At 64.9% G+C, this 56,498-nt stretch carries 53 protein-coding genes (1 of these 53 only partly in view); 31 read left to right on the plus strand and 22 right to left on the minus strand.

What is annotated here, in order from left to right; all coding sequences use genetic code 11:
* The 7 genes from AC1DHL_RS09310 to AC1DHL_RS09340 all read right to left on the minus strand — a co-directional run.
* A protein-coding gene (locus AC1DHL_RS09310; protein ID WP_478102508.1) for a phosphoadenylyl-sulfate reductase crosses the window boundary here: on the minus strand, positions 1–576 show its 5' portion. It extends 231 nt beyond the left edge of the window; the window shows 576 of its 807 coding nt (coding positions 1–576); it begins with the start codon at positions 574–576; its stop codon lies off the left edge, out of view.
* A gap of 11 nt (positions 577–587) precedes the next feature.
* Entirely contained in the window at positions 588–992 is a 405-nt protein-coding gene (locus AC1DHL_RS09315; RefSeq protein ID WP_478102510.1) for a DUF934 domain-containing protein, read from the minus strand.
* On the minus strand, positions 989–2,767 hold the full coding sequence (locus AC1DHL_RS09320; RefSeq protein WP_478102512.1) for a nitrite/sulfite reductase: 1,779 nt from the start codon (positions 2,765–2,767) through the stop codon (positions 989–991). The genes AC1DHL_RS09315 and AC1DHL_RS09320 overlap by 4 nt, the downstream gene beginning before the upstream one ends.
* Before the next feature lie 280 nt (positions 2,768–3,047).
* Positions 3,048–3,662, minus strand: a complete 615-nt coding sequence (gene trhA, locus AC1DHL_RS09325; protein ID WP_478102514.1) for a PAQR family membrane homeostasis protein TrhA — start codon at positions 3,660–3,662, stop codon at positions 3,048–3,050.
* 326 nt (positions 3,663–3,988) lie between these two features.
* Positions 3,989–4,213: a YbdD/YjiX family protein gene (locus AC1DHL_RS09330; protein ID WP_478102516.1), complete on the minus strand. Its 225-nt coding sequence runs from the start codon at positions 4,211–4,213 to the stop codon at positions 3,989–3,991.
* A complete protein-coding gene (locus AC1DHL_RS09335; RefSeq protein WP_478161799.1) occupies positions 4,210–6,276 on the minus strand; it encodes a carbon starvation CstA family protein in 2,067 nt (688 codons plus the stop codon). Before AC1DHL_RS09335 ends, AC1DHL_RS09330 begins: the two co-directional genes overlap by 4 nt.
* A 38-nt stretch (positions 6,277–6,314) precedes the next feature.
* Positions 6,315–7,112, minus strand: coding sequence for a fumarylacetoacetate hydrolase family protein (locus AC1DHL_RS09340; RefSeq protein ID WP_478102519.1), 798 nt, complete (start codon positions 7,110–7,112; stop codon positions 6,315–6,317).
* A 190-nt stretch (positions 7,113–7,302) separates the two neighbouring features.
* On the opposite strand from AC1DHL_RS09340, the gene AC1DHL_RS09345 reads away from it, so the two are divergent.
* Positions 7,303–7,560 carry a hypothetical protein gene (locus tag AC1DHL_RS09345; RefSeq protein ID WP_478102521.1) on the plus strand — a complete coding sequence of 86 codons (258 nt, stop codon included), beginning with the start codon at positions 7,303–7,305 and terminating at the stop codon, positions 7,558–7,560.
* Positions 7,561–7,574: 14 nt separating this feature from the next.
* On the opposite strand, the gene AC1DHL_RS09350 is transcribed toward AC1DHL_RS09345, so the two are convergent.
* Positions 7,575–9,029 carry a GntP family permease gene (locus tag AC1DHL_RS09350; protein ID WP_478102523.1) on the minus strand — a complete coding sequence of 485 codons (1,455 nt, stop codon included), beginning with the start codon at positions 9,027–9,029 and terminating at the stop codon, positions 7,575–7,577.
* A gap of 4 nt (positions 9,030–9,033) precedes the next feature.
* A complete protein-coding gene (locus AC1DHL_RS09355) occupies positions 9,034–10,047 on the minus strand; it encodes a patatin-like phospholipase family protein (protein ID WP_478161800.1) in 1,014 nt (337 codons plus the stop codon).
* 362 nt (positions 10,048–10,409) lie between these two features.
* Between AC1DHL_RS09355 and AC1DHL_RS09360 the strand changes: the two genes are divergently transcribed.
* From AC1DHL_RS09360 to AC1DHL_RS09370, 3 genes are read left to right on the plus strand one after another with little or no spacing between them, the layout of a single operon-like run.
* A complete protein-coding gene (locus tag AC1DHL_RS09360) occupies positions 10,410–12,032 on the plus strand; it encodes an efflux RND transporter periplasmic adaptor subunit (protein ID WP_478161801.1) in 1,623 nt (540 codons plus the stop codon).
* Positions 12,029–15,223 (plus strand): efflux RND transporter permease subunit, encoded by a 3,195-nt coding sequence (locus tag AC1DHL_RS09365; protein ID WP_478161802.1) that lies wholly within the window; start codon positions 12,029–12,031, stop codon positions 15,221–15,223. The genes AC1DHL_RS09360 and AC1DHL_RS09365 overlap by 4 nt, the downstream gene beginning before the upstream one ends.
* Positions 15,210–16,682 carry an efflux transporter outer membrane subunit gene (locus tag AC1DHL_RS09370; protein ID WP_478161803.1) on the plus strand — a complete coding sequence of 491 codons (1,473 nt, stop codon included), beginning with the start codon at positions 15,210–15,212 and terminating at the stop codon, positions 16,680–16,682. The genes AC1DHL_RS09365 and AC1DHL_RS09370 overlap by 14 nt, the downstream gene beginning before the upstream one ends.
* Positions 16,683–16,704: 22 nt before the next feature.
* Here the strand turns inward: AC1DHL_RS09370 and AC1DHL_RS09375 are convergent, their stop codons facing one another.
* The 3 genes from AC1DHL_RS09375 to AC1DHL_RS09385 are packed head-to-tail and all read right to left on the minus strand — an operon-like array spanning position 16,705 to position 19,825.
* Entirely contained in the window at positions 16,705–17,604 is a 900-nt protein-coding gene (locus tag AC1DHL_RS09375) for a transglutaminase family protein (RefSeq protein ID WP_478161804.1), read from the minus strand.
* Positions 17,605–17,633: 29 nt separating this feature from the next.
* Positions 17,634–19,508 carry a bifunctional tRNA (5-methylaminomethyl-2-thiouridine)(34)-methyltransferase MnmC2/FAD-dependent 5-carboxymethylaminomethyl-2-thiouridine(34) oxidoreductase MnmC1 gene (gene mnmC, locus AC1DHL_RS09380; protein WP_478161805.1) on the minus strand — a complete coding sequence of 625 codons (1,875 nt, stop codon included), beginning with the start codon at positions 19,506–19,508 and terminating at the stop codon, positions 17,634–17,636.
* A gap of 44 nt (positions 19,509–19,552) precedes the next feature.
* Positions 19,553–19,825, minus strand: a complete 273-nt coding sequence (locus tag AC1DHL_RS09385; protein WP_478102535.1) for an oxidative damage protection protein — start codon at positions 19,823–19,825, stop codon at positions 19,553–19,555.
* 127 nt (positions 19,826–19,952) lie between these two features.
* Between AC1DHL_RS09385 and AC1DHL_RS09390 the strand changes: the two genes are divergently transcribed.
* From AC1DHL_RS09390 to AC1DHL_RS09450, 13 genes are all read left to right on the plus strand, one after another.
* A complete protein-coding gene (locus AC1DHL_RS09390; protein ID WP_478161806.1) occupies positions 19,953–20,975 on the plus strand; it encodes a sulfate ABC transporter substrate-binding protein in 1,023 nt (340 codons plus the stop codon).
* Between the two features lie 13 nt (positions 20,976–20,988).
* A complete protein-coding gene (gene ssuE / locus AC1DHL_RS09395; RefSeq protein WP_478102539.1) occupies positions 20,989–21,573 on the plus strand; it encodes an NADPH-dependent FMN reductase in 585 nt (194 codons plus the stop codon).
* Positions 21,574–21,683: 110 nt separating this feature from the next.
* Positions 21,684–22,649: a sulfonate ABC transporter substrate-binding protein gene (locus AC1DHL_RS09400; protein ID WP_478161807.1), complete on the plus strand. Its 966-nt coding sequence runs from the start codon at positions 21,684–21,686 to the stop codon at positions 22,647–22,649.
* 18 nt (positions 22,650–22,667) lie between these two features.
* Positions 22,668–23,681 carry a sulfonate ABC transporter substrate-binding protein gene (locus tag AC1DHL_RS09405; protein ID WP_478102543.1) on the plus strand — a complete coding sequence of 338 codons (1,014 nt, stop codon included), beginning with the start codon at positions 22,668–22,670 and terminating at the stop codon, positions 23,679–23,681.
* A 12-nt stretch (positions 23,682–23,693) separates the two neighbouring features.
* Positions 23,694–24,932, plus strand: a complete 1,239-nt coding sequence (locus tag AC1DHL_RS09410) for an FMNH2-dependent alkanesulfonate monooxygenase (protein ID WP_478161935.1) — start codon at positions 23,694–23,696, stop codon at positions 24,930–24,932.
* 23 nt (positions 24,933–24,955) lie between these two features.
* A complete protein-coding gene (ssuC, locus tag AC1DHL_RS09415; RefSeq protein ID WP_478161808.1) occupies positions 24,956–25,801 on the plus strand; it encodes an aliphatic sulfonate ABC transporter permease SsuC in 846 nt (281 codons plus the stop codon).
* 19 nt (positions 25,802–25,820) lie between these two features.
* Positions 25,821–26,657 carry an ATP-binding cassette domain-containing protein gene (locus AC1DHL_RS09420; RefSeq protein ID WP_478161809.1) on the plus strand — a complete coding sequence of 279 codons (837 nt, stop codon included), beginning with the start codon at positions 25,821–25,823 and terminating at the stop codon, positions 26,655–26,657.
* 40 nt (positions 26,658–26,697) lie between these two features.
* A complete protein-coding gene (locus tag AC1DHL_RS09425) occupies positions 26,698–26,913 on the plus strand; it encodes a TOBE domain-containing protein (RefSeq protein ID WP_478102548.1) in 216 nt (71 codons plus the stop codon).
* Between the two features lie 7 nt (positions 26,914–26,920).
* Complete coding sequence (locus AC1DHL_RS09430; protein ID WP_478161810.1) at positions 26,921–27,964, plus strand: methionine ABC transporter ATP-binding protein; 1,044 nt, start codon at positions 26,921–26,923, stop codon at positions 27,962–27,964.
* Entirely contained in the window at positions 27,957–28,622 is a 666-nt protein-coding gene (locus AC1DHL_RS09435; protein WP_478161811.1) for a methionine ABC transporter permease, read from the plus strand. The genes AC1DHL_RS09430 and AC1DHL_RS09435 overlap by 8 nt, the downstream gene beginning before the upstream one ends.
* Before the next feature lie 51 nt (positions 28,623–28,673).
* Entirely contained in the window at positions 28,674–29,480 is an 807-nt protein-coding gene (locus AC1DHL_RS09440; RefSeq protein ID WP_478161812.1) for a MetQ/NlpA family ABC transporter substrate-binding protein, read from the plus strand.
* 93 nt (positions 29,481–29,573) lie between these two features.
* Positions 29,574–30,473 (plus strand): serine O-acetyltransferase EpsC, encoded by a 900-nt coding sequence (epsC, locus tag AC1DHL_RS09445; RefSeq protein WP_478161813.1) that lies wholly within the window; start codon positions 29,574–29,576, stop codon positions 30,471–30,473.
* A gap of 39 nt (positions 30,474–30,512) precedes the next feature.
* Complete coding sequence (locus tag AC1DHL_RS09450; protein ID WP_478102557.1) at positions 30,513–31,064, plus strand: NADPH-dependent FMN reductase; 552 nt, start codon at positions 30,513–30,515, stop codon at positions 31,062–31,064.
* A gap of 20 nt (positions 31,065–31,084) precedes the next feature.
* Here the strand turns inward: AC1DHL_RS09450 and AC1DHL_RS09455 are convergent, their stop codons facing one another.
* From AC1DHL_RS09455 to AC1DHL_RS09465, 3 genes are read right to left on the minus strand one after another with little or no spacing between them, the layout of a single operon-like run.
* Positions 31,085–31,870, minus strand: a complete 786-nt coding sequence (locus AC1DHL_RS09455; protein WP_478161814.1) for a cyclase family protein — start codon at positions 31,868–31,870, stop codon at positions 31,085–31,087.
* Complete coding sequence (locus tag AC1DHL_RS09460; RefSeq protein WP_478161815.1) at positions 31,851–32,435, minus strand: flavin reductase family protein; 585 nt, start codon at positions 32,433–32,435, stop codon at positions 31,851–31,853. The genes AC1DHL_RS09455 and AC1DHL_RS09460 overlap by 20 nt, the downstream gene beginning before the upstream one ends.
* Positions 32,428–33,531 carry an LLM class flavin-dependent oxidoreductase gene (locus AC1DHL_RS09465; protein ID WP_478161816.1) on the minus strand — a complete coding sequence of 368 codons (1,104 nt, stop codon included), beginning with the start codon at positions 33,529–33,531 and terminating at the stop codon, positions 32,428–32,430. The genes AC1DHL_RS09460 and AC1DHL_RS09465 overlap by 8 nt, the downstream gene beginning before the upstream one ends.
* Positions 33,532–33,759: 228 nt before the next feature.
* Here AC1DHL_RS09465 and AC1DHL_RS09470 point away from each other — a divergent pair, with 228 nt between their 5' ends.
* On the plus strand, positions 33,760–34,770 hold the full coding sequence (locus AC1DHL_RS09470; RefSeq protein ID WP_478161817.1) for an AraC family transcriptional regulator: 1,011 nt from the start codon (positions 33,760–33,762) through the stop codon (positions 34,768–34,770).
* Between the two features lie 64 nt (positions 34,771–34,834).
* Here the strand turns inward: AC1DHL_RS09470 and AC1DHL_RS09475 are convergent, their stop codons facing one another.
* Positions 34,835–35,482 carry an FMN-dependent NADH-azoreductase gene (locus AC1DHL_RS09475; protein ID WP_478102567.1) on the minus strand — a complete coding sequence of 216 codons (648 nt, stop codon included), beginning with the start codon at positions 35,480–35,482 and terminating at the stop codon, positions 34,835–34,837.
* Between the two features lie 131 nt (positions 35,483–35,613).
* On the opposite strand from AC1DHL_RS09475, the gene AC1DHL_RS09480 reads away from it, so the two are divergent.
* The 8 genes from AC1DHL_RS09480 to AC1DHL_RS09515 all read left to right on the plus strand — a co-directional run bounded on the left by AC1DHL_RS09480 (position 35,614) and on the right by AC1DHL_RS09515 (position 42,978).
* The gene (locus tag AC1DHL_RS09480; RefSeq protein WP_478161818.1) at positions 35,614–36,531 is read left to right on the plus strand and encodes a LysR family transcriptional regulator; all 918 of its coding nucleotides are present in this window, start codon (positions 35,614–35,616) and stop codon (positions 36,529–36,531) included.
* A 108-nt stretch (positions 36,532–36,639) separates the two neighbouring features.
* Positions 36,640–37,218: an RBBP9/YdeN family alpha/beta hydrolase gene (locus AC1DHL_RS09485; protein ID WP_478161819.1), complete on the plus strand. Its 579-nt coding sequence runs from the start codon at positions 36,640–36,642 to the stop codon at positions 37,216–37,218.
* Positions 37,215–38,219 carry a sulfate ABC transporter substrate-binding protein gene (locus AC1DHL_RS09490; RefSeq protein WP_478102570.1) on the plus strand — a complete coding sequence of 335 codons (1,005 nt, stop codon included), beginning with the start codon at positions 37,215–37,217 and terminating at the stop codon, positions 38,217–38,219. The genes AC1DHL_RS09485 and AC1DHL_RS09490 overlap by 4 nt, the downstream gene beginning before the upstream one ends.
* Complete coding sequence (gene cysT / locus AC1DHL_RS09495) at positions 38,220–39,113, plus strand: sulfate ABC transporter permease subunit CysT (protein ID WP_478102572.1); 894 nt, start codon at positions 38,220–38,222, stop codon at positions 39,111–39,113. It begins immediately after the preceding gene.
* Positions 39,110–40,009, plus strand: coding sequence for a sulfate ABC transporter permease subunit CysW (gene cysW, locus AC1DHL_RS09500; protein WP_478102574.1), 900 nt, complete (start codon positions 39,110–39,112; stop codon positions 40,007–40,009). Before cysT ends, cysW begins: the two co-directional genes overlap by 4 nt.
* Before the next feature lie 12 nt (positions 40,010–40,021).
* Positions 40,022–41,116, plus strand: coding sequence for a sulfate/molybdate ABC transporter ATP-binding protein (locus AC1DHL_RS09505; RefSeq protein ID WP_478102576.1), 1,095 nt, complete (start codon positions 40,022–40,024; stop codon positions 41,114–41,116).
* A complete protein-coding gene (locus AC1DHL_RS09510) occupies positions 41,113–41,625 on the plus strand; it encodes a disulfide bond formation protein B (RefSeq protein ID WP_478161820.1) in 513 nt (170 codons plus the stop codon). The genes AC1DHL_RS09505 and AC1DHL_RS09510 overlap by 4 nt, the downstream gene beginning before the upstream one ends.
* Positions 41,626–41,949: 324 nt before the next feature.
* Complete coding sequence (locus tag AC1DHL_RS09515; protein ID WP_478102580.1) at positions 41,950–42,978, plus strand: AraC family transcriptional regulator; 1,029 nt, start codon at positions 41,950–41,952, stop codon at positions 42,976–42,978.
* A gap of 52 nt (positions 42,979–43,030) precedes the next feature.
* Here the strand turns inward: AC1DHL_RS09515 and AC1DHL_RS09520 are convergent, their stop codons facing one another.
* The 5 genes from AC1DHL_RS09520 to AC1DHL_RS09540 form a co-directional block, all read right to left on the minus strand.
* Entirely contained in the window at positions 43,031–43,432 is a 402-nt protein-coding gene (locus tag AC1DHL_RS09520; RefSeq protein WP_478161821.1) for a LysR family transcriptional regulator, read from the minus strand.
* A 211-nt stretch (positions 43,433–43,643) separates the two neighbouring features.
* Complete coding sequence (locus tag AC1DHL_RS09525; protein ID WP_478161822.1) at positions 43,644–44,807, minus strand: porin; 1,164 nt, start codon at positions 44,805–44,807, stop codon at positions 43,644–43,646.
* A gap of 423 nt (positions 44,808–45,230) precedes the next feature.
* Positions 45,231–45,923, minus strand: coding sequence for a P-loop NTPase family protein (locus tag AC1DHL_RS09530; protein ID WP_478102584.1), 693 nt, complete (start codon positions 45,921–45,923; stop codon positions 45,231–45,233).
* A gap of 47 nt (positions 45,924–45,970) precedes the next feature.
* Positions 45,971–47,272: an esterase/lipase family protein gene (locus tag AC1DHL_RS09535; protein ID WP_478161823.1), complete on the minus strand. Its 1,302-nt coding sequence runs from the start codon at positions 47,270–47,272 to the stop codon at positions 45,971–45,973.
* 24 nt (positions 47,273–47,296) lie between these two features.
* Positions 47,297–48,049 (minus strand): hypothetical protein, encoded by a 753-nt coding sequence (locus AC1DHL_RS09540; RefSeq protein WP_478161824.1) that lies wholly within the window; start codon positions 48,047–48,049, stop codon positions 47,297–47,299.
* Positions 48,050–48,153: 104 nt separating this feature from the next.
* Between AC1DHL_RS09540 and smc the strand changes: the two genes are divergently transcribed.
* The 5 genes from smc (at position 48,154) to def (ending at position 55,951) form a co-directional block, all read left to right on the plus strand.
* The gene (smc, locus tag AC1DHL_RS09545) at positions 48,154–51,669 is read left to right on the plus strand and encodes a chromosome segregation protein SMC (protein WP_478161825.1); all 3,516 of its coding nucleotides are present in this window, start codon (positions 48,154–48,156) and stop codon (positions 51,667–51,669) included.
* Positions 51,670–51,682: 13 nt separating this feature from the next.
* Positions 51,683–52,777, plus strand: coding sequence for a cell division protein ZipA C-terminal FtsZ-binding domain-containing protein (locus tag AC1DHL_RS09550; RefSeq protein WP_478161826.1), 1,095 nt, complete (start codon positions 51,683–51,685; stop codon positions 52,775–52,777).
* 24 nt (positions 52,778–52,801) lie between these two features.
* Positions 52,802–54,889, plus strand: a complete 2,088-nt coding sequence (ligA, locus tag AC1DHL_RS09555; RefSeq protein ID WP_478161827.1) for an NAD-dependent DNA ligase LigA — start codon at positions 52,802–52,804, stop codon at positions 54,887–54,889.
* Positions 54,890–54,985: 96 nt separating this feature from the next.
* Positions 54,986–55,384, plus strand: a complete 399-nt coding sequence (locus tag AC1DHL_RS09560; protein WP_478102595.1) for a hypothetical protein — start codon at positions 54,986–54,988, stop codon at positions 55,382–55,384.
* Positions 55,385–55,411: 27 nt separating this feature from the next.
* On the plus strand, positions 55,412–55,951 hold the full coding sequence (def, locus tag AC1DHL_RS09565) for a peptide deformylase (protein WP_478161828.1): 540 nt from the start codon (positions 55,412–55,414) through the stop codon (positions 55,949–55,951).
* Here def and AC1DHL_RS09570 read toward each other — a convergent pair whose 3' ends face one another.
* Positions 55,952–56,356, minus strand: coding sequence for a DoxX family protein (locus tag AC1DHL_RS09570; RefSeq protein ID WP_478161829.1), 405 nt, complete (start codon positions 56,354–56,356; stop codon positions 55,952–55,954).
* Positions 56,357–56,498 lie beyond the last annotated feature (142 nt).

A 56,498-nucleotide genomic window follows, 5' to 3' on the forward strand; every position in this document is an offset into this window, starting at 1 on the left:
GTGCAGCGTGTTGTAGGGCACGCCGTAGGTGGCGATGTAGTGCCAGACGTCGCCCCAGGTCCAGCGCGCCAGCGGGTTGACCTTGACACGCTCGGGCTGCTGCTCGATGAATTCGACTTCGGCACGCGCGCCGGATTGCTCGCGGCGCAGGCCGGTGATCCACGCGCGCTTGCCGGCCAATGCGCGATCCAGCGGCTCCATCTTGCGGATGTGGCAACAGGCCTTGCGCAATTCCAGGCTGCGGTACATCGCTTCCTCGCCGTTTTCGGCAACGAAGCCGGTGGCCGCTTCCTCGACCGGGCGATAGACATCGACCTCGCGGCCATAGTGCTTTTGGAGCGCTTCGAGCAGGCCCAGCGTTTCAGCGTGCAGCTTGCCGGTCTCGAGCACGAAGATGCCGCTTGGCACCTGGAAGCGATGCAGGATGTCCGTCACGACCATGTCCTCGGCGCCCAGGCTGGATGCCTGCGTGATCGGCGTGAACTCGGTCGCCGCACCGCGCAGCAAGGCCACGCTCTCGGCGAGCTTGGCTTCGAAATCGGCGGAGGGCTTGGCGTAGAGCGAAATGGCGTTCATGAAAGGCGGGCTCAAGCGGCCGCTTCGTCGCGATGGCGGAACAGCGGGCTGGCCTGCACGTCGCCTTGGTAGAAGTCGCCGAAGCGGTCGAACTGGCGCTGGGCATCGGAAGCGTCCACGCCTTCCTTGAGAACCGCACTCGAAAAGCCGCTGCGTTGCATCTGCACCAGCTGGTCGATCAGCACATCCCCGGTGGCGCGGATATCGCCCTTGAAGCCCAGGCGTCGGCGCAACAGGTAGGCCTGGCTGAACGCTCGGCCATCCGTGAATTTCGGGAAGATCAGGTCGATGCGCTCCACGTCGTCGAGGCAGACCTCGATGGCCAGCGGGTCGGCATCGTTCGGCAACTGCAGAACGCTGGGGTCTCCGTTGTCCACGTGGTCTTCCGCTGCAATCAGGTTGAGTTTCCTGTTCATGCGGCCTCCTCGAACTTGAAGCGTGCGCCGTTGGCTGCGACCTTGAACGGGTCGGGACCCACGCGGCGCAGCGTCTCGATGAAGCTCTCTCCGGGCTGGCGCGTGTCGCGGTAGGTATTGAGCACGGCCTCGATCACGCCCGGCACTTCCGCTGCCGAGAACGAAGGGCCGACCACCTTGCCGGGCTGCGCCGGACCGTTGCGGGCGGCGCCGTCGGAGCCGCCAAGCGTGATCTGGTACCACTCCTTGCCGTCCTTGTCGACGCCGAGGATGCCGATGTGGCCGCTGTGGTGGTGTCCGCAGGAGTTGATGCAGCCGCTGATGTGCAGGTCGATCTCCCCCAGGTCGTCGAGTTCGTCGAGGTCCTGGTAGCGCTCGGTGATGGCCGCTGCGATCGGGATCGAGCGCGCGTTGGCCAATGAGCAGAAATCGCCGCCGGGGCACGAGATCATGTCGGTCAGCAGATGGATGTTCGGGCTGGCAAAGCCGGCCTCGCGCACGGCGAGCCAGAGCGCGTGCAGGTCTTCCGCGTGCACCCAAGGCAGCAGAAGGTTCTGCTCGTGCGTGACACGGGCCTCGCCGGCGCTGAAACGGTCTGCGAGCTGGGCAGCGGCTTCGAGCTGGCTGGCCGACGCGTCGCCCGGCGCCTGGCCGAGCCGCTTGAACGACAGCGTGACGGCGCGCAGCGACGGGTTCCGGTGCGGTGCGACGTTGCGCTGCATCCAGCGCGCGAACTGGGGGTCCTCGGCGGCTTGGGCGCGCAGCTCGGCGTGGGTCGCCTCGGCGCTGCGGAACACGCGGGTGGCGAGCGTCGGCGGCACGAAGCTCGCGGTCACGCGGTCGAGTTCTTCCTGTGTGATGGTGTGCGGCGCGCCGTCGTGTTCGATGATCTGCCTGTACTCGGCCTCGACGTCGTCGATGTAGCGCTGGCCTTCGGCCTTCACGAGGATCTTGATGCGTGCCTTCCAGAGGTTGTCTCGCCGGCCGTAGCGGTTATAGACCCGGATCACTGCTTCCAGGTAGTTCATGAGCTGGTTCCACGGCAGAAACTCGCGCACCACGGTGCCGATGATCGGCGTGCGGCCCATGCCGCCGCCGACCTTGACACGAAAACCGAGTTCGCCCGCGTCGTTCTTGTGCAGTTGCAGGCCGACGTCATACCAGCCGCTGGCGACGCGGTCCTCGATGGCGCCGGTCACGGCGATCTTGAACTTGCGCGGAAGGAAGGCGAATTCGGGGTGCAGCGTGCTCCACTGCCGCATGATCTCGGCGAAGGGGCGCGGATCGGCGATCTCGTCGCTCGCGATGCCGGCGAGCTCGTCGCTCGTGATGTTGCGGATGCAATTGCCGCTGGTCTGGATGCCGTGCATGTCTACCGTGGCCAGCAGATCCATCACGTCGGCCGACTTGGAGAGCGGGATCCAGTTGTACTGCACGTTCGTTCGCGTCGTGAAGTGCGCGTAGTGCGTCGGAAGCCGGACACTGCCGAGCTTGCCCTGCACCTCGTTCGCGTGCCGGTAGAGCTCGGCGTCGGGAGCGTCGTATTCCCGCGCGATCTTCGCCAGCACCCGCAATCGCGCGCTGGAAAGCTCGCCGTACGGTACGGCCACGCGAAGCATCGGTGCGTAACGCTGCACATACCAGCCGTTCTGCAGGCGCAGCGGACGGAACTGGTCTTCGGCGAGCTTGCCTGCCTGCCAACGTTCGAGCTGGTCGCGGAACTGCGCCGCGCGCTGACGCACGAACTGGCGGTCGAAGTCTGTGTATTGGTACATCGTGTGATCTGTGTGGCTGTAAAGGCGGTGCGTCCACACCCCGCCAATGCGATCGAGGAATGTAGAAGCGAGCCTTATGGAAACAAACTATTTTTTGGTTCTCGCCTTATGCGGATAAGCTTATTCGCCAGCAACCATGCGGGTTTGCGGGCGATTGATTGCTTATTCCGGATAAGGCGGCGGCGCTGTGGACCGCCGCCGCGCACGGCGAAGTCGTGCCCGAAACGCGGACGATTCTAGGAAAGGCGGCGAGCTTGCGCTCGCGCGTGGCGCGGCGTTGCTAGAGAACGAAGCGCGTGACGCTGATGTAGTGGCTCAGCGTGCCGCCCAGCACGAAGAGGTGCCACATGCCGTGCGCATGGCGCCAGCCGCGCGGGTTGCGATAGAAGATCGTGCCCGCCGAGTAGAGGCCCGCACCGGCCAGCAGCCAGGCCAGTCCTCCGGCGTCGAGCCGCTCGATCAGCGGTGCGGCGGCCAGGACGCCGAGCCAACCCATGCCCATGTAGAGCAGCAGCGACGGCTTCGGCGCTTCGCCCGGGCGGAGTTCGCGCCCGATGCCCAGCAGCGCCACGGTCCAGATGCTGGCCAGCAAAGCCCAGCCCCATGCCCCTTGCAGCGTGACGAGCGCGAAGGGCGTGTAGCTGCCGGCGATGAGCAGGTAGATCGCGCAATGGTCCATCCGCTGCCAGAACAGCTTCATCCGGCCACGCGTGCTGTGGAAAAGCGTCGACGCCGCGTACAGCGTGATCATTGAAACGCCGAAGACAAGGGCGCTGGCTGTCTTGGCCGGATCAGCGGTCGGCACCGTCTTGGCGAGCAGCGCGGCGGAACCGGCCGTCGCGAGGAGGAGCCCGAGGAGGTGGCTATAGCCGTTGAAGCGTTCACCGATGTACATGGTCGCCGCCAAAGTTCATGGATGTGTCGAGTGGGCCGGGGAATTGCTGCACTGTGACGACATGAGACACCTATTTACGTTTTTACACATCTACCGTTGGTGCTGGCGAATTGGCCGGTCGCGGCTGCGGCACGACGAACGCCTCCAACCATTGGAAGGGGAGCTTGGGGAGTGCGTATGGCCTCCGGCCTCCTTCGAATGAAGGTAGCGTTTCGTGCGATTTGTCCGTGTAGGAACCCCTTGGCGCCGCAACGACGCGAGGGCACTGGTCGCCGAACTCGAAGCGCGGCTCGCCGAAGCGAAGGCCGCGGTCAAGCCCGCCTGAATCAGCAGCAGCGTCCGGTCCCTTGCCCGTACCTGCGCTCGATGACTCGCGCGCAGTATTCATTGCGCGTCAACACCGGCGCGCCGGGGTGCGTGGCTTCGGCGTGCGCGAGATAGCGCTCATAGTCCGGCATGCCGAAGACTTGCCGGCACACCGAGCAGACGCTGCGCATGCTGCGTCCCAGCCAGCGCTCGGTATCGGGAACGGGTGTTGCCTGCGCCGTCACGACATCGCTCCTTGCGCGCCGGAGAACGGAGGGATCTCCTGCGCCGTCGGCTTCGACTGCTTCAGCGCCTGCATGCAGATCTTGGCCGCGAAGACGCACATCGCGACCACGAGCAGCACGAAGAAGCCGCACACCACCGCGTCAAGGTAGTTGTTGAAGGCGACCCGCTGCATCTCCTCGATCGACTTGGCTGGCGCGATCACCGTCCCCTGCGCGGCCGCATCGCCGAACTTGCGCGCCAGCGCGACGAAGCCGATGGCGGGGTCGGGATGGAAGATCTTCTGCACGCCTGCAGTCAGCGTGGTGATGAGCAGCCATGCCGTGGGCACCAAGGTCACCCACACGTAGCGCTGCCGCTTCATCTTCACGAGCACGCTGGTGCACAGCAGCAGCGCGATTCCGGCGAGCATCTGGTTGCCCACGCCGAACAACTGCCACAGCGTGTTGATGCCGCCCAGCGGATCGACCACGCCCTGGTACAGGAAGTACCCCCACATCGCGACGCACAGCGCCGTGGCGACGAGGTTGGCGGGCAGGAATTCGGTGTTGCCGAGCGGCTTGTAGACGTGGCCCAGCATGTCCTGGATCATGAAGCGCCCGACGCGCGTGCCGGCATCGACCGCCGTGAGAATGAACAGTGCCTCGAACAGGATCGCGAAGTGGTACCAGAAGGCTTCCATCGACTTCCCGCCGAAGGCCTGCCCAAGAATCTGCGCCATGCCGACCGCGAGCGTGGGTGCGCCGCCGGCGCGCGAGAGGATGCTGGTCTCGCCGATGTCCTTCGCGGTCTGCGTGATGAGCTCCGGCGTGATCGTGAAGCCCCAGCTCGAGATGACCTGCGCGGCGTTGGCGGCGGTCGTCCCGATCACCGCGGCGGGTGCATTCATCGCGAAGTAGATGCCCGGGTCGAGCACGCTTGCGGCGGTGAGCGCCATCACCGCGACGAATGATTCGGCCAGCATGCCTCCGAAGCCGATGAAGCGCATGTGCGATTCCTTCTCGACCATCTTCGGCGTCGTGCCCGACGAGATCAACGCATGGAAGCCCGAGACCGAACCGCACGCGATCGTGATGAAAAGGAAGGGGAACAGCTTGCCCGAGAACACCGGCCCGGTGCCGTCGATGAAGCGCGTGGTGGCCGGCATCGACAGCAGCGGCGCGACGTAGTAGATGCCGAGCGCGAGCGCGACGATGGTGCCGATCTTGAGGAAGGTGCTCAGGTAGTCGCGCGGCGCCAGCATCAGCCAGACGGGCAGGCTGGCGGCGATCGCGCCGTAGATGATCAGCGCCCAGGCGAGCTGCGTGCCGTTGAGGGTGAACATCGGCCCCCATGTCGGATCGCCGGCCACGGTGCGGCCCAGAAAGATCGACAGCAGCAGCAGCACCACGCCGAAGGCGGAAGCCTCGCCCACGCGCCCCGGCCGGATGACGCGCATGTACAGACCCATCAGCAGTGCAATCGGGATCGTCGCGAAGATGGTGAACAGTCCCCAGGGGCTTCCCGTGAGCGCCTTGACGACGATCAGCGCCAGCACCGCGAGGATGATGATCATGATCGCCAGGACACCGATGAGCGCCAGAGTGCCAGGAACGGGACCGAGCTCCATCTTGATCATCTCGCCCAGCGACTTGCCGTCGCGCCGCACGGAGGCGAAGAGCACGATGAAGTCCTGCACCGCCCCGGCCACGACCACGCCCGCGAGGATCCAGATCGTGCCGGGAAGGAAACCCATCTGCACGGCGAGTACCGGCCCGACCAGCGGCCCCGCACCCGCGATGGCCGCGAAATGGTGGCCGTACAGCACCCACTTGTTGGTGGGCACGTAGTCCATCCCGTCGTTGTGGCGGATGGCCGGCGTCGGCCGCGAATCGTCGAGGCGCAGGACCTTGTCCGCGATGAACTTGCTGTAGAAGCGATAGGCGATGAAGTAGACACAGAGGGCTGCCGTGACCAGCCACACCGCATTGACGCTTTCCCCGCGGCCCAGCGCCAGTGCGGCGAAGGAGAACGCTCCCAGGATGGCGACGGCTGACCAGACCAGGAGGGATGTGAGCTTGTTCATCGCGCAGTCCTCTCAGCAAAAGACGTCCGGATTTCGCGTCAGACGACCTTCACGTTGATGTCGTAAAGGCCGTCGATGTGCCCCGTCATCACGTCGCCCGGCACCACCGGCCCGACGTTTTCGGGCGTTCCCGAATAGACGATGTCACCCGGGAATAGTTCGTTGTACATCGACAGGTTCGCGATCTGTTCGGCCACGCTCCAGATCATCCGAGACAGGTCGCTCGACTGCTTCGTTTGCCCGTTCACCTTGAGCCAGATGGCGCCCTTGCTGAAGTGCCCGACCTGGCTGACCGGATGCAGATGGCTCACCACCGCCGAATGGTCGAATGACTTGCCGATTTCCCAGGGCTTCTTCTCGTTCGCCATGGCATTCTGGAGGTCACGGCGGGTCATGTCCAGACCGACGGCGTAGGCGAAGACGCAATCCAGCGCCTTGTTGGCGGGGATGTTCCGGCCGCCCTTGCTGAGCGCGGCGACGAGTTCGACCTCGTAGTGGTAGTTCTTGGTGACCGGTGGATAGGGATGATCGATCGTCACGTCCTTCGGGGCCAGTTGCACGGCATCGTTCGGCTTCTGGAAGAAGAAGGGTGGTTCGCGGGTCGGGTCCGACCCGCGCTCGATCGCATGCGCGGCGTAATTCCGTCCAATGCAATAGATGCGGCGCACCGGAAAGGACTGGTCGCTGCCCACGACCGGGATGGTGGACCCGGCAATGGAAAACATGGGCTTCTTCGCGCCTGGCGCGCCAGCCGTCGAGGCACAGCCGGAAAGCGCTCCTGCCGCCATCGCGGCGGTGGAGAGTTGCAGCATGGCTCGGCGATTCGTTGCGGTCATCTAAGGAGTCTCCTTGTTACTTTTCGAGGGGAGTCGATCATCCCGCCTCGCTGATCGGGGTGCAACGCGAGCAAGTACGTAGCCCGTTGCCTATCGGACTGATCGGCTACGGCCTAAGCGATATGGACCTACAGCGGCGCGCGTAATACATAAGTAGTCTGAAAACTTGAGCTGAACGCAGGAAACCGACGTGCCGCAAGTCCAACGACGCGAAATGACGACGCTGTACCAAGCGGTCGTTTGCAGTCGCCTGGGCGTGGAGGCCGCGCGCGGAGAACTGATCGAGGCGCTCGGCGACTGGTTGTGCGGAAGCGGGACCCCGCCTGGCCTGCCGGAAATCGAGGCGCTGGCGCGCCTCACCGCAGCGCAGGAGAAGGCAGAGGCTGAGTACGCGCGGCACGTCGCGGTGCTGTCCAACGCATTGGTCGCGCGCTTGCGGCGCGCCTGACAGCTTCCGGCAGTTCAGAACGAGCCAACGGTCGAGCCGAGCACGATGACGGCGACCAGCGCCAACAGCGCGCCGACGATGCCGACCATCACGATGTCGAAGTAGCTTTCGCGGTGTCCCTGGCCGCACACGGCGAGCAGAGTGACGACTGCGCCGTTGTGAGGCAGGCTGTCGAGCGTGCCCGCGCCGATCACCGCGACCCGGTGCATCAGTGCGGGATCCAGGCCGGTCGTGGCGGCCAATTGCATGAAGGTGCCGCCCAGCGCGTCGAGTGCGATGGTCAGGCCGCCCGACGCCGAGCCGGTGAGCGCTGCGAGGATGTTGGTCGACACGGCCAGCGACACCAGCGGGCCACCCCCGATTCCCAGCACCCAGTCGCGCACCATTTCGAAAGCAGGCATCGCCGCGACGACCGCGCCGAAGCCCACCAGGCTGGCCACGCTCACGACCGGCAACACGGCAGCGTTGGCGCCCGCGTCGACCGTGCCACGCAGCGACGGCAGGCGTTTCCAGTTCAGCGCGATCAGCACGACGATGGCCACCGTGAGCGCGACCAGCACCGCCCACACGCCCCCTACGTTCGCCAGCGTGATGCCGCCGAACCGCGGTTCGGACAGGAAGTCGGTATCCATGCGCGGCAACACGACCAGCGCCATCAGCAGATTGACCAGCACAACGACCACGAGCGGCAGCAGCGCGACGACGACGCCGGGCTGTCCCGTGCCATGCGCGCCGTGCGCGATCTCTGCCGGATCGAAACTGCCGGACGTGGTTGCACGTTCGCGTACCACAGGGTCGTCGGCTGCGCTGACGTGCTTGTCGACGGTGACCGTGCCGAAACTCTCGCCGGCTCGGCGTGCGGAGCCCTCGGCGCGGCGCAGCCACCACATGCCGAATCCGAGCATGATCGCGGCGGCGATGAGACCCAGTCCCGGTGCGGCAAAGGCCGTCGTGCCGAAGAAGGGCATTGGAATCGCGTTTTGGATGGCCGGCGTGCCCGGCAGGGCCGACATCGTGAAGGTGGACGTCCCCAGCGCGATGGCCGCCGGCATGAGACGCCCCGGAATGTCGGCGGCGCGGAACAGCGCCTGCGCCATCGGAGCCAGCACGAAGAAGGCGACGAAGAGGCTGACGCCGCCGTAGGTCACCATTGCACCGGCCAGCACGACGGCGAGCATCGCGCGCTTCGGGCCCAGCTTTTCAGTCATGAAGCGCGCGATGGTCTGCACCGAGCCGCTGTCATCCATCAGCTTGCCGAAGATCGCGCCGAGCAGGAAGAGGGGGAAGAACTGTGCCAGGAAGCCGGCCGCCGAGGTCATGAAGGTCTGCGTCCAATGCGCAAGCAATGGCTCGCCGGCGAACAGCGCGGCGATGAGGGCCGCCATCGGCGCCAGGACAAGAACGCTCCAGCCGCGGTACGAGAGCCAGATCAGCAGCCCGAGGCCGACGAAGATTCCTGCGAGTCCCATGGCTTCAGACTCCTTCGAGCAGGGCGTCGAGATCGAGCGTCGAACGTTTGCCGACATCGCCTGCGTGCGCGTCGATGAACGCAGTCGCCGCGACGCGGCCTTCGTCGCGCAACTTGCAGAGGAATGCCCACTCGGCAATCATCTTGGACGAATAGCCGAGGTCGAGCATCGCGTCCGTCGCGATGCGGTGGATGCGCATGCGCGCCCAGGCCGCGCCTTCGCCATGCCCGGGGTCTGCCACCTGATGCAGCATCGCGATCATGCGCAGTTCCTTCAACAGGGGCGAGTTGAACGAGATCTCGTTGAGGCGGTTGTTGATCTCCTGCGCGCTGCGCGGAACGCCGGGACGCTCGACCGGATTGATCTGCACGAGGATGGTGTCGCTCGCCTTGCATTCGCGAATCAGCGGCGTCATCGTCGGGTTGCCGGCGTAGCCGCCGTCCCAGTAGGGATCGCCGTCGATCTCGACCGCATGGAACATCGAGGGCAGGCAGGCAGACGCCAGCAGCACGTCGGGGGTGATCTCTGCGTTGCGGAACACCCGGCCGCGGCCCGTTCGCACATTGGTCGCAGTCACGAACAGCTTGATCGGTGACGATGCCAGCCGCTCGAAGTCGATCAGGTCGGCCAGGATGCCGCGCAGGGGATTCGTGCCCTGCGGATTGAGGTCGTAGGGCGACCATAGTCGGGTGGCCATGTCGACTGCCATGAAGACCGGCGAATTGTCGAGCGTCCACTGGCCGCTCATCATCTCCATCCAACCGCGGCGGAAAGGACTGAACCGGGCTGCTTCGGAGACGCCTCGCCAGAAGTTCTCGAGCGATTCGCGCGCGCCCTCGGCGCCAGCCCGTGCGTGGCCGCAGGCCGTCACCGCCGCGTTCATGGCGCCGGCCGACGTACCCGAGATGCCGTCGATTCGAAACCATGGCTCTTCGAGCAGGCGGTCGAGCACGCCCCAGGTGAACGCGCCATGAGAACCGCCGCCTTGCAGCGCGAGGTCGATGGGAAGTGTTTTCAAGGTGGACCTCCAGAAGGCGTTGCCTACGTTGTAGAGCCAAGCAATGCCCGCGCCAGCTTGCAAGGGATGAATCGATCCATCCTATCCCGGGCGGATGGTCGAACTCAAGCGAACAGAGTGCTGGTCGACATGCGCGAGATGTGATACGGGATGCATCTTCGCCGCAAGGGATGACGGGCAGACGTCACGCCGCCGCGAGCGACGGGTTGCCCCTTCGCCCCTTCGCCCCTTTGCCCCTTTGCACCATTGGGCAATTGCCCGCCTGGCACTTTGAAGCGACATTAGCGATTCACAACAGTTCCGTGCCGGGTCCTTCCGGATGTTGATCGTACGGATTCCCCCGGGCAGGAGGAAAGCGATCGATGAGATTTGCTTCTCATGAAATGGCCTTGCGCCAGCTGGGCATTGCCAAGACCGGCGTCCGCGGACTTCCCGTAGCGGTGCTTGCCCTGGCATTGCTTTCGGGCTGCTCGAAGACGGCGCCCGAAAAAGCAGCCCCGCCCCCGATCGATGTTTCGATACAGAACGTCCAGGCGCAAACGGTGCCCGTGGTCTTCGAGTTCGTCGGACAGACCGAAAGCTCCCAACAAGTCGAGATCCGCGCGCGCGTCAACGGTTTTCTCGAGAAGAGGGTCTACACCGAAGGCTCTTTCGTCGAACCGGGGCAGGTGCTGTTCAGGATGGACACCAAGCCCTTCGAGGCCAACCTGAAGGCCGCGAAAGCCGAGCTGGCGCAGCAACAGGCGAGACTGGACACCGCTCGCGCCAACCTCAAGCGCGTGAAGCCGCTGGTCGAAGACAACGCCCTGGCCATCAAGGACCTCGACGATGCCACGGGGCAGGAGCAAGCCGCTGCCGCCGCCGTGGAAGCCGCCGCCGCCAAGGTGACCGACTCGATGCTGAATCTCGGCTACACGACGATCACGTCGCCGGTCAGCGGCCAGTCATCCTTTGCCAAGGTCCAGGATGGCGCCTATGTCAATGCCGCGAACAGCCTCCTGACCTACGTCGCCAAGCTCGATCCGATGCGCGTGAATTTCAGTCTCTCCGAGAACGAATCGCTGCGCGTACAGGACGAACTCGCGAAGGGAAAGCTCATCAGGGCGCCTCACGATGACTATGCCGTCGCGCTGGTGCTGGCCGATGGATCGGTCTTCCCGGCGCAGGGACGCATCACCTTTGCCGATGCCGCGTTCAGCCAGGAAACCGGCACTTTCCTGCTGCGTGCCGAATTGCCCAACCCCAAGGGTGAATTGAAGCCCGGGCAGTTCGTGCGGGTCAAGGTCTACGGCTTCACACGGCCGAATTCCATCGTCATCCCGCAGCGAGCAGTGCAGCAGAGTCCGCGCGGCGAGTACGTCTGGGTCGTCGACGGCGAAAGCAAGGCCAGCATGCGTCCCGTGACCGTCGGTGACTGGATGGGCGATCAATGGCTCGTGACCGGCGGCCTCAAGGATGGCGAGCATGTGGTGGTCGATGGCTTCATGCGACTTGCGCCGGGCACGCCCGTGCAGGCCAAGGAGGTTCCGGCCGAACCCTTGCCCGATGTCAAGACGTTGACGCGGCCTGCCGGGCCCGTGCCGCCGGGTGCGATCGCAGCCGCGGCCGGCGCGCTGCCGGAATCGAAGCGGGGCGCTCCCGCGACGACGCCTCCGCCGGGCAGCGACAACAAGGACGCCGTGTACTTCGATCGCGGTCGCACCACGCTCGACGCGACCGGCCAGGCGCGCCTGGTGGCCGTGGTCGCAGCCCTCAAGGCGAAACCTGAATTGCGCGTCGTTCTCCAGGGCTACGTCGACGCGACCGGGGATGCGCAGCGCAACATGGCACTCGCCAAGCAGCGCGCGGAGTCGGTGCGCGACACGCTGCTGGCTGCCGGCGTGCCGGCCGATCGCATCGTGCTGCAGAAGCCTGCCAACATCGTGGGCGGCGAATCGCCCGCGCTGGCGCGGCGTGTGGATGTCGTGCTGGCGGAGGCCCGATGAAGTTCGCGCACTTCTTCATCGACCGGCCCATCTTCGCCTCCGTCATCTCGATCATCCTGGTGCTTGCCGGGGTGGTTGCGATGCTGAATCTGCCGATTGCGCAGTTTCCCGACATCACGCCGCCGCAGATTTCCGTGAGCGCCACCTATCCGGGCGCGAGCGCGGCGGTGGTGTCGGAGAACGTGGCCGCGCCCATCGAGCAGCAGGTCAACGGCGCCGACCGCATGATGTACATGAACTCGACGTCGAGCTCGACGGGGAACGTGACGCTCTCGGTCTTCTTCGAGATCGGCACCGATCCTTCGCTGGCCCAGGTCGACGTGCAGAACCGCGTGAACCTCGCGCTGCCGACCTTGCCTTCGGCGGTGAGCCAGCAGGGCGTGAGCGTGCAGAAGAAATCGCAGGCCTTCATGATGATCGTGGCGATCTATTCGCCCGACGACAGCCAGGACCCGACCTACATCGCGAACTACGCGAACATCAATGTGTTGGACGCGATCAAGCGCATTCCGGGCGCGAACCAGAGTTCCATCTTCGGCTCGCCGGACTACGCGATGCGCCTGTGGCTCAAGCCCGACCGGATGGCCAGCCTGAGCATGACGGCGACCGACGTGCAGCAGGCCGTCGCCGCGCAGAACCAGCAGTACGCCGCCGGCCGTCTCGGCGCGTCGCCCACGTCGACGCCGGTGCAGCAGACCATTCCGGTCGCGACCTCCGGCCGGATGACGGAGCCCTCGCAATTCGACAACATCATCCTGCGTGCGCAGCCGGGGACGGGCGCGATCGTGCGGGTCAAGGACATCGGCCGCTCGGAACTCGGCTCCAAGGATTATTCGATCCGCTCCAAGTACAACGGCAAGACGGCGACGCTGATCGCGATCTACCAGCAGCCGGGCGCGAACGCGCTGCAGGTCGCGACCAACGTGCGCACACTGCTGCAGGAGATGAAGAAGACCTTCCCCACCGGGCTGGACTACGACATTGCGCTGGACACGACCGACTTCGTGCGCGAGTCGATCAACGAGGTGGTGCACACCTTCATCGAGGCCGTCGTGCTGGTGGTGATCGTCGTCTTTGTCTTCCTGCAAAGCTTTCGCGCCACGCTGGTGCCCATCCTGGCGGTGCCGGTCTCGATCCTCGGCGCGTTCATCGGCATGACGGCAATGGGCTTCTCGATCAACATGCTCACGTTGTTCGGCATGGTGCTGGCGATCGGGATCGTGGTGGACGACGCGATCGTCGTCGTCGAGAACGTCGAGCGCAACATGGCCGAATTCGGCCTGTCGCCCAAGGAGGCGGCCAAGCGCGCGATGGACGAGGTCAGCGGGCCGGTGGTCGCCATCGTGCTGGTGCTGTGCGCGGTGTTCGTTCCGGTGGCGTTCCTCTCGGGCATCACCGGCCAGCTCTACAAGCAGTTCGCGATCACGATTGCGGTGTCGGTCGTGCTGTCGGGGCTGGTGGCGCTGACGCTGTCGCCTGCGCTGGCCGCGATCCTGCTGAAGCCGCCGAAGCAGGGCGAGCACGAGAAGAAGGGTTTCTTCGGCTGGTTCAACCGGCGCTTCGAGCGCCTGACCGACGGCTACACATCCAGTACGCGACTGGCCATTCGGCGAGTGGGCATGTCGGTGGTGCTGATCGCCGGCATGGTGGCCATCATGCTGGGCCTGTTCAAGCACGTGCCGACGACCTTCCTTCCAGTGGAGGATCAGGGCTACATCTTCACCGCGGTGATCATGCCGGATGCGGCCAGCCTGGACCGCACGTCGGCCGCGACGGACCGCGCGCAGACATGGTTCAGCAAACAGGCGGCGGTGAAGTCGGTGGCGACGGTGCCGGGCTTCAGCCTGATCGATTCGCAGCTCAAGTCCAACGCGGGCGTTCTCTTCGTATCGCTGAAGGGCTTCGCGGAGCGGCAGGCCCCGGACGATCGCGCAGGCGCCCTGATACGGCGCGCGACCGCGGAGTTCTCGACCTTCCAGGAGGCCATCTTCGTGCCGGTGAACCCGCCTTCGATCCCGGGCCTGGGCACGACGGGCGGCTTCGAGTTCTGGATACAGAGCGAAGGCGACGCGAGCCTGCAGCGGCTCGAGGAAGTGACGCGCGAATTCATCGCCAAGTCGCGCCAGCGCCCCGAGTTGCGGGGGGTCAATTCGACCATCAACACGCGATCGCGGCAGCTGCTCGTCGACGTGGATCGCGACAAGGCCGAGAGTCTCGGCGTGCCCGTGCAGGACGTGTACTCCACGCTGCAGACGCTCTTCGGATCGCTCTATGTCAGCCAGTTCCCGAAGAACAGCCGGCTGTTCCAGGTGATCCTGCAGGCCGAGCCGGACTACCGCACCAAGCCGGAAGACCTGCAGAACATGTTCGTTCGCAATCGCGACGGGCAGATGGTCCCGCTGAAGGCGGTGGCAACCTCGCGCTACGTGACCGGCGCGGACATCGTCACGCGCTTCAACAACTTCACGGCCGCCAAGATCACCGGCGACGCGGCGGAGGGCTACAGCTCGGGCCAGGCGCTCGACGCCATGGAGGCCATCGCCAAGGAGGTGTTGCCGGAGGGCTTCTCGTACGCATGGTCGGGCGAGGCTTATGAAGAACGCAAGGCAGGGTCCACCGCCGGCCTGGTCTTCGCGTTCGCGCTGGTGATGGTGTTCCTCATCCTCGCCGCGCAATACGAGAAGTGGTCTTTGCCTGTCGGCGTGCTCCTGGCGGTGCCCTTCGCGCTGTTCGGTGCCATTGCGGCGATCTGGTTGCGCGGTATCCAGAACGACGTCTATTTCCAGATCGGCCTGACGGTGCTGATCGCGCTGGCCGCGAAGAACGCCATCCTGATCTTCGAGTTCGCGGTCGAATTGCGGCACAAGGAAGGCTTGTCGCCGTACGACGCTGCGGTGGGCGCCGCCCGGCTGCGTCTGCGGCCGATCATCATGACCTCGCTCGCCTTCATCCTGGGCTGTATTCCGCTTGCGATCGCCAGCGGCGCCTCGGCCGCGAGCCGGCAGTCGCTGGGCACCGGGGTGATCGGCGGCATGCTCGGCGCGACGCTGATCGCAATCTTCTTCATCCCGATGTTCTTCTGGGGCCTCGAAACGCTCAGCGATCGCACATCGAAGAAGAAGCCTGCGCCCCATCCGGACGGCGACGTGCCGCCCGCCGAGGGGCAAGGAGCCGTCGATGCGCCGCATTGATATCAACCTTCGCGCTGCAGTGGCGTTGGTTGCAGGACTGCCGCTGGCCGGATGCATGCTCGGGCCGGACTACAAGCGGCCGGCCCTCGACATTCCGACCCAGTACAGGGCGACCGCGCCGAAGCCGACTGCCGCAGCCTCAGCGGCAGACGAGGCGTGGTGGCGGCTGTTCGACGATCCGGTCCTCGACGCGTTGATCAGCGAAGGCCTGCGCAACAACCAGGACCTGATCGCGGCCGCTGCACGCGTGGAGCAGTTCTACGGCGCGCTCGGCACGACCCGGTCGCCGCTGTTCCCGCAGGTCGGCGCCGACGTGAACGGAAGCCGCACGCGCGCCAGCGAGCGGACGATTACTCCCGCTCCTTCGATCAATCCGTACAACGCCGTTCAGGCGACGCTGCTTGCAAGCTGGGAGATCGATCTCTTCGGCCGCACGCGACGGCTGACCGAGGCCGCGACGGCCGACCTGCAGTCCAGCGAGGCATTCCGGCGCGGGACCGTGGTGTCGATCGTCGCCGCGATCACGACGGGCTACGTGAACCTTCGGGAGCAGGATCGCGAACTGGAGGTCTCGCGCGAGACGCTGGGGCTGCGCAAGGATGCGTTGGACCTGTTCGAACGACGCTTCAAGGGCGGCGTCGTGTCGGATGTCGAAGTGAGCCAGGCCCGCTCGGAATATGCCTCCGCGCTGCGGACCATCCCCTTGCTCCAGCAGGCCATCGGGCAGCAGGAGAATGCGCTGTCGAATCTCATCGGCCGGAATCCCGGACCTGTTGCGCGCGGGAAGGCGGTCAACGACATGTCGCTGCCGATCGTCCCTGCCGGCTTGCCTTCCGACCTGCTGGAGCGGCGGCCGGACATCCTGGAGGCGGAACAGCAGATGGTGGCGGCCAATGCGCGCATCGGCGCGGCCAAGGCGGCCTACTTTCCGACGATTTCGCTGACCGGCGCATTCGGACAGGCGAGCCGCTCGCTGTCCGACCTGTGGGAAGGGCCATCGCGCCTGTGGACCTACGGCGCTGACATCTCGATGCCGATCTTCACGGCGGGCGCCATCGCGGGCCAGGTGCAGAGCGCCGAGGCGGTGCAGCGCCAGTCGGTCGCGCAATACACGAAGGTGGTGCAGGCCGCCTTCAGCGAGACCGACAACGCGCTCACCGGCATCACGACATCGCGGCAGGCGCTCGACGCGCAAATGCAGCAGGTGGCCGCGCTGGCCAACTATGCGCGCCTTGCGCGCAAGCGATTCGAGGGCGGCTACACCAGCTATCTCGAAGTGCTCGATGCCGATCGCAATCTGTTCAGCGCGCGGCTGGAGCTTGCTCGACAGCAGGGCAGTGTGCTGCTGCAATCGGCAGCGCTCTACAAGGCGCTCGGTGGCGGCTGGATCGACGTTGCGGACCAGGGAGCGCCGCAGCCGGGTGTTCGCCTGAGCGAGCGGCCGCCGATCTTTCCGTGACGCGGCTCTCCGTTCCAAGGGGTCAGCAAGAGACGCGCCGCACCACGACCGAAGCGTCCAGTCCCTCGTAAGCCCCGGGTTCGCCGTACCAGGTGCCGGAGATGGGCGCCGCCAGCGCAGGATCGCGCGCGACGCCGACGCGAATCAATTGGCTGCTGCCCATGAAGTTGTTGGTCGGATCGAAGGCCACCCAGCCTGCACCCGGCAGATAGGCCTGCAGCCATGCGTGCGTGCTTCCCGCGCCGGTGACGGAGCCATCATCGGCCGCTTCGTTGGCTGTATCGAGCGCGGCGTCGTACAGATAACCCGTGACGAAGCGCGTGGCGATGCCCAGGCGACGCGCGGCTTCCATCATCAGCAACGCATAGTCACGGCAACTGCCGCTGCCGAGCGCGAGGGTCTGGAGCGGCGTCTGCGTGCCTTCCTCGTCACGAGCGGCATAGGTCAGGCTCTGGGCGATATGCGCGTTCATGCGCTTGAGCACGTCGAAGGTGCCGTTGGGCGCATCACTGTGGAGGAACTGGTGAGCCCAACGGATCAGCGTGCCGTTGGGATCGTCGTGATGCGGGCGCAGGTAGCGCTCGAGATCGAAGCGGTCCTCCACCGAATAGGCGAAGGGGAGGACCAGGGCCGCCGGGTCGAGATCGAGCATGCCGACAGTGGCGGGCACATGCTCGATCGTGAAGCGGCAGACGATGCGCAGCTCAGTGGCTTCGCCCAGCGGGTACACAAGCGCGACCGAGTTGGAATGAGGGTCCAGGATCATCCGGATGTTGGCCGTCGGACTCACCTGCAGGTCGGTCGCGAGCACGCGCAGGTCGTGGCTTTCGCGGGGCCTGAACATCACGCGATGCAGACCGAAGGTGACCGGCGTCTTGTACCGGTAGACGGTGGTGTGGGTGACGTCGTATTGGATGGCCATGGCGGATTGTCCTGCGTGCGGAGAAATTGCTATATGGCGCTGGCCAATCCCCGAGGCGCCGCGGGCTGCGCTCGCTGGGTATCGAGCGCGCTCGCGAGCTTCGCCGGCAACGGCAGGGGTTCGCCGTGCCAGCGTGCGGCGAGCAGTTCGGCGCACAGCGCGGCGAAGCTCATGCCGCGCGATCCCAACGCCGTGCAGAGCCACGCGCCGTCCTCGGCCGTCGCGTCGATCGGACCGACCAGCGGACGCCGATCGCCGGAGGCGCAGCGCACGCCGGCCCATGCCTGCACGTCACCCTCTGCGAACGACGCGTCAAGCTGCGCTGCCGCATCGGGATGCAGGCGCTGGAGTCGTTCGAAATTGACTTGTCGCTCGGCCGGCCGCACGGACGGATCGCTGCTGTCGCGGTCGAAGGTCGCGCCAGCGAGCCACAAGTCGCCGGCATCGTCGGGTACGCGGGCAATCAGATGACCGTCACCATTGATCGGCACGCCGTGCAATTGCGCACTGGAAGGCGTGACACCCCAGGCGACCTGACCGCGTACTGGCTGCAGCGGAAGGTCGGGCGCAAAGGCGCGGCTTTCGAAGCCGGCGGCAACCACGACCCGATCGGCTCGCACGAGCGCCGTCCTGCTGTCGTCACGTAGCAACCAACCTGCTTCGACCCGTTCGATGCACGCAACGTGCCGACCCGTTTCAACTCGGATGCCGGGTTGCGCGAGCCAGGCTTCGACCAGCCGCGCCGGCCGTACCCATCCTGCACGTGCGTGCCAGAGTGCGACGGTCTCGGACGGCAGGCCGGCATCGTGGAGTTGTGCCGCTGTCGCGTGCCATGACTCGTTGGGACCTTCTGCGGTCCAGCCGTCAGGCAGGCGGGCATCCGCCATCGCGCGACGTTCGATCACGCCGCTCGCGCGCCAGTCGCGCCCTTCGTCCAACCATTGCGCCAACTGCTGCCACGTCGCGCGAATACCGGCCCGCGTGAGTCGCGAGAGCAGCGCGTCGTCCGGCGACACGTGTGGCGCCAGCATGCCCACCGGCAGTCCCGACGCGCCGGCGGCAGGGTGAGCAGCCGCATCGAGCACCGTCACTTCCCACCCGCGCCGCGCCAGACTCGCCGCAACAGCCGCACCGGCCAACCCTGCGCCGATCACCGCGCAATGGCCGGGAGTCGCCGGTGGCAGCGGTGCGGGCCTGCGGCGCCGGACTTCCCATGCCGGTGCAAACACCGCCTGAAGGCAATCGCGCTTGGGCGGCAGACCGGGCGCCTTCGTCACCTCGAAGCCGCATTGCGCCAGCGCGGCACGCACTGCGCTGGCAATGGTCCATGTGGCCGCGCGCGTCCCGCGTCGAGCGAAGCGCGAGACCGCCTTGAGCGTCTCTGCCGACCACATTTCAGGATTGCGCTGCGGGCTGAAACCGTCGAGAAAAATGCTGTCCGATTCGAAGCGCTGCGCGCGCAGCATCGACTGCACGTCGCCGATGCACAACGTGAGCAGCACCCGTCCTTCTTCGAGCCAGAGTCGATGGAAGCCCGGCAGCAGCCCGTGCCACTGAGCGGCCAGCTTTTCCGCCAGCGGCATTAGCTCGGGATAGGAGGCGGCGGCCCGCAAGAGATCTTCCCGAGAGACCGGATAGGCCTCGATCGAAACGAAATGCAGCAGCCGAGGCCGCTGCGGATCGGCCCGCCAAGCCTCCCAGGTTGTCAGGAAATTGAGCCCAAACCCAAAGCCAGTTTCGAGAATCCGCCATTGCGGCTGCCCAGCCCATGCCTCGGGCAACCCGCAGCCGCCCAGAAACACATGCCGCGCCTGCGCCGGTGCGCCGGTTTCCGTGTGATAGATGTCGTCGAACCGCGCGCTGCGCGGAATGCCGTCCGCGCGCCAATCGACAGGTTCAGCCATGCGCGGACGAAATCAGCGCCTGCAGCCCAAACCCGGGGCGCGCTTCATTCCGATGGTGGAACGTACCCCTGGGCGACGTCGGCGCCGTCGCCGAAGAAATGCTTTTCCATCTGGCGCGCCAAGTACTGGCGGGCGCGCGCATCAGCCAAATTCAGCCGGTTTTCATTGACCAGCATCGTCTGCTGCTTGAGCCATGCGGCCCAGGCTTCCTTGCTGACTTTTTCCCAGATGCGTTTGCCGAGTTCTCCGGGATAAGGGGGAAAGTCGAGACCTTCAGCCTCTTTGCCGAGCTTGATGCACTGGATCATGCGTGCCATTTGGGTGCCTTTGGGGTGTCTTTAGTTGATTTCGCTATTTAGAACTGAGAACTCGGTTGTTCTCGATTCCATATGCCGTATCCAGAATACGCGGCTTCAGCTTTATGCCATTTACGAGCACTAGACCATGAGCCTTCGCCGCGACTTTATCAAGCTTTCCCTGGGTGCCGCCGCTGCTGCGGGCATCGCCCTGACGTCATTGCCGTCGTTTGCGCAGGGCGTGACGTTGCTCAACGTGTCATACGACCCGACGCGAGAACTCTACGTCGACTACAACCACGTCTTCGCCAGGCACTGGAAGGCCAAGACCGGCCAGGACGTGACGATCAAGCAATCGCACGGCGGCTCCGGCAAGCAGGCGCGTTCGATCATCGACGGCCTGGACGCCGATGTCGCGACGCTGGCGCTGGCCGGCGACACCGACGCGCTCGTCACGCACGGCGGCCTCGTCAAGCCGGACTGGCAGAAGCGCCTGCCGCTCAACTCGGCACCCTACACCTCGACCATCGTCTTCCTCGTGAAGAAGGGCAATCCCAAGGGCTTGAAGGACTGGGACGACCTGGTAAAGCCCGGCGTGCAGGTGATCACGCCCAACCCGAAGACCTCCGGTGGCGCGCGCTGGAACTACCTCGCCGCGTGGGAATTTGCCAAGCGCAAGTACGGCGGCGACGACAAGGCCAAGGACTTCGTGAGCAAGCTCTACAAGAACGTGCCCGTGCTGGACACTGGCGCGCGCGGCTCGACCATCACCTTCGTGCAGCGCGGTGTGGGCGATGTGCTGCTGGCCTGGGAGAACGAGGCCTTCCTTGCGCTGAAGGAATTCGGGCCGGAGAAGTACGACATCGTCGTGCCTTCGGTCAGCATCCTGGCCGAGCCCACCGTGACCGTGGTCGACAAGGTCGTCGACAAGAAGGGCACGCGCGCCGTGGCGGAGGAATACCTGAAGTACCTGTACTCGGACGAAGGCCAGGACGTGATCGGCCGCAACTACTACCGTCCGACCTCGGAGAAGGCCAAGGCGAAGTACGAGAAGCAGTTCCCCAAGCTCACGCTGTTCACGATCGATGACGCCTTCGGCGGCTGGACGAAGGCCGACAAGACGCACTTCGCGGATGGCGGCACGTTCGATCAAATCTATCTGAACAAGTGACGCGCGAGCGGACATGAGTGTGCTTTTGATTGCCGGTAGCCCTTCCGCGCCTTCGCGCTCGGCCGTCCTGCTCGACGCCGTGGCGGCGCGGCTTGCGGAGCGCGAGGTGCCTGTGGATCGACTCGCGATCCGGGAACTCGCAGCGCATGCCTTGCTGCTGGGGGAGGCCTCGCATCCTTCGGTGCAGCACGCGGTGGAGCAGGTCCGGCGGGCCGATGTGATCGTCATCGCGACGCCGGTCTACAAGGCTGCCTACAGCGGTGTGCTGAAGGTGTTCCTCGATCTGCTGCCGCAGTCCGCGCTCAAGGGCAAAACGGTGCTGCCGCTGGCCACTGGCGGCAGTCCGCATCACATGCTGGCGCTCGACTATGCGCTGCGGCCGGTTCTGCAGTCGCTGGCCGCGCGGCACATCCTGCCGGGCGTCTATGCAACCGATGGGCAGGTGACTCTGCAGCCCGAAGGAGCCTATCAGCTGCAGGCCGATCTCGCACAGCGGCTCGACGATGCCGTCGAGACCCTTGCGAACGAAGGGCTCAAGTTGCCGGCGACCTGGGGCTTCGAGCCGGTGGCCTTCTCGCGCGTGCGATGTAGCGTCTGACGGTTCGTCCGTCTCCGCGGCGCCCGTAGCGGCGCTTCCTCCATCCAACTCCCGTTCCGATTTTTTCGGCCGCTGCGCGGCCCGGGGCGATCTACGTCTGAAAGAAGCTCATGCCATCTTCGATAACACGCCGACAACTGATCCAGGGCGCTGCCACATCCATCGCGCTGCCTGCGCTGGGTGCATGGGCGCAGGCGCCGGCACGCCAAACCGAACGCCAGCTTCGCATCGGCAACCAGAAGGGGCAATTGAGTCTGCTCAAGAGTCGCGGCACGCTGGAGAAACGGCTGGCACCGCTGGGCGTCACGGTCAAGTGGACCGAGTTCGCCGCAGGGCCGGTGCAGCTCGAAGCGCTCAACGTCGGCTCGATCGACTTTGGCGATGTGGGCGAGGCGCCGCCGATCTTTGCGCAGGCGGCCGGTGCACCGCTGGCCTATGTGGCCGCCACCGTGCAGCGGCCGCAGGCCGAAGCGGTGCTGGTTCCGCAGGATTCATCGATTCGGACCGTGGCAGACCTGAAGGGCAAGAAGATCGCGCTCAACAAGGGCAGCAACGTTCACTACTTCATCGTCAAGCTGTTCGAGAAGTCGGGTTTGGCGTACAGCGATCTGAAGCTCGTCTTCCTGCCGCCCGCCGATGCGCGCGCTGCGTTCGAGAAGGGCTCGGTCGATGCCTGGGTGATCTGGGATCCGTTCCTCGCGTCGGCCGAGAAATCGCTCGGTGCGCGGATCCTGGCCGATGCGAGCGGCGTGGTCGGCAATCGAGGCTATTACTTCTCGTCGCTCGACTATGTCGCGAAGAACCCGGATGTCCTGGCCGCAGTGACCGAGGAGATCAACCGCGTCGACCAGTGGGCCGCTGCCAACAAGGACGCCTATGCAACGGAGTTGTCGGCGATCTGGGGCCTTCCCAAGCCCGTGGTGGACGTGACGGTCGCGCGCTCGGCCTACGGCACGACGCCAATCACCAAGGCGATCCTCGGCGAGCAGCAGCAGATCGCGGACACCTTCTTCGCTCTCGGATTGATCCCGCGAAAGATCCGCGTGTTCGACGCCGCTGCGGCCAACATCGCCTGACCGCACGGAGGCTTCGCCATGACCGCTTTGCATCCGAACGCGTCCGCCCCGCGCCGTCGCCTGCTGCAGTTGCTTGCGCTCACCGCAGGGACCTGGGGACTGGGTGGACCCATTGCCTTGGCACAGCCGGCGGGCTCGTCGCCGCCAGCCGAGGCTTTGCAGCAGCTGAGAATCGGCTATCAGAAATCCGCCGCCAACCTGGTGATCGTCAAGCAATCGGGCTGGCTCGAAAAGCGCTTTCCGAACACCAGGATCGGGTGGATCGAATTCCCCGCAGGCCCGCAGTTGCTCGAAGCGCTGTCGGTCGGCAGCCTGGAATTCGGTCTCACCGGTGACTCGCCGCCGGTCTTCGCGCAGGCGGCCGGCAAGGATCTCGTCTACGTCGGCGCCGAGCCGCCCAAGCCCGACAGCTCGGCAGTGCTCGTGCTGAAGGATTCGCCGCTCAAGACGCTGCCCGACCTCAAGGGCCGCAAGGTGGCGTTGCAGAAGGGGTCGAGCGCGCACTTCCTGCTGGTGCGTGCGGTCGAGAAGGCCGGCCTGCAATGGAGCGACATCCAGCCCATCTACCTCGCGCCGGCCGATGCGCGCGCCGCCTTCGAGCGCGGAAGCGTCGACGCCTGGGCGATCTGGGATCCGTTCTACGCCGCGACCGAACTCGCGATCCAGCCGCGCGCGCTGGCCACGGGGCGCGGGCTTTCGAACAACAACTCGTTCTACCTGGCCTCGCGCACGCTCGCCGAAAAGCATCCGGCGGTGATCAACGCGCTCTTCGAAGAACTGACGCGCGCCGATCGGCTCGTGCAGCAGGATCGGCCGGCCGCCATCAAGCTCATTGCCGATTTCAGCGGGCTCGACGCGGGCATCGTGAGCCTGTTTCTCCAGCGGCGACCGCCTTCGCCGGTCGGCCCGATCCAGCCCGTGACGACTGCCGACCAGCAACGCGTCGCGGATGCCTTTCACAAGCTCGGTCTCATTCCCAAGCCCGTGGAGGTTGCGCGGATCGTCTGGCACCCCGACGCCCCCAAACCTTGAAAGCACATGACGATGAACATCTTCTGGTTCCTCCCCACCCACGGCGACAGCCGCTATCTCGGCACCACCGAGGGCGCGCGTTCGGTCGACCTGGCCTACCTGCAGCAGATTGCGGGCGCGGCCGACAAGCTCGGCTACGAAGGCGTGCTGATCCCGACGGGGCGCTCGTGCGAAGACCCCTGGGTGATCGCATCGAGCCTGATCGGCGCGACGACGCGGCTCAAGTTCCTTGTCGCGGTGCGACCGGGCCTGCACCAACCGAGCCTTGCCGCGCGCATGGCCGCGACCTTCGACCGACTCTCCGGCGGACGCGTGCTGGTAAACCTCGTGACGGGCGGCGACCAGACTGAGCTCGAGGGCGACGGCGTGTTCCTCGACCATGCTTCGCGCTACGAGCAATCGGCCGAGTTCATCCGCATCTGGCGCGAGATCATCGCTCGCAGCCATGAAGGCAAGAGCTTCGACTACGACGGCAAGCACCTGAGCGTGAAGGGCGCGAAGCTGCTGTTCCCGCCGACGCAAAAGCCGTATCCGCCGGTGTGGTTCGGTGGCTCGTCGGCAGCGGCGCACGAGTTGGCTGCCGAGCAGGTCGATGCGTACCTCACCTGGGGCGAGCCGCCCGCTGAGGTGGCGAAGAAGATCGCCGACGTCCGCGAACGCGCAGCGAAGTATGTGGACCCCCACGCTTCGCTTCCCCCCGAGGGGGCGCCCACCGCCTTGGGGCGGCCCGGCGGCGGTGGGGGCCGCACCGTGAAGTTCGGCATCCGCCTGCACGTCATCGTGCGCGAGACCGAAGACGAAGCATGGCGCGCCGCCGAAACGCTGATCAGCCGTGTCGACGATGAAACGGTGATCCGGGCGCAGAGTGCTTTTGCGCGCATGGATTCCGAAGGCCAGCGACGCATGGCCGCGCTGCACGCGGGCGGCGCGAAGCGCACGCGCGCCGATCTGGAAATCAGCCCGAACCTGTGGGCCGGCGTAGGTCTGGTGCGCGGTGGTGCAGGCACGGCGCTGGTGGGCGATCCGAAGACGGTCGCAGCGCGCATCGAGGAATACGCCGCGCTCGGCATCGAGAGCTTCATCCTCTCGGGTTATCCGCACCTGGAGGAGTCCTATCGCTTCGCCGAATTGGTGTTTCCGCTGCTGCCGCGCAAGCAGCGCCCTGGCTTGCCGGGTGAGACGCTGACCGGCCCCTTCGGCGAAGTGGTCGCCAATCTCGATGCGCCTTCGCGTCTGCTGTCGCAGAGCTGAACGGGCGCAGCCAAAGGATTCTCATGACAGAACAAGTACGGACCTTGCCCGTGCCCACATCTCCGTCGGTGCCTTCGCTCAACGCCGTCAAAGGCTTCGGAACCTCCGTCGCGAAGCGCCTGGTGCCGTGGCTGGTGCCCGTGGGCCTGGTCGCAGCGTGGCAGATCGCCTCGTCTCTCGGATGGCTCTCGACACGCGTGTTGCCCGCACCCGTCGATGTGATCAAGGCGGCCTGGTCGCTCGCCGCGTCCGGTGAACTGTGGACGCACGTGAAAGTGAGCGCCGGGCGCGCGCTGGGCGGCCTCGCCATCGGCGGCGGCCTCGGACTCGCGCTGGGGCTGCTCACGGGCTCGGTGCGCTTCTTCGAGACGCTGCTCGATTCGACCATCCAGATGGTGCGCAACATCCCGGCGCTGGCGCTGATCCCGCTGGTGATCCTGTGGTTCGGCATCGACGAATCGGCCAAGTTGTTCCTGATCTCGGTGTCGGTGTTCTTTCCGATCTATCTCAACACCTTCCACGGCATCCGCAATGTCGACCCGCAATTGATCGAGATGGGCCGGACCTACGGGCTCACGCGCTGGCAGCTCTACAAGGAAGTGATTCTTCCGGGCGCGATGTCGTCGATCCTCGTCGGATTGCGCTTCTCGCTGGGCCTGATGTGGGTGATCCTGATCGTGGCCGAGACCATCTCCGCGCAATCCGGCATCGGCTATCTCACGATGAATGCACGCGAGTTCTTGCAGACAGACGTCGTGCTCGTGGGCATCCTGCTCTACGCGCTGCTGGGCAAGCTGGCCGATCTCTTTGCGCGCGGGCTGGAACGCTGGTGGTTGCGGTGGCATCCGGGCTACCAGGTCGCGAAGTGAAATTGAAGAGGAGAACACCATGAGCGCCGTCCCCCAATCCATTCATACCGATTCCGAAGCGCCCGCCGGCATCCGGCTCGAGATTCGCGGCCTGTCGAAGCGCTACGGCGAGCGCGAAGTGCTGCGCAACACCCAGCTCACGGTCGAGCCTGGCCAGTTCATCGCGATCGTCGGTCGCAGCGGATGCGGCAAGAGCACGTTGTTGCGACTGATCGCCGGTCTCGAAGAGGCCTCCGAAGGTGCGCTCTACACGGACGGCAAGGCTGTCGACGGGCTGCACGACGACACGCGGATCATGTTCCAGGAGGCGCGCCTGCTGCCGTGGCGACGGGTGCTCGACAACGTGACGCTGGGCCTGTCGGCGCAGAGCAGGCCGCGCGGCGAGGAAGTGCTGGCGCAGGTTGGCCTTGCCGAGCGCAGGAACGAGTGGCCGGCGCGGCTTTCCGGCGGGCAGCGGCAACGCGTCTCTCTGGCGCGCGCGCTGGTGCATCACCCGCGCCTGCTGCTGCTCGACGAACCGTTGGGCGCGCTCGACGCGTTGACGCGCATCGAGATGCACCGCCTCATCGAGAACCTCTGGCAAAGGCATCGCTTCACCGCGCTGCTGGTCACGCACGATGTGCAGGAGGCCGTGGCGCTGGCGGATCGCGTGATCCTGATCGAGGATGGCCGCATCGCGCTCGACGAGAACATCGCGCTGGCGCGGCCACGCTCGCAGGGCGATCCGGCCTTTGCGGCGCTCGAGAAGCGCATCCTCGATCGGGTCTTGCAAAAGCCGGAAGGGCCCGAAGCCGAACCTGCAAACGACACCCGCTGGGCGGACGGTCCCGCGCACGTGCTGCGCTGGGCGGTCTGACCCTCTCATTCATTCATCTTTTCAACCGAAGGAGCTTTCCATGTCCATCCAAGCCATCAACGTCCGCAACCAATTCAAGGGCAAGGTCCGCGAAATCATCCGGGGCGACGTCGTCTCCGAAGTCGATGTCGAGACCGCCTGGGGCATCGTGACTTCGGTCATCACCACGCGCTCGGTCGACGAACTCCAGCTCAAGCCGGGTTCCGAAGTGGTCGCGCTGGTGAAGTCGACCGAGGTGTCGATCGCCAAGCTCTAATACGGGGATGATTCAACTCTCAGACATTCATCAGATCTACGATGGCCCAAGCGGGCCGGTCGAGGCCCTCAAAGGCATCGACCTGACGGTGGCGCCGGGCGAAGTGTTCGGCGTGATCGGGCGCAGCGGCGCGGGCAAGAGCTCGCTCGTGCGCACCATCAACCTCCTCAATCGCCCGGTGCGCGGCAGCGTGCGGGTGGACGGGCGCGAGCTCACGGCGTTGAACGATGTCGAGCTGCGCGCCGCGCGGCAAGGCATCGGCATGATCTTCCAGCACTTCAATCTGCTGGCCTCGCGCACGGTCTACGACAACGTGGCATTGCCGCTCGAACTCGCGGGCCTGCGTCCGTCGGAAATCAAGGGGCGGGTCGATCCGCTGCTGGAACTGGTGGGCCTCACCGGGCTGCGTGACCGCTATCCGGCACAAATCAGCGGCGGCCAGAAGCAGCGGGTGGGCATTGCGCGCGCGCTGGCCAATCGGCCGAAGGTGCTGCTCTCGGACGAGGCCACCTCGGCGCTGGACCCCGAGACCACGCGGTCGATCCTCGCGCTGCTGCAGCAGATCAATCGCGAGTTCGGCCTGACCATCGTGCTCATCACGCATGAGATGCAGGTCATCAAGCAGCTCGCACAGCAGGTGGCGGTGATTGATCACGGCCGCATCGTGGAGCAGGGCGCCGTGCTCGATGTCTTCACGCGGCCGCAGCACGAGACGACGCGCAGCCTGCTCGACGACATCGCGCCGCAGGAACTGCCTGAAAGCGTGCTGGCGCGCATCCGCGCGCTGATGCAGGACGGCAGTGCACAGTCGCCGCAGCTGCTGCGCCTGGCCTTCGCGGGCGACGACGCGGCGGACCAGCCGCTGCTGTCGCAAGTGATCCGACGCTTTGGTATCGACTTGTCGATCGTGCACGGTCAGGTCGACGAGATCCAGGGGCGGCCCTTCGGCTCCCTGGCCGTGCTGGCACGCGGTGCGGGCGAGTCGGTGGCCTCGGCCGTCGCCTATCTGCGCGGTGCCGGCGTGGTGGTGCAGGAGGTGGCCCATGTTTGACATCTTCACCGGTCCCATGCTGGAGCTCTTCGCGACCTCGCTGTGGGAGACCATCGTGATGGTCGGCATTTCGGGCTTGATCGGCGCGTTGGTCGGCGTGCCACTCGGCGTCTACCTGCATCTCACTGACACGGGTGGCGTGCTGGAGAATCGGCCCGCCAACCGGATCGTCGGCGCCATCGTGAACGCGGTGCGCTCCACGCCTTTCATCATCCTGCTGGTGGCGATCATTCCGCTGACGCGCTTGCTGACCGGCTCGTCGATCGGCACCGCGGCGGCCGTGGTGCCGTTGAGCCTTGCCGCCGCCCCCTTCGTTGCGCGACTGGTCGAGACCTCGCTGCGCGAGGTCGATCGCGGCCTGGTCGAAGCGGCGCAGGCCATGGGCGCGACCACGCGACAGATCGTCTGGAAGGTGCTGTTGCCCGAAGCACTGCCCGGCATCGTGGCCGGCGTGACGATATCCTTCGTGAGTCTCACCGGCTACTCCGCGATGGCGGGCGCGATCGGCGGCGGCGGGCTGGGCGACCTGGGCATCCGCTACGGCTACCAGCGCTTCCTTCCCGAGGTGATGCTCGCCGTGGTGGTCGTGCTGATCCTGTTCGTGCAGGCGCTGCAGAGCGGCGGCGACTGGTTGGTGCGCAAGCTCAGCCACAAATGATTTTTTTTCTCTCACCTCTCTCCCTTCTTTCTCGTACAAGGACCACGTTTCATGATTCACCCCAAACGCAAGCTTCTTCAATCGGTCGTCGCACTGGCGATCGTGTCGGGCTTTGCGGCCGTGCCCGCCCTCGCGCAGGACAAGCCGATCAAGGTCGGCGTCACCGGCGGCCCGCACGCGCAGATCTTCGAGCAGGTCAAGAAGGTTGCCGAAAAGGACGGTCTCAAGATCCAGATCGTCGAATTCAGCGACTACGTTCAACCCAACGCCGCACTCGCCGCGGGCGACCTCGATGCCAACAGCTACCAGCACAAGCCGTACCTCGACCAGCAGGTCAAGGACCGCAACTACAAGCTCGTGGATGTGGCCTATACGGTCAACTTCCCGATCGGCATCTATTCGAAGAAGGTCAAGAACCTGAAGGACCTGAAGGAGGGCGCGCGCTTCGGGATCCCGAACGACCCGACCAACGGTGGCCGCGTTTTGCTCGTGCTGCAGGACCAGGGCCTGATCAAGCTCAAGCCCGAGGCCGGCCTGAAGGCCACGCCGCTCGATGTGGTCGAGAACCCGAAGAAGATCAAGTTCGTCGAAGTCGATGCCGCCCAACTGCCGCGCACGCTCGACGACCTCGACGCCGCGGGCATCAACACCAACTTCGCGCTTTCCGCCGGACTCAACCCGGGCAAGGATGCGATCGCCAAGGAAAGCGCGAAGAGCCCCTACGTCAACATCCTGGTCGTGCGCGAGCAGGACAAGAGCAAGCCCTGGGTCGCCAAGCTGGTGAAGGCCTATCACTCCGAAGAGGTGCGGAACTACATCCAGAACGAGTTCAAGGGCTCGGTGCTGGCGAGTTGGTAAGTCCGGGGCGGCCGGGTTTTCGGGTAGAAACCCGGTCGCCGTGGGGTTTTGTGCGATGGTGCATGGTCGAGCCCCCACTACCGGAGGAATGGCATGTCCCTTTTCGATGTCAGTGACATCGTCGCCGCCCTGCATGCGGCCCGCGACGAATGGCGCGACGCCCAGAAGCGATCGCGCGAACCCGGCAGTCGCGAATTTCCGTCGCGCGATGCGCTGGCAGGCGTCGTCGAGTCGCTGAAGGGCGCGCTTTTCCCGATGCGGCTCGGGCCGCCCGAGCTTCGCAGCGAGAGCGAAGACTTCTATGTCGGCTACACGCTCGATGCGGCGCTTCAATCGCTGCTTGTGCAAGCGAGGCTGGAACTGCTCTACACCGCGCGCCACCAGCCGCGTGCTCCCGAAGAAATCGATGCCCAGGCCACGGCGGCGATCCGCGAGTTCGCGGCTGCGCTGCCGGGCATCCGGCGGCTGCTGGATGGCGACGTGCTCGCAGCATTCCAGGGCGACCCCGCGGCGCGCAGCGTGGATGAAGTGCTGCTGTGCTATCCGGGCATCCTCGCGATGATTCACCACCGTCTCGCGCATCGGTTGTACGGGCTCGGACTGCCGCTGCTGGCGCGCATCGTGGCCGAACTGGCGCACGGGCAGACCGGCATCGACATCCATCCGGGCGCACAGATCGACGCCGGATTCTTCATCGACCACGGCACGGGCGTCGTGATCGGCGAGACCGCCGTCATCGGCAAGCGCGTTCGCATCTACCAGGCAGTGACGCTCGGCGCCAAGCGCTTTCCGACGGACGTCGAGGGCAATCTGCAGAAGGGCCTGCCGCGCCACCCGGTCGTGCAGGACGACGTGGTCATCTACGCCGGCGCGACGATCCTGGGCCGCGTGACGCTGGGGAAGGGCGCGACCATCGGCGGCAACGTGTGGATCACGGATGACGTGCCGCCCGGCGCCAACGTGACGCAGGCCAGTCTTGCGCGCTCCGCATAATTCATTTCGACTTCCTTCAACCACCGTCAAGGAGTTTTCATGGCCCAGAAAAAAATTGCCGTCGTCATCGGCAGCCTGCGCAAGGATTCGTTCAACCGCAAGCTCGCGCTTGCCATCGCGCATCTCGCACCCTCGGATTTCACCTTCGAGCACGTGCAGATCGACGACCTTCCGCTCTACAACCAGGACCAGGACGGCAATCAGGCGCCGGCGGTCAAGCGGCTCAAGACCGAGATCGCCGCGGCGGACGGCGTGCTGTTCGTGACGCCCGAATACAACCGCGCGATTCCCGGCGTGTTGAAGAACGCCATCGACAACGCATCGCGCCCGTACGGCCAGAGCGCCTGGGCGGGCAAGCCTGCGGGCGTGATCGGCATCTCCGTCGGCCAGATCGGCACCGCTGTCGCCCAGCAGCAGTTGCGCACCGTGCTGGCCTATCTCGACATGCCGACGCTCGGCCAGCCTGAGGTCTTCCTGCAGAACAAGGAAGGCATGTTCGACGACAAGGGTCATATCGCCGAAGGCAGCAAGCAGTTTCTCCAGAGCTGGGTCGACAAGTACGTGGCCTGGATCAACGACCACTCGAAGTAGGCGAGTGAGGGCGAAGCACCTCAGTCCCCGATGAGCGCGAGCACGCGCAGGGGACTGCCTGATCCGCCCTGAATCTTCAGCGGTGCTGCCCAGATCATGGCGCCCCGTGCCGGAAGCTGATGGAGGTTGGTCAGGCATTGCAGCCCGTACCGATTGGCGCCGTGCATCAGCGTGTGACACGGGTAGGGCAGCGGCCAGGAGTGGGCTTGGCCCGCGTCGGTGTTGATGGTTTCCACGCCGAATCCGTGCACGTTGCGGTGTCTGATGAGCCATTCCACCGTTTCCTGCGTAGGGCCCGGCGTGTGTGCGCCGTCCTCTCGAAGATTCAGGAACGCGGCCGGATCGTTCGCGCGCCGCGACCAGTCCGTGCGAAACAGCACCCAGGCGCCGGCCGGAATACGGCCCTGCCGTGACTCCCAGGCTTCGAGAAAGGGCACGGTCAGCAGCCAGTCGGGATTGGCAGCGACTTCGGCGCTGGCATCGACCACCACCGCGGGCGCGACGAAATTCCGGGCGTCGATGGTGTCCACGCTGTTGTTCGGATGATCCTTGCCGCTGATCCAGTGCACCGGTGCGTCGAAGTGCGTGCCGGTGTGCTCGCCGCACGAGAAGTTGTTCCAGTACCAGCCCGGACCCGCCTCGTCGTAGTGCGAGATCTTCTCCATCTTGAAGCCCCAGACCTGCCCGAACTGAGGCGGTAATTGCAACGCCGGAAAGTCCGGCGACAAGGTCTGGGTGAGGTCGATGATGCGGACGCGGCCTTCGAGCAAATCAGTTGCGAGACGGTCAAGGGTGGCATGTGCCATGGGTGCGGATCTCCGTGGGATGCGTGGGGTGAGCGGGAAGGGTGGGAAGGGTGGGAAGGGCGGGAAGGCGCAAGGGCGTGTAGCCCGTTTTCCAGTAGACGAGGGCTCCGTCGTTGGTCGCGTCGGTGCGTATCCCACGCACGCGGCCGAGCACGACGCAATGGCCATGACGCTCGAAGCATTCCTCGATTTCGCAAGCGAAGGCCGCGGTCGCGCCGTCGAGCAGCCAAGCGTCTTCGACGAGATGCCATGTCGATCGCGCGTAGCGCCCCTCGGCCTGGATGCCGTCGCGCCCTGAGAAGCGCTCAGCCACCGTCTGCTGGTGCTCGGCCAGAACGTTGACGCCAAAGCGTCCGTGCTCGCGCATCAAGGGCCAGGATGAAGAGGCGGCATTGACGGACACAAGCAGCACTGCCGGTTCGACCGATAGCGAGACGACGGATGTGGCAGTGAACCCCGTGCGTGCGCCGAAGGCGCCTACGGTGATGACGCTCACACCGCCGGCCAGCCGTCGCATGGCCGTGCGGAAGGCGTGACCGTCGACCGGAACGGGCGTGTCAAACATCGCGGAGGCCATGGGCGCGGAGGATCGGGAGGACCATGTCCCGGAAATACGGGAACTCTTCGACGTAGTCCACGAAGGACAACGTGGTTCCGCTGAACCCCGCTTCAGCGAGGCTGATGATTCCCTGGGCCACTTGCTCCGGCGTGCCGACAAGCGGAAATCCCCCGTGCCCCGCCGCCATGCGATCGCGGATCAGGGCCAGCAGATCGTGAGGGAACGATTGAGCGTGCGCGAACTGGAGATTGACCAGGTTGTCAACGGCTGCCCAATCCGCATGTTGCTGACCGAAATGCGAGAGATAGGCGCGTGCCTCCGCCTCGGTGGGCCGGCAGACCACGTGCGAGAAAGTAAGCACTCCGACGTTTCGCCCCTTGGCATTGGCCGAGCTTCGCAGTTCGCTGACTTCGTCCTTCGAGCGCGCAAGATCGATGGCCGGCGTGAAAAGGAAGTTGGCGTTGCGCGTGGCGAATTCGCGTCCGAGCCCCGAGCCTGCCGCGTTGAGGATCGGCGGCAATCCGCCGTAGGGCTTCGGATGGCTGTGAATGCCCTTGAGCTGGAAATGCGCACCATCCCAGTCGAAGATGCCCGGGTCTTGCCACAGCTTGCGCACGAGCTGGTACCACTCTTCGGCATACGCGTAGCGTGTCTCGTGGTCGGGCGGAAGCTTCAGGCCCAGCGCCTCGTACTCTGGGTTGTTCCAGCCGGCGACGATGTTCAGGCCGGCGCGGCCCTGGCCGAGCTGGTCGATGGTCGCGATCTGCTTGGCCACGACCACCGGATGGTTGGCCGCGGTATGGGTGGTAGCGAACACCGTCAGCTGCTTCGTCTGCGCGACCAGCCCGGTTGCCCAGGTCACGGTTTCCAGGACGTCGCCATGGAAATTGGTGTCGCCGCCGTAGCCGATCCAGCGCGCGATGGGCAGCATGAAGTCGATGCCCGCATCGTCGAGCAGGCGGGCGAGCTTCAGGTTGTTGTCCCAGGTGTTCTGCCAGCGTTCCGGCACCTTGGTGACGGACATGCCGCTGGAGCAGTTGGAGGCGAAGGTGCCGAGCAGGAAGTGCTTGCGCTGCAGGAGGGGAGTAGGTTGGATTGGCATGGGGCGTGCATGTGTGAACTTGGACGGGTTCACGATAGGGACGCGGCGCCAGGGCGGTGTCCCGGGCGCGCAAGCGCTGTCCCATGAGTGCAAGTCTTTGTGCCGCCGTGCCATGCAGGAGCAGGGTGGGCGAGGGTTATCCCCGAAGTCCGACCTCGGCGCGAGCGCCCAGTATCGGGATTGGGGATCGCCGAAAAGCGTTTCGAAACCAGACTGTCCGGAGAGCGCGTGATTCAAGCTTCAGTTGCTCCAGTTGCCCGGGGCCCCCTGCCTCACATTGGCCACTTTCAGACTTCAGATCTCGATGAAGCGCGCAGCCGCGTCACGCAGGTGTTCTGCGATCACAAGCTGTCGGTCATCGGCAGTCGCCAGCGCGTCAAGGCGTCGATGCACTACCGCGGCATCGGGGCGCTGGGATTGGGGCGCATGGGCTACGGCGCTACCGTGGCGATCGACCCGGGGCAACTGCAGAGCTTCTATCTGATCCAGATCCTTCTGCAGGGGAGCGAAGGTGTGCGCACGGCGGGCGAGACGGTGCAGTCGACAAGCGCCGTCGCGTCGGTCGTCAGTCCGAGCGAGCCGATGACGATGCTCCACCACGAGGGCTGCGAGAAGCTCTTCGTGCGGGTGGAGCGCGCTGCGCTCGAAAAGCAATGTGCCGGCCACCTCGGCCGGCCTTTGCGTGAGCCGGTCGTCTTCGCGCCGGGGATGGCGCTCGATCAACCGCGCGCCGCGGCATGGGTGGGTTGGGTTCGCTGGTTGTTCGAGGAACTCGGCGACGATCTCTCGAAAAGTTCGCCCTGGGTCGATTCCCCGCTGCTCGCTTCGCAGATCGAACAGGCCGGCATTGCCGCGCTGCTGCAATGCCAGCCGCATTCGTACAGTGAAGTGCTCGGCGCGTCTGAGCACAGCGTCTCACCGGGTTTCGTGCGGCGCGCAGAAGCCTACGTCGACGAGCATGCGCACGAGCCAATTTCGGTTGCGGACCTCGCCAGGCATGTGGGTGTCAGCACCCGCGCGCTGTTTCTCGGATTCCGAAAGTACAGGACCACTACGCCGATGCGCCACATCGCGGATGTACGCATGGCGCGCGTGCGCGACGAGCTGTCGCAAGGGCGCCTGCCTGGCGAAACCGTGCGCGATGTCGCCTTGCGATGGGGCTTCGCCCACCTCGGGCATTTCAGCGCACGCTACCGCGAGAAATACGGGGAACTGCCGTCCCAAACGCTGAACCGCTGAGACCTTGCGGTGTCAGCGGTTCTTGGCGGAGCACCGTCAGCCGGTGCGCGATGAGTGACGTGGATTACGCGGCCAGCGTCGCGACGTCCTGATTGGCGGCCTTGCCGGTCGCCACGGCGATCTCGGCGCGCGCAGCGGTGATGGCGGAAGCCTTGGCCGCATCACCCATGCCCAGGCCTTCAGCGCGCACGAAGCGAACGTCGGTGATGCCGAAGAAGCCGAAGATCACCTTCAGATAGCTTTCCTGGTGTTCCATCGCCTGGCCGCCTTCGCTCGTCGAGTACATGCCGCCACGGGTCGAGGCCACGATCACGGTCTTGCCGGTCGCGAGGCCGACCGGGCCCTTGTCGGTGTACTTGAAGGTGCGGCCGGCTTGCGCGAGGCGGTCGATCCAGGCCTTGAGCTGGGTCGGCACCGTGAAGTTGTAGAGCGGGGCGCCGACGACGATGACATCCGCCGCCAGGAATTGCGTCACCAGCCGCTCGGACACTTCGTTTTCACGGCGTTGGGCTTCTGTGGGCTGCGCCTGGACGCCGACCTTGATGCCGAGCGCGTCGGCGGTGAAATGGTTGGGGGTGTCCACCGCGAGGTCGAGGTAGTCGACGGTCGTGTGGGGATGGGCCTTGCGCCAATCGGCCACGATTTCGGCGGTCAGTTGGCGCGAAACGGAGTTGGTACCCAGGACGCTGGAGTCGACGTGCAGCAGTTTCATGATCGATGGTCTTTCTTGAACAGTTGCCGGCGCTGAAATCGGTCGGCGTGGGAAGAATTCTATTTTTGTAGCGATTACTTGATAAGTAAGCAAAAATGGCTTAATTCGTTCCATGGATAGGACAGTCGACCATGCAAGACCTCAACGACATGGTGTTTTTTGCCGAGGTGGCGGAGCGCGGTGGCTTTGCGGCGGCCAGCCGCGCGCTGGGCATTCCGAAGTCGCGTTTGTCACGCCGCATCGCCGATCTGGAGGCGCAACTCGGCGTTCAACTGATGCAGCGCAGCACGCGGCGGCTGTCGCTCACGTCTGCCGGCGAGCTCTATCTGAAGCACTGCGCGGCCATGCGCGATGCGGCCCAGGCGGCTGCCGAGGCCGTTGCACAAGTCCAGACGGAGCCGCGAGGCACCGTACGCCTGAGCTGTCCGGTGACGTTGGCACAGAGCAGTGTCGGCCCTTTGCTGCCGCGTTTCATGGCGCTCTATCCGGCCGTCCGTGTCGAGATGCGCGTGCTGAACCGGCCGGTCGATCTGGTCGAGGAGGGCGTCGACCTTGCGCTGCGCGTGCGGCCCGAGGTCGAGGACAGTGCCACGCTCGTCGCGAAGATTTTCGGCATCAGCCGGGGCATCCTGGTCGGCAATCCTGATCAGCTCCAGCGGCAAGGGCCGGTGCTGGTGCCGACGGATCTGTCGAAGCTCGACACCGTGTCGATGTCCACTGGCGACGGCCGGACCAACTGGCGCCTGGAAGGGCCCGCCGGCAAGGTGACCGTGCATTCGCACGTACCGCGCTACGTTGCCGATGACCTCCTGACACTCAAGTTCGCAGTGGTGCAGGGCACGGGCGTATCGGTGCTGCCCGACTACATGTGCCGAAACGAGCTCAAGACGGGGAAACTGGTCGAGGTGCTGCCGGGCTGGGGACCGGCTCCGGGCATCACTCACTTGATGTTCCCGGCTCGGCGGGCGCTGGTGCCGGCCGTGCGGCGGCTGATCGATTTCCTGGTCGAAAACCTCGACAGCGATGAGCCTCACGACCTGGCCGGCTGATCTGCTTATGCGAAAAATGCCATATTCAAACAAGTAGATATTCGTTTGTCTTTGAAGCAATGCTTCGCAGAATCCTCGATTCCCCTTAGAGGCCATCAAGTTTTCTGCGTGACGAAACCAACCATCGTGATCGTGCCGGGCTGGCGTGACTCCGGTCCGGGCCACTGGCAAAGCCTATGGGCCGAGCGCATGCAGGGCGCGATTCGCGTGACGCAAGATGACTGGATCACACCGACGCGTTCCGCCTGGGTGGCTTCGCTCGAAAAGCTCGTGCTCGAGAGTCCGACGCCGGTGGTCATCGCCGCGCACAGCCTGGGTTGCATCGCGACCACGCACCTCTCCGAAGCCGCGACCGCCCGCATCGGCGGTGCCTTGCTCGTGGCGCCCGCCGACCCCGAGCGACGCGCCGTGCTGTCCGATTTCGCGCCGGTTCCCTACGCAAAGCTGCCCTACCGCAGCATCGTCGTGGCCAGCAGCAACGACCCCTACTGCCCGGTGCGGCTGGCCGGCGCCTATGCCCGCTCCTGGGGAAGCGAATTCGTTCGGATGCAGAATGCCGGCCACATCAACATTGAATCCGGGCATGGGGACTGGCCGTTGGGCCTTGCTCTGCTCCAATCCCTGACGAACGAGCCGACCACGCTGATGGACGGCCGTCAAAATTTCGAACCTTTGGCAACCCTATGACTTCCAGAATCAAGACGATCCTTGGCGCGCTCGTGCTCGCCGCCGCAGGTGCTGCTTCCGCGCAGCCCACGACACTTCTCAACGTTTCCTACGACGTGGCGCGCGAGTTCTACAAGGACTACAACGCCGCCTTCGTGGCGCACTACAAGAAGACCACGGGCAAGGACGTCAAGATCGACCAGTCGCATGCCGGCTCCAGCGCCCAGGCGCGCGCCGTGGCCGATGGTCTGGACGCCGATGTGGTCACGATGAACACCAGCACCGACATCGATTTCCTGGCCAACGCCGGCGTGGTCGCCAAGGACTGGCCCAAGCGATTCCCCTACAACGCGGCGCCGACCACTTCGACGATGCTGTTCCTCACGCGCCACGGCAACCCCAAGGGCATCAAGGACTGGGATGACCTCATCAAGCCCGGCGTGCAGGTCGTCGTCGTGAACCCCAAGACCGGCGGCAATGGCCGCTACGCCTACCTGGCGGCATGGGGCTACGTGAAGAAGAAGGGCGGCACCGACGCCCAGGCGGCCGAGTTCGTCGGCAAGCTCTTCAAGAACGTGCCGGTGCTCGCGCGCGGCGGCCGCGACGCGACGACCGCCTTCCTGCAACGCAACATCGGCGACGTGCTGATCACCTTCGAATCCGAAGTGGTCTCCATCGATCGCGAATTCGGCGCGGGCAAGGTCGACGCCGTCTATCCGTCGATCAGCATCGTGGCAGAGAACCCGGTCGCCGTCGTGGAGCGCACGACCGCCAAGCGGGGTTCGGGCGAACTTGCCAAGGCCTACCTCGACTACCTCTACTCTGACGAGGCCCAGGAAATCGCGGCCAAGCATGCGCTGCGCCCGCGTTCCGAAGCGGTTCTCAAGCAGTTCGCCTCGACCTTCAAGCCGCTGCAACTCTTCACGGTGCAGGAACTGTTTGGCAGCCTGAGCGAAGCGCAGAAAGTCCACTTCAATGACGGTGGCCAGTTCGACCGGCTCTATACGCCCGGCGCTAAATAAATGAGCGGTGCAGTTTCTTCGGCGCTGCCGTCCTCGGCGGCGCCGCTTGCGCGTGCGGGCGGCGCAGGTGTCTCCCGGCGCGTGCTGCCGGGCTTCCACCTGACGCTCGGCTACGCGTTGTTGTACCTGAGCCTGATTGTCCTGATCCCGCTTTCGGCGCTGGTGTTCAAGACCTTCACGCTGACCTGGGACCAGTTCTGGACCGCGGTCACGGCACCGCGCGTCATGGCGTCTTACCGGCTGACCTTCGGCGCATCGCTGATCGCCGCGCTGGTCAACCTGGTGTTCGGACTGCTGGTTGCCTGGGTGCTCGTGCGCTACAAGTTTCCGGGCAAACGAATCGTCGACGCGCTGGTCGACCTTCCCTTTGCGTTGCCTACGGCCGTCGCCGGCATCTCGCTGACCGCGCTGCTCGCGGGCAATGGCTGGATCGGCCAGTACCTTGAACCGCTGGGCATCAAGCTGGCCTTTACGCCGGCCGGGGTGGTGATCGCGCTGATCTTCATCGGACTGCCCTTTGTGGTCCGGACCGTGCAGCCGGTGCTCGAGGACACTGAAAAAGAACTCGAAGAAGCCGCGACGAGCCTCGGCGCGACGCGCCTGCAGACCTTTACCAAAGTAATCCTGCCTTCGATCACGCCAGCGCTGCTCACCGGCTTCGCGATGGCTTTCGCGCGTGCGATCGGCGAATACGGTTCGGTGATCTTCATCGCCGGCAACATGCCGATGATTTCCGAGATCACGCCACTGATCATCATCGGCAAGCTCGAACAGTACGACTACGGCGGCGCGACCGCGGTGGCGCTCGTGATGCTGGTGATTTCGTTCGTGCTGCTCCTCGTCATCAACGGCCTGCAGGTATGGCAGCGGCGTCGCGCCGGGAGTTTGTCATGAGCGCGTCTTCCAGAACCGTTCGCCGCGCGCAGGCCGGAACGACCGAAGCCGCCTGGGTTCGCTGGACGCTGATCGGCATCGCAATGACCTTCATGCTGCTGTTCCTCGTGTTGCCGCTGGCCGCCGTTGCGGCCGAAGCATTGCGCAAGGGCTTCGATGCCTACATCGAGGCGTTGAAGGAGCCGGACGCGTGGAGCGCCATTCGGCTCACCTTGTTGACCGCGGCCATTGCGGTGCCGATGAACCTGGTCTTCGGCGTCGCCGCCGCATGGGCTATTGCCAAGTTCGAGTTTCGCGGCAAGGCCTTCCTCACGACGCTGGTCGACCTGCCGTTTGCCGTGTCGCCGGTGGTGGCGGGCCTGATCTACGTTCTGGTCTTCGGCGCGCAGGGTTGGTTCGGGCCGTGGCTCGCAGCGCACGACATCAAGATCATCTTCGCGGTGCCCGGCATCGTGCTGGCAACGGTGTTCGTGACCTTTCCGTTCATCGCACGCGAACTGATCCCACTCATGCAGGCACAGGGCACGGAAGAAGAGCAGGCCGCGATCGTGCTCGGCGCGACCGGCTGGCAGACCTTCTGGCGCGTGACGCTGCCCAACATCAAGTGGGGCCTGATCTACGGCGTGATCCTCTGCAATGCACGAGCCATGGGCGAGTTCGGCGCGGTGTCGGTTGTCTCGGGTCATATCCGCGGCCAGACCAATACCATGCCGCTGCACGTGGAAGTGCTCTATAACGAATACCAGTCCGTCGCCGCCTTCGCGGTGGCTTCGCTGCTGGCCATCCTGGCGCTGGTCACCCTGGTGATCAAGTCCTTCGTCGAATGGCGGCACGAGCGTGAAATGAAGGCCATCGCCGACCTGCCGCCCGAGCGGCCGCCGGCCGTTGCGTCCTGAAGGAGAGAAATCATGAGTATCGAAATTCGCAACGTCAGCAAGCGGTTCGGCGACTTTCACGCCCTGCGCGACGTGAACCTGGACGTCTCGTCGGGCGAACTGGTCGCGTTGCTCGGCCCCTCGGGCTGCGGCAAGACCACGCTGCTGCGCATCATCGCGGGCCTTGAAACCGCCGACGCCGGCAGCATCCTGTTCGCGGGCGAAGACACCACCGATGTGCACGTGCGCGAGCGGCAGGTGGGCTTCGTGTTCCAGCACTACGCCTTGTTCCGGCACATGACGGTGTTCGAGAACGTGGCCTTTGGTCTTCGCGTGAAGCCGCGCGGCACCCGTCCGAGTGAAGCGCAGATCAAGGCCAAGGTGCATGACCTTCTCAAGCTGGTGCAACTCGACTGGCTGGCCGATCGTTATCCCGCGCAGTTGTCCGGTGGCCAGCGCCAGCGCATCGCCTTGGCGCGTGCGCTCGCGGTGGAGCCGAAGGTTCTGCTGCTCGACGAACCCTTCGGTGCGCTCGATGCCAAGGTGCGCAAGGAACTGCGCCGCTGGCTTCGACGCCTGCATGACGAACTGCACGTCACCAGCATCTTCGTCACGCACGACCAGGAGGAGGCCCTTGAAGTCGCCGACCGCGTGGTGCTGATGAACAGCGGGCAGGTCGAACAAGTCGGTTCGCCGCAGGACGTCTGGGACCATCCGGCAAGCCCCTTCGTCTACGGCTTCCTGGGCGATGTGAACCTGTTCCACGGTCGCGCCCACGAGGGCGAGGTGCACGTGGAAGGCATCCGCATCGATTCGCCCGAAAACAGGGAGGTGCGCGACGGAAAGGCGCTGGCCTACGTGCGTCCGCACGACCTCGCCGTCACGCGGTACACGCCCGGTGCAACGGGCATCGTCGCAACCTTGACTCGCGCGATTGTGGTCGGTCCTATCGCGCGATTGGAACTCGAACCCACCGAATCGAATCCTGATAATCCGGGCTCCGGAACCATCATCGAAGCGCAACTTCCTGCGCAACAGTTCCGGGACCTGGGTCTGCGCGAGGGCGACACGGTTGTCGCCACGCCACGCAAGGCCCGGGTGTTCGTAGAGGACTGGGTTTCACCATGATTGACTGGTATTTCGGCGCGCCGCGGCGCGCCCTGGCACTGATTTGCGCAGCGTGTGTCGCAATGCTTGCGTTCGGCATGTATCTGCAGCACGTGGTCGGGCTGGAACCGTGCCCGATGTGCATCGTGCAGCGGTATGCGCTGGTGCTGGTAGGGTTGTTCGCGGGTCTGGCTTCGCTGAGCCGCCGAAAGGGGTTGCAGGTGACGGGCTCGCTGCTCGGCTTTGTCATGGCGGTCGGTGGCGCCTACACGGCGGCGCGACAGAGCTGGCTGCAATGGCATCCGCCGGAAGTCATGAGCTGCGGACGCGACATCTACGGAATGATCGAGACATTCCCCTTGCAGCGCGCACTGCCGATGATCTTCCGCGGCGCAGGTGATTGTTCACAGGTGGACTGGACCTTCCTGGGTCTGTCGATCGCAAACTGGTCGTTCATCGCATTCACTGGCTTCGCGATCCTGCTGCTGATTCTGATGTTCCGTCGCGGGACTTCCAGCGACGCGCGCTGAATCCGGCGCAGTCCTTTCGCATGAGCCCCGCAGACCGGCCGCGCCGGCTGCTGTGAGCGCCCGCGCCATGCAATGTGGCGTCGCGCCCAAAGCTTCGAATGAAGTTCCAGCTTTTTCGCGGCGACCTTCGCGACCTTTCTCGGCCGTTTGAGAGCCAAACGCGGGCACGCGAAGAGTAGATTTGCCGGGGTCGAACAGCGACTCTGAGAAGTCCCAATCTTGCGGCTGAGCCCGCGAGTTGACGACACCACGACGTCAAGCGCACACCTTTTGGACAAGGGTGCTCCGCGCTACTGACAAGCCAGGCAAATCCACGATCGAGTTATGAATTCCAAGGGTGAGGTCTCCATCCCGTTTGCGCATCCCGTCTATGTTCGAAGCGTCCTCGACTGCTTGAACAGTCGTGGCGTATCGCCCTCGACAGTACTTTCAAGTGCGGGCTTGGCTTGGCAGGACCTCTACGACGGCCAGGAGATGGTGGACTTCTCGGTCTTCCGTCGATTTGTCGCCCAGGCCATCCAATGCAGTGGCGAGCCGGCATTGGGCTTGATGGCCGGATCCATGCTCCAGCCGTATCACAGCCCGGTCGGTATCGCGGCCGTGACAAGCGACAGCCTGGGTCAAGGCCTCGAGTTTGTGAGCCGGCACGCCAACCTGCTCTTTGGGAGCGTAGAGTTCCAGATACAAAGCGGCCCTCAGTGGAGCACTATCAAGGTCAGGCCGTTGCGCCCTCTGTGCGAGACGCACGTCTTCGTCATGCAATCCATTCTCGGCGCGCACTGCCGGCTGCTGGAGGCGATGTTGGGGCGGCCCGCCGACGAACTCACCGTGGGATTGCCCTATCCCCGCCCGGCCGGCAACGATGTGCCGTGTTTGCGCTATGTCCGAAGGGTCGCGTTCGATCAGGAACACCTGACCTTCCGGTTGCCTGCGGAAATACTCCGAGTGCCTTGTACTTCTGCGGATTCAAAGGCATTCCTGGATGCTGCGCAGACTTGTCGGCGAATGGAGTCGGAACTGGGGCAGGGTGACTTCGTGCAGCGCGTGCGACGTGTGCTGCTTGACCGAATGACGATCAATCCGGAAGCAGGTGAGTTGGCCGTTGACTTGGGCATCTCCGCACGGACGTTGGTGCGGAGGCTTGCGGACGCTGGAGTCACCTACTCCGACATCAAGGACGAACTGCGCAAGGAGCATGCCGCCTGGTACTTGCAACACACGGAGTTGTCCATGGAGGACATTGCCTCGCAACTGGGATATTCGGATCCGACCAGCTTCGGTCGCAAGTTCAAGAACTGGTATCGCGTCACGCCGAGCAAGATGCGGCAGGCCTTGCGTTGCGGCACTCATTGAGATGGATGACTGCGCGGTTACGAAGATTCCATCTGCGCAGTCAAGAACACGATCAGGCTTTTTGCAAGCGCAACGCCTCAACGACCGAGTGTGACGGCGGTCGCGGCTTGGAAAATTGTGGCAACAGGCGTTCAGATCGACTCGGCAACGCAATCTCCGAAGCGGAGATGACCCCGCGGCCCCTTGGCCAATCGGTATTGATGCTGCCAATGTAGGTGATCGACTCGTTGACGCGAGTGAGGATTTCAATACAGCGGACCTTCAAGGCCACGCCGGCTCGAGTCAGTTGAACCCTGCGCGTCGTGCGCTGAAGCAACGGGGCTTCGAGCATGGTTTCGAGTCGTGCGATGCTTCTGCTTACGCTTGATTTGTGGATCTTCAAAGCGTCGGCCGCCAACGAGAAGCTGGCAAGCGATGCGACATACGCGAAAACGCGGAGGTCGTTGAGGTCCAAAAATCTCTCTGCAAATGGTCTGGATAGAAAACTGTTCGGCATTTGGACTCCCTTGCCATATCTTTTGACCTCATTAACCGCCACGTGAGCGGATGTGGGCTGATGGCTGATTTGTGAACAACTGGACGGCGCGAAGCGCTCGCGGAAGAGATAAAAGGCTGCCCGACTTTTGCCGGGCAGCCCTCAAACTGCCTTCGATGCTGACGCTCGATCAGAAAGCGTGTCGAATACCGATGTCGTAGCCAGTGGAGCTCTTCGGCGTGGTCCAGACGCCGTCGAACGCAACGTTGTACGCCGGGCCGCCGACGGTCAGACCTGCTCCGTTCTTGTTGTTCACACGAGCCACAGTCGTGTACAGCGCCGTGCGCTTCGAGAGGTTGTGCACGTAGCCAATCGCGAACTTGTCGGCTCGTGGCTCTTCGTTCAGTTCGAATCCGCGGTACCGCACTGCCGAATAGGAAGCACGGATGAGGCCAGGACCGACAGGCACGGTCGCACCAAGCAACCAACCCTTGGCACCAGGATCGGCCAGCATGCCCAAATTCTGGACGTCGATCTTCAGTCGGTTGTCCGAGTATTCGCCGAACAACTTGACCGGTCCGAAATCGTACGAAGCGCCCAGATTCCAGGTCGCAACGTTTGCGGTCAAGCCCATGAAGAAGTCATCTGCCACAGTGCTTTCACCATAGGAGAGGGCGATGTCAACCGGTCCGGTGGCGTAGCCGACGCGACCACCGATATAGCGACCTGCGCGCTGGGTATTGGGCTCGTTGGGGGTCAGAATGGCCGGATCGAACTTTTCGTTCTCGTTGAAGGCATACATGACCTGGCCGTACGCACCGCCCAAATTGGGTGGCAGGAAGTAGCCGATCGAGTTGCTGGCTCGCGTGTAGTTCTCGTTGAGCATGCCACCGTTGGCGGTCGAGACCAGATTCTCGCCAACGCCGTTCGCGCCGAAAGGATCGAACACGGAGTCGTTCCAGTACGTCGGGGTGTAGTCGCGGCCCAGGCGGACTTCACCGAATGCGCCGGAGAGACTCACCGTCGAGCGACGGTTGAAGCTCAAGCCGCCGGCCGGTCCAGCACCGGTGCCGTCATCGTTATTCAGGCCGGCTTCGAGCCAGAAGCTCGCGGCCAAGCCGCCCCCCAGGTCTTCCGTCCCGCGGAAGCCCAGACGGCTCGAGTTGTAGCCGGAGTTGGTGAGGGCCGTCTGATTCGTGGTGATGCTATTGCCAAGTGGGGTTTCCGCCCTGTTCGAGTAGCTGCTGACCGCAGCGTCAACCACGCCGAACAGCGTGACGGACGACTGGGCCGAGGCGGTGCCGGCAACAGTCAGGGTTGCCAGGGCGGCCAGGGCGACTAGAGATTTTTTCATTCCAGGTTTCTCCAAGGTTCAACAAAGGCACCGGTGTGACAGGCTCACCGTGACGGCACTTTTGTGCTCGCACCGGCCCCCGGGCCAACCTCCCATTGGGAAGTTGAGTCGATTCCATCAGAGGCACTTCTGCGCGGCAGACCCGTTCCTGCAAGGTCATCCAATAACCCTGCAAGATCGACCCTCGAAGAGCACATTTGCGTTGTCGCGTTGCGACATGACAGCCACCCAGCGATCGCGCAAGGCGCACGACGGCGCCCCGAAAGACGCATATCCCGGACAAGAAAATGAGATGTGGGCGGCGCGCCTAAATCCCGCGCGCCCAATTCCAGAAACACCGCGGAACCGGCTTTGCCGGGCCGCCGGTGTTGCCCCCGGTAGGGGGTGGGCGGCTACACGAAGTGAGCCAACCTGGGGGCGAGTTCAGAGCGGCAACGTGTCGAAAGCCCCGTAAGCCGTCGCCAGCCACGTTTTCACGCGCTGTCGTTCGAGCAGCCCGAGCGCGTGCGGCCCTTCGCGGTCGTTGACCGCTTTCCAGAAACTCGTGTTGCGCGCATCGATCTTGCGCATGCTCGCGTCGTGCAAGCGGGGCAGGGCGATCACGCGCGCGCCCTGTGCGGTCGCCTTGCTCAGCGACTGCGAACCGAGCAGCAGCCCGAAGTCGCTGCCGCGGCCGTAGTTCTGCACCACGATGTAGTTCGGCCGATTGCCGAAGGTGTCGATCAGCGTGCCCAGCAGGTCGGTCGAATCCTTGCCATCGTCGAGCACATGCCAGAAGTTGACGGCGACGCCGAGTTCGGCGAACACGTCGAACAGGTCCGACTCCTTGATCCAGCGCGACAGCGGCGCCAGCGTCTGGGCCGCAAGGTCGACGATCACGCTCTGCTGGGGATTGGTTTCGAATCCATTCACTACCGTGTCGAGCCCCTCGAAGCTGTCCACCACGATCGGGGACGCGAAGCCTTCGTAGAAGCGCGTGAAGGAACTGTGCGAGCGATCGGTGTCGAATCCGACGAAGGGCTTGCTGTGGTCGATGAAATACTGCGCCAAGACCCGTGCCGTGACCGACTTGCCGACACCGCCCTTTTCGCCGCCGATGAAGTTGAGGGAGCTCATGAGGTTCCTGGAGAGGGATGAGGAGGGATGGAAAGGTCCGGAGGATTCTAGGGGGACGGAAGCTGATTCAACTCGTCCTTCATGCGCTGCTGCAGTTTGTCGATCATTGCGCTCGACTTGAGGATCGAGCTGTGGTCCTCGTCGAACCCGAAGGTGAAATCGGCGCGGCTTTGGATATCGGGCGGGAGGACGCTCCGCAGCGAAACGACACCGTCGTTGCTGCCGGGCACGAAGCGCGACCGGCCGCCGTAGCCGAAAAAGAGCGTGTACCGGATGTCTGCTGGTCGCCGCACCGTCGGGAGTTCGCGCAGGAACGGCGAACCGGGCGCCATGTCGAGCCACGAGCCCGGTACGCGCGTCGGCCCGATGCCCGCCCATCGCGCGCTCTCCTGGCCAAGCCAGGGGGTGGAAATCGTGATCACGTGATGGACCGGCGGCACGCGCCCCTCGCGCAGGATGATGTTCAAGGCGCCGCGGGTCACCAATCCGCCCATGCTGTGAGCGACGACCACACTGGTGGCGAAGCCGTAGCGATAGTGCAACTCATCGAGCGCGTTGTTGAGCATCATGGCCGACAGGCCAATGGAAAAACCGCTGGGGTAGTAGAAGACCCATGGCTGGAAGGTCGTGCGGTCGAGCTTGTCGATGACTTCTTCCCAATCGCGCGGCGATCCGCCAATGCCGTGCACGAAGATCACCGGCACCCGTTTCGGATCGAAGGGTTCGAGCATGAAGAGTCCCGCCCGGTCTTCGGCAATGAACTGCAGCGGCGCGAACATTCCTTCGCGCACCTTTTGCGGGGAGAAACGCTTTTCGTCGATCGCGGCTTGCGCGCCGAATCCTTCGTTCCGTCGACGCACCAACTCCGCATAGGCTTCGTCGAACACGGCCGGCAGCGCGACCGTGGGTGCGGCGAAGGGAATCCTGATCTGACCGAGTCCTGTCGAAGCAGTCGGCGGATCGTTGACGGCATCCATGGCCAAGGGAGTGCCTTGATAGAGCGCCGCCGGCTCGCCGCGCTGGTACTGCATGTCGCGATTGACATCCTCGAACGCCAGGATTCCATATTGGCCGGGCGGGGCCGCCAGGTGATAGACCCCGCGGCTTCTCGGAATCACATCGAGAAAGATCGGCCGTGGCTCATCGCCGACCTTGTAGAGCACGACCACGATGGGCCCTCGTGCCTCTTTCTCGGTTTCGACGGTCCCCGTGAAATACACGGCATCATGGATGCGCTTCATCTGCCGATCGGCCGTGATGAGCGCGCAGCCAGCGGTCATGGCGCAGAGCATCACCAGCAGCACGATGCGAAGCGTTGGCGAAATCGTCCTGGCGGTCGTCATCGTCATGGTGTGCTCAGGCCTGGATAGGCCCTAATTCTTGGGCACCATCGAAAAGAACGGCCCCAGGCTGCCGAGAAGCCAGTTCTGACTGAAATCGAGTGCCGCGCGGCGGTACTTTTCGTCCGCCTGTGCGGCCATCAGATCGAGGCGCGCGACCACCTTGGAGAGCTCACGATCGACCAGCAAATTGCGCCCGCGATCGCTGATTTCCGTGGCCAGCAGCAGAGGCTTGCCATCCGGGTTGGTCTTGGAGCCGATGAGCCACAGCGAGATCTCGACGTTGCGCGCAGCGCGGAAGCTGTTCTCGGCGTTCACGCCGTCCAGCATGCTCTGCTCCCAGGTGTTGCCGTTGGCCTGCTTGAGCAGCGAGGCCCAACCCACCACCAGCGCTGCGACGCGATCCCCCTCGTAGGGCTTCGGGGTGGTCTCGAAGGCCAGCCGGATGGCGTCGATGCCAGTCGCTCCGTGAAGATCGGGCAGGGGCTGTTCTTGCTGAATGGCATCCCAGGTGCGCTGGATGGCGTCGTCCGCGCTCGCTGCCCACTTCTTCCATTCGCGCGGATTGCGCCGGTAGAGAGACAACTGCACGCGCTTGACGGACTGGATGTTGTCGCGCAGCGCCAGATTGGCGATGCGGTTGGCGCCCGTCTGGAGCCATTCCTGATTGTTGTAGGGCTCGGCGCGTTGAGTGGACGTGCAACCGCAGAGCACGAGGGCCGCGGCGCAGATTCCGGGTCGCCAGATTCGAGGTTCAAGCAGGGGAAAACTGGGGGAGGCGCGCATGGGGCGCACGTTATCATCCTCCCCTCAGGTGGCGGCCGGTCCTCCGGATTCAGGCCAGTGAATTCTCCTTACAAATCAACACCTTGGCTTAGGGCCGACCTGTCGTGCGTCTCAATTCCATCAAGCTCTCCGGCTTCAAGTCGTTCGCCGAACCCACCAATTTCCTCTTGCCCGGCCAACTCGTGGGGGTCGTCGGGCCCAACGGCTGCGGCAAGTCGAACATCATGGATGCCGTGCGCTGGGTGCTCGGCGAATCGCGCGCCTCCGAGCTGCGGGGCGAGTCGATGCAGGACGTCATCTTCAACGGCACCACCACGCGCAAGCAGGCCAGCCGTTCGAGCGTCGAGCTGGTTTTCGACAACGCCGACCACAGGGCCGGGGGGCAATGGTCGCAATTCGCCGAAATCGCGGTCAAGCGCGTGCTGACGCGCGACGGCAATTCGAGCTACTACATCAACAACCAGCCGGTGCGCCGGCGCGACGTCCAGGATGTGTTCCTGGGCACCGGCCTGGGGCCGCGTGCCTACGCGATCATCGGGCAGGGGACGATCAGTCGGATCATCGAATCCAAGCCTGAAGAATTGCGGCTCTTCCTGGAAGAAGCCGCCGGCGTTTCCAAGTACAAGGAACGTCGCCGCGAGACCGAGAACCGCCTCGGAGACACGCGCGAGAACCTTACGCGTGTCGAAGACATCCTGCGCGAACTCAACAGCAACCTCGAAAAGCTCGAGAAGCAGGCCGAGGTCGCCGCGCGCTACAACACGCTGACAAGCGATGCCACGCGCAAGCAGCACCAACTGTGGTTCCTGAAGCGCACCGAGAGTGAGTCCGACCAGAGCCGGATCAAGGCCGATGCCGAGAAGGCGATCAACGACCTTGAATCGCGCACCGCCGATCTCCGCCACATCGAGGCCGAACTCGAAACCGTGCGGCAGGCGCATTATTCCGCCGGCGATCAGGTCAACCAGGCGCAGGGCAAGTTGTATGAAGCCAGCGCCGAGGTGGGTCGGCTCGAAGGCGAGATCCGCTTCGTGGTCGAAGGGCGGCAGCGCGTGGAGCAACGACTGGTGCAACTGCGCGAGCAGATCGCGCAATGGAGCACCCGTCGCGAAGATGCCGAGGCCGAGATCGAAACCCTTGCCGGTCAAGGCGTCAACGCCGAAGAGCAAGCCGAACTGCTGGCCGCGCAGCTCGAAGAGCACGACGCGCGCATGCCTGAGCTCGAAGACGCCCAGCAACGCGCGCAAAACGAGGCGAATGCCCAGCGTGCTTTGGTCGCGCAGGTCCAGCAGCAGATCCAGGTGCTGGCCGCCGACCAGCGCAACATCGAAGAACAGAGCCGCCAGCTCAACCAGCGCGCCGAGCGTCTGCGCAGCGACCAGAACGCGCTCGCGGCGCCCGACGAGGCCCGACTGCGCGATTTGCAGGAGCAGTTCGCTGCCGCGCAGGAGGCCGCCACCGAAGCCGATGCACGGCTGCATGATTTGCAGGAAGCGGTGCCGCAACTCGACGATGACCGTCGCACGCGCCAGCAGGCCGTGAATACCGAAGGCACACGCCATGCCGAGCTCTCGGCTCGCCTCGAAGCGCTCAAGGCGCTGCAGGAAAAGGTCAAGACCGACGGCAAGCTCGCGCCCTGGCTGGCCAAGCATGGCCTCGAAAGCCTGCAAGGCCTGTGGAGCCGCATCCATATCGAACAGGGCTGGGAAAACGCGCTCGAATCGGCGCTGCGCGAGCGCCTGGGCGCGCTCGAAGTCAGCCGGCTCGACATGGTCCGCGCATTCGGCGGCGACGCGCCCCCGGCCAAGCTGGCGTTCTATACGCCGCCCGTTGCAGCCGTGCCGCCGGGCCCGGCTGCACTGCCGCGTCTTTCCGACCTGCTGCGACTGAGCGATGCCGGCCAGCAGGCGCTGTTCGCTGAGTGGCTGCACGGCTGCCATACGGCGGACACGCTCGAAGAAGCCCTGGTCCAGCGCGACAAGCTTCAGCCGGGCGAGGCGATCTACGTCAAGAGCGGCCATGCGGTCACCGCGCACAGCGTCAGTTTCTATGCGCAGGATTCCGAGCAAGCCGGCTTGCTGGCGCGCCAGCAGGAAATGGAAAGCCTGGAGCGCCAGTTGCGCGCCCAGACGCTGATCGCCGACGAATCGCGCACAGCGCTGGCCCGCGCCGAGGCCGCTTACGCCGAAGCGGCCCAGCGCCTCGTCGCCGCCCGACGCGAGGCGACCGACACGCAGTCGCGTGCGCACGAACTCCAGGTCGAGACGCTGCGCCTGACGCAATTGGCCGAACAGACACGCGCGCGCAGCGAACAACTGTCCAACGATCTCGGCGAAGTCGTCGCCCAGCTCGAAGAGCTGCAGGAACGGCGCATTGCCGCCGAGTCACGCTTCGAAGAGCTGGACATGCAGCTTGCCGACAGTCAGGAGCGCCACGCGCAACTCGACGAGCGCGTGATCGAAGCGGCCCGTGCGCTGGCTGCGAGCCGCGACCAACATCGCAGCCTCGAACGGCAGGCGCAGGAAGCAACGTTTGCGCAGCGCACGCTCGAAGCGCGCCGCGGCGAACTCAGCCGCGCCATCGAGACAGCGACGCAACAGACCGTCTCGCTGGCCGAGGAAGACGAGCGCGCACGCGCCGAACTCGGCCGCTTGTCCGACGCGGCCGCGCAGGCCGGGCTGCAGGATGCGCTGTCGCTCAAGCTCGAACGCGAAAGCGCGCTGGGCGCCGCGCGCAGCCAGTACGACGACCTGACGCTCAAATTGCGCGCGAGCGACGAGCGCCGCCTGCAACTGGAGCGCGAACTCGACCCGCTGCGCCAGCGCATCACCGATTTCCAGCTGAAGGAACAGGCGGCTCGCCTCGGCTTCGAGCAGTACCAGCAACTGCTGGTCGACGCGCAGGCAGATCTCGAAACGGTCGCGCTGTCGATCGAAACCGACAAGGTTCGCCTCACCGGCCTGCAAAGCGAAATCGACCGGCTCAACCGCGAAGTCGCAGCGCTCGGTGCCGTCAACCTCGCGGCGCTCGACGAGCTGGCTGTCGCGCGCGAGCGCAAGACCTTCCTCGATGCGCAGTCCGCCGATTTGAACGAAGCCATCGGCACACTGGAAGACGCGATCCGCAAGATCGACGCCGAAACCCGTGATCTGCTCGGCGGCACCTTCAAGATCGTCAACGAGCACTTCAGCCGCATGTTCCCCGAGCTGTTCGGCGGCGGCAACGCCAGGCTGATGATGACCGGCGACGAGATCCTCGATTCCGGCGTGCAGGTGATGGCGCAGCCGCCGGGCAAGAAGAACCAGACCATCCACCTGCTGTCAGGCGGCGAGAAGGCGCTGACGGCGATCGCGCTCGTGTTCGCGATCTTCCAGCTCAACCCCGCACCCTTCTGCCTGCTGGACGAAGTCGACGCACCGCTCGACGACGCCAACACCGAACGCTATGCCAAACTCGTGACCGCGATGAGCCGCGAAACCCAGTTCCTCTTCATCAGCCACAACAAGATCGCGATGGAAATGGCCGAACAACTGATCGGCGTGACCATGCAGGAGCAGGGTGTGTCGCGCATCGTGGCGGTCGATATGGAATCGGCCGTGTCGATGGTCGAAGCTGCTTGAGTCGACCCGATTCATGAGCAGCCTCACCGTCGCCCTCGCCATCCTTGGCGGACTCGTCCTTGCCGCAGTGGTCGGCTACAACACATGGATGTCGCGCCGCAATGCGCCGCGGCAACCCGACGCCAGCGCCACCGAGCCGCCCGAGGCGGACGCGTCGTCGCAAGGCGGCCAGGAGCCCTTGCTCCATGTCGATCCGCACCGCTTGCCCGGCACCGAACGGCACGAACCGCTGTTCGACCCGGACCTGCCGGCGCCTGCTGCATTGCCCGTACCCACGGCCGACCGGCGCGGCGGTCTCGACCCGCTGATCGACGTGATCGCGCCGGTATCGCTCGAAGGTCTCGCCTCGGGCGACGCCGCGATTGCCGCGATGCCCGCCACGCGGCGTGCCGGCAGCAAGCCGGTCGCGGTCGAAGGACTCAACGAACACACGGGCAATTGGGAGCCGGCGGTGCCAGGCCAGCGCTACGGCGCCTTCCAGGTCGGGGTGCAGTTGGCCAACCGGACGGGCGCGCTCAACGAGATCGAATACTCCGAATTCGTCGTCAAGGCGCAGGCTTTCGCCGACGCGGTGAACGGCGCGCCCGAGTTTCCGGAAATGCTCGACGAGGTCGGCCGTGCGCGCGAACTCGACCAGTTCGCGAGCACGCATGATGCGCAACTGAGCTTCGTGCTTCGCGCGCGGCATGCCGCGTGGAGTCCGGGTTATGTGCAGCAGAACGCCGCGCGGATGGGCTTCGTGGCCGGCATGATTCCGGGGCGCATGGTCCTTCCCGCTGCGGAACCGGGCCTGCCGCCGATCCTGGGCTTGTCCTTCGATACGCAGGCGGCGCTGGCCGACGACCCCGCGCAATCGGCCATCCGCGAACTCACGCTGAGCCTGGATGTACCCCAGGTCGGCCGCGAGGAGCAGGCCTTCGAGCGCATGCGAGAGGTCGCCGCCGCATTGGCACGCGAAATGGATGGCGTCGTCACCGACAGCGACGGCCAACCTTTGCGTGACGAGACCATGGACGTCATCGGCGCCGATCTCCTGCAGCTCTACGACACGCTTGATTCGCGCGACCTCTCGGCGGGATCGCCATTGGCGCGCAGACTTTTCAGTTAACCGCCTTCTCTTCGGGAGACCCGCATGACGACGCGCGAAGAGGCGGCTCGCGAAGCCGCCGCGCTGAGCGAGCAGCTTCACCGGCACGCTCATCTGTACTACGTTCTCGACGCACCCCAGTTGCCGGACGCCGAGTACGACAAGCTGTTTCAGCGCCTCCAGGCGCTCGAAGCTGAATACCCCGACCTGCGCACGCCGGATTCGCCGACACTGCGCGTGGGCGGCAAGCCGCTCGATGGCTTCACCAAGGTTCGCCACAAGGTGCCGATGCTGTCGATCCGCACCGAAACCGACATCACGCCCGGCGGCGCCAGCGCCTTTGACGCGCGTGTTCGCAAGGAGCTCGGGCTGGCGGAAGACGCACCTCAGGTCGAATACGTGTGCGAACTCAAGTTCGATGGCCTGGCGCTGAACCTGCGCTACGAAAACGGCGTGCTGGTGCAGGCCGCGACCCGCGGCGACGGTGAAATCGGCGAGGACGTCACGCAGAACATCCGCACGGTGCAGCAGATTCCGCTCCGGTTGCATGGCAAGGCGTCCGAGATTCCGCCGGTCGTGGAAGTCCGGGGCGAGGTCTACATGCGGCGCGACGATTTCGACACGCTCAACGAGCGCCAGCGCGAAAAGATCGCGGCCGGCCAGAAGAACGAAAAGGTCTTCGTGAACCCGCGCAATGCAGCGGCGGGCGCGGTGCGCCAGCTCGACCCGGCGATTGCGGCGAACCGCCCCTTGAGCTTCTTTGCCTATGGCCTCGGCGAGGTCACGCCGCCGGAGCAGGGTGGCCCGAACTGGCCGACGCAGTTCGATTGGCTGCAGCAATTCGATGCCTGGGGATTCCCGGTGGCCTCGCAGACCGCCCGGGCGCGCGGCGCGCTGGAGCTGATCGCCTTCCACGAGACGATTGGCCGTCAGCGCGATGCGTTGCCCTACGACATCGACGGCGTCGTCTACAAGGTCGACAGCCTCGAGTTGCAGCGGCAACTCGGCTTCGTCTCGCGCGAGCCACGCTGGGCGGTGGCGCACAAGTATCCGGCGCAGGAACAGTTGACCGAGGTGCTTGCGATCGAAGTGCAGGTCGGTCGCACCGGCAAGCTGACGCCGGTGGCCAAGCTGGCGCCCGTGTTCGTCGGCGGCGTGACAGTGACCAATGCCACGCTCCACAACGAAGACGAGGCGCGCCGCAAGGATGTGCGGGTAGGCGACACCGTCATCGTGCGACGCGCCGGCGACGTCATTCCCGAGGTCGTCGGCGTGCTGCCGGAGAGCGCAGCCAGGCCGGACGACCAACGCGGGCCGGTGTTCACCATGCCGCACAAATGCCCGGTCTGCGATTCGGATGCGGTGCGCGAAGAGGGCGAAGTCGACTACCGCTGCACGGGCGGGCTCTTCTGCGGCGCCCAGCGCAAGGAGGCGATCCTGCATTTCGCGGCACGGCGCGCGCTCGACATCGAGGGTCTGGGCGACAAGCTGGTGGAACAGATGGTCGATGCCAACCTGATCCGGACGCTGCCCGATCTCTACAAGCTGGGCTTGTCGACGCTGGCCGGCCTGGACCGGATGGCGGACAAGTCGGCGAAGAACATCGTCGATGCGCTGGAGGCATCGAAGAAGACCACCTTGCCGCGCTTCCTGTTCGGCCTCGGCATCCGCCACGTGGGCGAGAGCACCGCCAAGGACCTCGCCAAGCACTTCGGCAAGCTCGACGCGATCATGGACGCGACCGAAGAGCAATTGCTCGAAGTCAACGACGTGGGCCCGGTGGTGGCGCAGAGCTTGCGGACCTTCTTCGACCAGCCGCACAACCGTGAGGTGGTCGAGCAACTGCGCGCCTGCGGCCTTCACTGGGAAGAGGGCGAGCCGGCCGCGCGGGCGCTGAAGCCGCTGGCGGGCAAGACTTTCGTCATCACAGGAACGCTTCCTACGCTGAGCCGCGACGAGGCGAAGGACAAACTGGAGGCTGCCGGCGCCAAGGTGGCCGGCTCCGTCAGCAAGAAGACCGACTATGTCGTCGCGGGCGCCGAGGCGGGCAGCAAGCTCGACAAGGCGCGCGACCTCGGCGTGGCGGTGATCGACGAGGCGCAGATGCTGGAGATCCTTCAAGCGGCCACCTGAACGGGCCCTACGGTGGCTTTACAAGGCTCCTGGCAAGCCCTGTCAACAAGGCGGATGATCCGACGTTGAACGGATGCGTGGCGACCAGGAGTCCTCATGAATCGAATTCGTCTTATTGGCGCTTGTATCGTGATCGGCGGGGCTGCCTTGCTCAGCGGTTGCGTGGCGTACCCGGCGGGGCCGTACTACAACGGCGCCGTGTATTCGGGGGCCTACCCCTACTATTCCTATCCGTATTCCTATCCGGCCTCGTATCCCTACTGGGGGTGGGGCGGACCCTCCGTCTTCATCGGGGGCTTCTACGGGTCCGGCTACTACGGCGGCGGGCGATATCCCTATTGGGGGCGTGGGGGCTGGGGTCACGGCGGATGGGGTCACACGGGCTGGGGTCAGGGCGGCTGGGGTCACGGGGGCTGGGGCAATGGCGGCTTCGGTCCTGGTCGGGGACCGGGCGGAGGCGGGGGGCGGGGGTTCGGCGGAGGCCGCCGCGCCTGAGCGTGGTGGCCTCGCGATAATCCCGCCATGGCCATCCGCGAAATCCTGAAAATGGGCGATCCCCGGTTGCTGCGCGTCGCGCAGCCGGTCGCTGCCTTCGATACCGACGAACTGCATCTGCTCATCCGCGACATGTTCGAAACCATGCACGCGGTCAACGGCGCGGGACTGGCCGCGCCGCAGATCGGCGTCGATCAGCAACTCGTGATCTTTGGCACCGATGCGGTGAATCCGCGCTATCCGGATGCGCCGCTCGTGCCGCGCACGGTGCTGATCAATCCGGTCATCACCCCCATCGGCGATGAGGAAGAAGAGGGTTGGGAAGGCTGCCTGTCGGTGCCGGGCCTGCGCGGCGTGGTGCCGCGCTTCGCCAACATCCGCTACACCGGCTTCGATCCGTACGGCGATCCGATCGACCGTGCGGTGAATGGCTTTCATGCCCGCGTCGTCCAGCACGAGGTGGACCATCTGTTGGGCAAGCTCTACCCGATGCGGGTGCGCGACTTCTCGCGCTTCGGCTACACCGAGGTCCTGTTTCCGGGCCTCGATGCGAGCGAGGACGACTGATCAGTTCAGCCGACCGCCGCTGCCGGCGACGCTGAATCGTCCGGCGCCGAGGAAGGCGACTGCCATCCCGCCGAACAGGTACATGCCCTGCAGTTCGAGCGCCCAGCCACCGGTGTTTCCGAGGGCCCACAGGGTCTTCGTGTGCACCAGCCAGATGGCCACGAGCATATTGATGACCACGATCCAGCCGGCCGCGCGCGCGTAGATCCCGGCGATCAGCAACACCGGCGCCAAGATCTCGCCGATGAGCACCAGGTAGGCCAATGCGCCTGGGAGGCCATGCGCGCTGACCTGGTTCTCCACGAACCCGAGGCCGCCCCTCAGCTTGGCAATCCCGTGAAGAAGAAGGAGCACGCCGAGCGCCACGCGCAGAACGAGCTTGCCGGTGTCGTCGGAACGAATCATGGACGAGGAATCCTCTTTGATCGGATAAAGGTAAAAGGCCCCGATTGTGTTCGATGTCGATGAGCGTTTCGCGAATGTGCATCCAACCCGCGGTTCTTTGGCAGACTCTCACCTGCCTCGTAAACTGCCCGCTGCAGCTATT

It is taken from the genome of Variovorax sp. 10L426 (genome assembly GCF_056395305.1).

Coding starts and splice junctions, on each gene's coding strand:
- AC1DHL_RS09315 (WP_478102510.1), bottom strand. CDS start 992: ATGAACAGGAAACTCAACCTGATTGCAGCGGAAGACCACGTGGACAAC.
- AC1DHL_RS09320 (WP_478102512.1), bottom strand. CDS start 2,767: ATGTACCAATACACAGACTTCGACCGCCAGTTCGTGCGTCAGCGCGCG.
- trhA (WP_478102514.1), bottom strand. CDS start 3,662: ATGTACATCGGTGAACGCTTCAACGGCTATAGCCACCTCCTCGGGCTC.
- AC1DHL_RS09335 (WP_478161799.1), bottom strand. CDS start 6,276: ATGAACAAGCTCACATCCCTCCTGGTCTGGTCAGCCGTCGCCATCCTG.
- AC1DHL_RS09340 (WP_478102519.1), bottom strand. CDS start 7,112: ATGACCGCAACGAATCGCCGAGCCATGCTGCAACTCTCCACCGCCGCG.
- AC1DHL_RS09350 (WP_478102523.1), bottom strand. CDS start 9,029: ATGGGACTCGCAGGAATCTTCGTCGGCCTCGGGCTGCTGATCTGGCTC.
- AC1DHL_RS09360 (WP_478161801.1), top strand. CDS start 10,410: ATGAGATTTGCTTCTCATGAAATGGCCTTGCGCCAGCTGGGCATTGCC.
- AC1DHL_RS09365 (WP_478161802.1), top strand. CDS start 12,029: ATGAAGTTCGCGCACTTCTTCATCGACCGGCCCATCTTCGCCTCCGTC.
- AC1DHL_RS09370 (WP_478161803.1), top strand. CDS start 15,210: ATGCGCCGCATTGATATCAACCTTCGCGCTGCAGTGGCGTTGGTTGCA.
- AC1DHL_RS09375 (WP_478161804.1), bottom strand. CDS start 17,604: ATGGCCATCCAATACGACGTCACCCACACCACCGTCTACCGGTACAAG.
- mnmC (WP_478161805.1), bottom strand. CDS start 19,508: ATGGCTGAACCTGTCGATTGGCGCGCGGACGGCATTCCGCGCAGCGCG.
- AC1DHL_RS09385 (WP_478102535.1), bottom strand. CDS start 19,825: ATGGCACGCATGATCCAGTGCATCAAGCTCGGCAAAGAGGCTGAAGGT.
- AC1DHL_RS09390 (WP_478161806.1), top strand. CDS start 19,953: ATGAGCCTTCGCCGCGACTTTATCAAGCTTTCCCTGGGTGCCGCCGCT.
- ssuE (WP_478102539.1), top strand. CDS start 20,989: ATGAGTGTGCTTTTGATTGCCGGTAGCCCTTCCGCGCCTTCGCGCTCG.
- AC1DHL_RS09400 (WP_478161807.1), top strand. CDS start 21,684: ATGCCATCTTCGATAACACGCCGACAACTGATCCAGGGCGCTGCCACA.
- AC1DHL_RS09405 (WP_478102543.1), top strand. CDS start 22,668: ATGACCGCTTTGCATCCGAACGCGTCCGCCCCGCGCCGTCGCCTGCTG.
- AC1DHL_RS09410 (WP_478161935.1), top strand. CDS start 23,694: ATGAACATCTTCTGGTTCCTCCCCACCCACGGCGACAGCCGCTATCTC.
- ssuC (WP_478161808.1), top strand. CDS start 24,956: ATGACAGAACAAGTACGGACCTTGCCCGTGCCCACATCTCCGTCGGTG.
- AC1DHL_RS09420 (WP_478161809.1), top strand. CDS start 25,821: ATGAGCGCCGTCCCCCAATCCATTCATACCGATTCCGAAGCGCCCGCC.
- AC1DHL_RS09425 (WP_478102548.1), top strand. CDS start 26,698: ATGTCCATCCAAGCCATCAACGTCCGCAACCAATTCAAGGGCAAGGTC.
- AC1DHL_RS09430 (WP_478161810.1), top strand. CDS start 26,921: ATGATTCAACTCTCAGACATTCATCAGATCTACGATGGCCCAAGCGGG.
- AC1DHL_RS09435 (WP_478161811.1), top strand. CDS start 27,957: ATGTTTGACATCTTCACCGGTCCCATGCTGGAGCTCTTCGCGACCTCG.
- AC1DHL_RS09440 (WP_478161812.1), top strand. CDS start 28,674: ATGATTCACCCCAAACGCAAGCTTCTTCAATCGGTCGTCGCACTGGCG.
- epsC (WP_478161813.1), top strand. CDS start 29,574: ATGTCCCTTTTCGATGTCAGTGACATCGTCGCCGCCCTGCATGCGGCC.
- AC1DHL_RS09450 (WP_478102557.1), top strand. CDS start 30,513: ATGGCCCAGAAAAAAATTGCCGTCGTCATCGGCAGCCTGCGCAAGGAT.
- AC1DHL_RS09455 (WP_478161814.1), bottom strand. CDS start 31,870: ATGGCACATGCCACCCTTGACCGTCTCGCAACTGATTTGCTCGAAGGC.
- AC1DHL_RS09460 (WP_478161815.1), bottom strand. CDS start 32,435: ATGTTTGACACGCCCGTTCCGGTCGACGGTCACGCCTTCCGCACGGCC.
- AC1DHL_RS09465 (WP_478161816.1), bottom strand. CDS start 33,531: ATGCCAATCCAACCTACTCCCCTCCTGCAGCGCAAGCACTTCCTGCTC.
- AC1DHL_RS09475 (WP_478102567.1), bottom strand. CDS start 35,482: ATGAAACTGCTGCACGTCGACTCCAGCGTCCTGGGTACCAACTCCGTT.
- AC1DHL_RS09480 (WP_478161818.1), top strand. CDS start 35,614: ATGCAAGACCTCAACGACATGGTGTTTTTTGCCGAGGTGGCGGAGCGC.
- AC1DHL_RS09490 (WP_478102570.1), top strand. CDS start 37,215: ATGACTTCCAGAATCAAGACGATCCTTGGCGCGCTCGTGCTCGCCGCC.
- cysT (WP_478102572.1), top strand. CDS start 38,220: ATGAGCGGTGCAGTTTCTTCGGCGCTGCCGTCCTCGGCGGCGCCGCTT.
- cysW (WP_478102574.1), top strand. CDS start 39,110: ATGAGCGCGTCTTCCAGAACCGTTCGCCGCGCGCAGGCCGGAACGACC.
- AC1DHL_RS09505 (WP_478102576.1), top strand. CDS start 40,022: ATGAGTATCGAAATTCGCAACGTCAGCAAGCGGTTCGGCGACTTTCAC.
- AC1DHL_RS09510 (WP_478161820.1), top strand. CDS start 41,113: ATGATTGACTGGTATTTCGGCGCGCCGCGGCGCGCCCTGGCACTGATT.
- AC1DHL_RS09515 (WP_478102580.1), top strand. CDS start 41,950: ATGAATTCCAAGGGTGAGGTCTCCATCCCGTTTGCGCATCCCGTCTAT.
- AC1DHL_RS09525 (WP_478161822.1), bottom strand. CDS start 44,807: ATGAAAAAATCTCTAGTCGCCCTGGCCGCCCTGGCAACCCTGACTGTT.
- AC1DHL_RS09530 (WP_478102584.1), bottom strand. CDS start 45,923: ATGAGCTCCCTCAACTTCATCGGCGGCGAAAAGGGCGGTGTCGGCAAG.
- AC1DHL_RS09535 (WP_478161823.1), bottom strand. CDS start 47,272: ATGACGATGACGACCGCCAGGACGATTTCGCCAACGCTTCGCATCGTG.
- AC1DHL_RS09540 (WP_478161824.1), bottom strand. CDS start 48,049: ATGCGCGCCTCCCCCAGTTTTCCCCTGCTTGAACCTCGAATCTGGCGA.
- AC1DHL_RS09550 (WP_478161826.1), top strand. CDS start 51,683: ATGAGCAGCCTCACCGTCGCCCTCGCCATCCTTGGCGGACTCGTCCTT.
- ligA (WP_478161827.1), top strand. CDS start 52,802: ATGACGACGCGCGAAGAGGCGGCTCGCGAAGCCGCCGCGCTGAGCGAG.
- AC1DHL_RS09560 (WP_478102595.1), top strand. CDS start 54,986: ATGAATCGAATTCGTCTTATTGGCGCTTGTATCGTGATCGGCGGGGCT.
- def (WP_478161828.1), top strand. CDS start 55,412: ATGGCCATCCGCGAAATCCTGAAAATGGGCGATCCCCGGTTGCTGCGC.
- AC1DHL_RS09570 (WP_478161829.1), bottom strand. CDS start 56,356: ATGATTCGTTCCGACGACACCGGCAAGCTCGTTCTGCGCGTGGCGCTC.